The sequence below is a fragment of the Candidatus Woesebacteria bacterium genome (assembly GCA_016700095.1).
Lineage (GTDB): Bacteria > Patescibacteriota > Microgenomatia > UBA8517 > UBA8517.
In genome coordinates this window covers 691,455-749,125 of record CP065002.1, presented here as the reverse complement: position 1 = coordinate 749,125, position 57,671 = coordinate 691,455, and the positions used below count along the sequence as shown (strand labels likewise).

Annotated in this window: 64 protein-coding genes and 1 tRNA gene (2 of these 65 cut by a window edge); 37 read left to right on the top strand and 28 right to left on the bottom strand. The window is 37.1% G+C overall.

The window, feature by feature from the left end:
- The 3 genes in view from IPM62_03795 to IPM62_03785 are tightly spaced (at most 35 nt apart) and all read left to right on the top strand, a layout consistent with a single transcriptional unit that may run on beyond the window.
- Window positions 1–1,611, top strand: the 3' portion of a protein-coding gene (locus tag IPM62_03795) for a beta-propeller domain-containing protein (protein ID QQS38479.1). It extends 483 nt beyond the left edge of the window; 1,611 of the gene's 2,094 nt are visible here — the last part of the coding sequence; its start codon lies off the left edge, out of view; its stop codon occupies window positions 1,609–1,611.
- A gap of 35 nt (window positions 1,612–1,646) precedes the next feature.
- Entirely contained in the window at window positions 1,647–2,036 is a 390-nt protein-coding gene (locus IPM62_03790; protein ID QQS38478.1) for a metallopeptidase family protein, read from the top strand.
- Window positions 2,002–2,598, top strand: a complete 597-nt coding sequence (locus tag IPM62_03785) for a hypothetical protein (GenBank protein QQS38477.1) — start codon at window positions 2,002–2,004, stop codon at window positions 2,596–2,598. Before IPM62_03790 ends, IPM62_03785 begins: the two co-directional genes overlap by 35 nt.
- Here the strand turns inward: IPM62_03785 and IPM62_03780 are convergent.
- From IPM62_03780 to IPM62_03750, 7 genes are all read right to left on the bottom strand, one after another.
- Complete coding sequence (locus tag IPM62_03780) at window positions 2,595–3,386, bottom strand: phosphodiester glycosidase family protein (GenBank protein ID QQS38476.1); 792 nt, start codon at window positions 3,384–3,386, stop codon at window positions 2,595–2,597. The genes IPM62_03785 and IPM62_03780 overlap by 4 nt on opposite strands.
- Before the next feature lie 116 nt (window positions 3,387–3,502).
- Entirely contained in the window at window positions 3,503–4,555 is a 1,053-nt protein-coding gene (locus IPM62_03775) for a hypothetical protein (protein ID QQS38475.1), read from the bottom strand.
- Window positions 4,556–4,581: 26 nt separating this feature from the next.
- Window positions 4,582–5,580 carry a hypothetical protein gene (locus IPM62_03770; protein QQS38474.1) on the bottom strand — a complete coding sequence of 333 codons (999 nt, stop codon included), beginning with the start codon at window positions 5,578–5,580 and terminating at the stop codon, window positions 4,582–4,584.
- Between the two features lies 1 nt (window position 5,581).
- Window positions 5,582–6,418, bottom strand: a complete 837-nt coding sequence (locus tag IPM62_03765; protein ID QQS38473.1) for a signal peptidase I — start codon at window positions 6,416–6,418, stop codon at window positions 5,582–5,584.
- Between the two features lie 143 nt (window positions 6,419–6,561).
- A complete protein-coding gene (locus tag IPM62_03760; GenBank protein ID QQS38472.1) occupies window positions 6,562–8,193 on the bottom strand; it encodes a hypothetical protein in 1,632 nt (543 codons plus the stop codon).
- A 78-nt stretch (window positions 8,194–8,271) separates the two neighbouring features.
- Window positions 8,272–9,432 carry a hypothetical protein gene (locus IPM62_03755; protein QQS38471.1) on the bottom strand — a complete coding sequence of 387 codons (1,161 nt, stop codon included), beginning with the start codon at window positions 9,430–9,432 and terminating at the stop codon, window positions 8,272–8,274.
- Window positions 9,433–9,713: 281 nt separating this feature from the next.
- Window positions 9,714–10,022, bottom strand: coding sequence for a hypothetical protein (locus IPM62_03750; protein ID QQS38470.1), 309 nt, complete (start codon window positions 10,020–10,022; stop codon window positions 9,714–9,716).
- 178 nt (window positions 10,023–10,200) lie between these two features.
- On the opposite strand from IPM62_03750, the gene IPM62_03745 reads away from it, so the two are divergent.
- The 8 genes from IPM62_03745 to IPM62_03710 all read left to right on the top strand — a co-directional run bounded on the left by IPM62_03745 (window position 10,201) and on the right by IPM62_03710 (window position 15,847).
- A complete protein-coding gene (locus tag IPM62_03745; GenBank protein QQS38469.1) occupies window positions 10,201–10,464 on the top strand; it encodes a DUF2905 family protein in 264 nt (87 codons plus the stop codon).
- A 94-nt stretch (window positions 10,465–10,558) separates the two neighbouring features.
- Window positions 10,559–11,179, top strand: coding sequence for a superoxide dismutase (locus IPM62_03740; protein QQS38468.1), 621 nt, complete (start codon window positions 10,559–10,561; stop codon window positions 11,177–11,179).
- Between the two features lie 47 nt (window positions 11,180–11,226).
- On the top strand, window positions 11,227–11,961 hold the full coding sequence (locus IPM62_03735) for a SurA N-terminal domain-containing protein (protein ID QQS38467.1): 735 nt from the start codon (window positions 11,227–11,229) through the stop codon (window positions 11,959–11,961).
- Between the two features lie 11 nt (window positions 11,962–11,972).
- Complete coding sequence (locus IPM62_03730) at window positions 11,973–12,755, top strand: TatD family hydrolase (protein ID QQS38466.1); 783 nt, start codon at window positions 11,973–11,975, stop codon at window positions 12,753–12,755.
- A gap of 102 nt (window positions 12,756–12,857) precedes the next feature.
- Window positions 12,858–13,388 carry a crossover junction endodeoxyribonuclease RuvC gene (gene ruvC, locus IPM62_03725; protein ID QQS38465.1) on the top strand — a complete coding sequence of 177 codons (531 nt, stop codon included), beginning with the start codon at window positions 12,858–12,860 and terminating at the stop codon, window positions 13,386–13,388.
- A gap of 3 nt (window positions 13,389–13,391) precedes the next feature.
- Window positions 13,392–13,799 (top strand): metallopeptidase, encoded by a 408-nt coding sequence (locus tag IPM62_03720; GenBank protein QQS38464.1) that lies wholly within the window; start codon window positions 13,392–13,394, stop codon window positions 13,797–13,799.
- Complete coding sequence (locus IPM62_03715; protein QQS38463.1) at window positions 13,800–14,474, top strand: hypothetical protein; 675 nt, start codon at window positions 13,800–13,802, stop codon at window positions 14,472–14,474.
- A gap of 8 nt (window positions 14,475–14,482) precedes the next feature.
- Entirely contained in the window at window positions 14,483–15,847 is a 1,365-nt protein-coding gene (locus tag IPM62_03710) for a phosphomannomutase/phosphoglucomutase (protein ID QQS38462.1), read from the top strand.
- A 23-nt stretch (window positions 15,848–15,870) separates the two neighbouring features.
- On the opposite strand, the gene IPM62_03705 is transcribed toward IPM62_03710, so the two are convergent.
- Complete coding sequence (locus IPM62_03705; GenBank protein ID QQS38461.1) at window positions 15,871–16,554, bottom strand: transposase; 684 nt, start codon at window positions 16,552–16,554, stop codon at window positions 15,871–15,873.
- Window positions 16,555–16,626: 72 nt separating this feature from the next.
- Between IPM62_03705 and IPM62_03700 the strand changes: the two genes are divergently transcribed.
- The 5 genes from IPM62_03700 to IPM62_03680 all read left to right on the top strand — a co-directional run bounded on the left by IPM62_03700 (window position 16,627) and on the right by IPM62_03680 (window position 23,719).
- Window positions 16,627–17,712 (top strand): hypothetical protein, encoded by a 1,086-nt coding sequence (locus IPM62_03700; protein ID QQS38460.1) that lies wholly within the window; start codon window positions 16,627–16,629, stop codon window positions 17,710–17,712.
- A 59-nt stretch (window positions 17,713–17,771) separates the two neighbouring features.
- Complete coding sequence (gene ppsA, locus IPM62_03695) at window positions 17,772–20,063, top strand: phosphoenolpyruvate synthase (protein ID QQS38459.1); 2,292 nt, start codon at window positions 17,772–17,774, stop codon at window positions 20,061–20,063.
- 195 nt (window positions 20,064–20,258) lie between these two features.
- Window positions 20,259–21,524 (top strand): phosphopyruvate hydratase, encoded by a 1,266-nt coding sequence (gene eno / locus IPM62_03690; protein QQS38458.1) that lies wholly within the window; start codon window positions 20,259–20,261, stop codon window positions 21,522–21,524.
- A gap of 49 nt (window positions 21,525–21,573) precedes the next feature.
- Entirely contained in the window at window positions 21,574–23,232 is a 1,659-nt protein-coding gene (locus IPM62_03685) for a 2,3-bisphosphoglycerate-independent phosphoglycerate mutase (GenBank protein QQS38457.1), read from the top strand.
- A 298-nt stretch (window positions 23,233–23,530) separates the two neighbouring features.
- Window positions 23,531–23,719 (top strand): hypothetical protein, encoded by a 189-nt coding sequence (locus tag IPM62_03680; protein ID QQS38456.1) that lies wholly within the window; start codon window positions 23,531–23,533, stop codon window positions 23,717–23,719.
- A 103-nt stretch (window positions 23,720–23,822) separates the two neighbouring features.
- Here IPM62_03680 and lexA read toward each other — a convergent pair whose 3' ends face one another.
- A complete protein-coding gene (lexA, locus tag IPM62_03675) occupies window positions 23,823–24,443 on the bottom strand; it encodes a transcriptional repressor LexA (protein ID QQS38455.1) in 621 nt (206 codons plus the stop codon).
- A 118-nt stretch (window positions 24,444–24,561) separates the two neighbouring features.
- Here lexA and uvrB point away from each other — a divergent pair, with 118 nt between their 5' ends.
- The 8 genes from uvrB (at window position 24,562) to IPM62_03635 (ending at window position 35,318) form a co-directional block, all read left to right on the top strand.
- Window positions 24,562–26,610 (top strand): excinuclease ABC subunit UvrB, encoded by a 2,049-nt coding sequence (uvrB, locus tag IPM62_03670; GenBank protein ID QQS38454.1) that lies wholly within the window; start codon window positions 24,562–24,564, stop codon window positions 26,608–26,610.
- Window positions 26,611–26,633: 23 nt separating this feature from the next.
- Window positions 26,634–29,549, top strand: coding sequence for an excinuclease ABC subunit UvrA (gene uvrA, locus IPM62_03665; protein QQS38453.1), 2,916 nt, complete (start codon window positions 26,634–26,636; stop codon window positions 29,547–29,549).
- Window positions 29,550–29,717: 168 nt separating this feature from the next.
- Window positions 29,718–31,547 (top strand): transglutaminase domain-containing protein, encoded by a 1,830-nt coding sequence (locus IPM62_03660; GenBank protein QQS38452.1) that lies wholly within the window; start codon window positions 29,718–29,720, stop codon window positions 31,545–31,547.
- 18 nt (window positions 31,548–31,565) lie between these two features.
- Window positions 31,566–32,897 (top strand): GIY-YIG nuclease family protein, encoded by a 1,332-nt coding sequence (locus IPM62_03655; protein QQS38451.1) that lies wholly within the window; start codon window positions 31,566–31,568, stop codon window positions 32,895–32,897.
- Window positions 32,898–32,984: 87 nt separating this feature from the next.
- Window positions 32,985–33,386, top strand: a complete 402-nt coding sequence (locus tag IPM62_03650) for a phage holin family protein (GenBank protein ID QQS38450.1) — start codon at window positions 32,985–32,987, stop codon at window positions 33,384–33,386.
- A 44-nt stretch (window positions 33,387–33,430) separates the two neighbouring features.
- The gene (secG, locus tag IPM62_03645) at window positions 33,431–33,640 is read left to right on the top strand and encodes a preprotein translocase subunit SecG (GenBank protein ID QQS38449.1); all 210 of its coding nucleotides are present in this window, start codon (window positions 33,431–33,433) and stop codon (window positions 33,638–33,640) included.
- Window positions 33,641–33,651: 11 nt separating this feature from the next.
- On the top strand, window positions 33,652–34,971 hold the full coding sequence (locus tag IPM62_03640; GenBank protein QQS38448.1) for a hypothetical protein: 1,320 nt from the start codon (window positions 33,652–33,654) through the stop codon (window positions 34,969–34,971).
- 158 nt (window positions 34,972–35,129) lie between these two features.
- Window positions 35,130–35,318, top strand: coding sequence for a PspC domain-containing protein (locus IPM62_03635; GenBank protein ID QQS38447.1), 189 nt, complete (start codon window positions 35,130–35,132; stop codon window positions 35,316–35,318).
- Window positions 35,319–35,342: 24 nt separating this feature from the next.
- Here the strand turns inward: IPM62_03635 and raiA are convergent, their stop codons facing one another.
- The 3 genes from raiA to IPM62_03620 are packed head-to-tail and all read right to left on the bottom strand — an operon-like array spanning window position 35,343 to window position 37,469.
- The gene (raiA, locus tag IPM62_03630) at window positions 35,343–35,651 is read right to left on the bottom strand and encodes a ribosome-associated translation inhibitor RaiA (GenBank protein QQS38446.1); all 309 of its coding nucleotides are present in this window, start codon (window positions 35,649–35,651) and stop codon (window positions 35,343–35,345) included.
- Between the two features lie 21 nt (window positions 35,652–35,672).
- Complete coding sequence (locus tag IPM62_03625) at window positions 35,673–36,035, bottom strand: hypothetical protein (protein QQS38445.1); 363 nt, start codon at window positions 36,033–36,035, stop codon at window positions 35,673–35,675.
- Window positions 36,036–36,065: 30 nt separating this feature from the next.
- Window positions 36,066–37,469 (bottom strand): hypothetical protein, encoded by a 1,404-nt coding sequence (locus tag IPM62_03620; protein QQS38444.1) that lies wholly within the window; start codon window positions 37,467–37,469, stop codon window positions 36,066–36,068.
- Between the two features lie 33 nt (window positions 37,470–37,502).
- On the opposite strand from IPM62_03620, the gene IPM62_03615 reads away from it, so the two are divergent.
- Window positions 37,503–38,567, top strand: a complete 1,065-nt coding sequence (locus IPM62_03615) for a winged helix-turn-helix domain-containing protein (GenBank protein QQS38443.1) — start codon at window positions 37,503–37,505, stop codon at window positions 38,565–38,567.
- A gap of 64 nt (window positions 38,568–38,631) precedes the next feature.
- Window positions 38,632–38,871, top strand: a complete 240-nt coding sequence (locus tag IPM62_03610) for a hypothetical protein (protein QQS38442.1) — start codon at window positions 38,632–38,634, stop codon at window positions 38,869–38,871.
- Here the strand turns inward: IPM62_03610 and atpC are convergent, their stop codons facing one another.
- The 8 genes from atpC to atpB form a co-directional block, all read right to left on the bottom strand.
- Window positions 38,872–39,279: an ATP synthase F1 subunit epsilon gene (gene atpC / locus IPM62_03605; GenBank protein ID QQS38441.1), complete on the bottom strand. Its 408-nt coding sequence runs from the start codon at window positions 39,277–39,279 to the stop codon at window positions 38,872–38,874.
- Window positions 39,280–39,423: 144 nt separating this feature from the next.
- On the bottom strand, window positions 39,424–40,806 hold the full coding sequence (locus IPM62_03600; protein ID QQS38440.1) for a F0F1 ATP synthase subunit beta: 1,383 nt from the start codon (window positions 40,804–40,806) through the stop codon (window positions 39,424–39,426).
- Window positions 40,806–41,681 (bottom strand): ATP synthase F1 subunit gamma, encoded by an 876-nt coding sequence (gene atpG, locus IPM62_03595; protein ID QQS38439.1) that lies wholly within the window; start codon window positions 41,679–41,681, stop codon window positions 40,806–40,808. The genes IPM62_03600 and atpG overlap by 1 nt, the downstream gene beginning before the upstream one ends.
- Entirely contained in the window at window positions 41,678–43,090 is a 1,413-nt protein-coding gene (locus tag IPM62_03590) for a F0F1 ATP synthase subunit alpha (protein QQS38438.1), read from the bottom strand. The genes atpG and IPM62_03590 overlap by 4 nt, the downstream gene beginning before the upstream one ends.
- A 5-nt stretch (window positions 43,091–43,095) precedes the next feature.
- Window positions 43,096–43,326, bottom strand: coding sequence for a hypothetical protein (locus IPM62_03585; protein ID QQS38437.1), 231 nt, complete (start codon window positions 43,324–43,326; stop codon window positions 43,096–43,098).
- Window positions 43,323–43,814 carry an ATP synthase F0 subunit B gene (locus tag IPM62_03580; protein ID QQS38436.1) on the bottom strand — a complete coding sequence of 164 codons (492 nt, stop codon included), beginning with the start codon at window positions 43,812–43,814 and terminating at the stop codon, window positions 43,323–43,325. Before IPM62_03580 ends, IPM62_03585 begins: the two co-directional genes overlap by 4 nt.
- An 18-nt stretch (window positions 43,815–43,832) precedes the next feature.
- A complete protein-coding gene (gene atpE, locus IPM62_03575; protein QQS38435.1) occupies window positions 43,833–44,063 on the bottom strand; it encodes an ATP synthase F0 subunit C in 231 nt (76 codons plus the stop codon).
- 46 nt (window positions 44,064–44,109) lie between these two features.
- The gene (atpB, locus tag IPM62_03570; protein QQS38434.1) at window positions 44,110–44,841 is read right to left on the bottom strand and encodes a F0F1 ATP synthase subunit A; all 732 of its coding nucleotides are present in this window, start codon (window positions 44,839–44,841) and stop codon (window positions 44,110–44,112) included.
- 210 nt (window positions 44,842–45,051) lie between these two features.
- Between atpB and IPM62_03565 the strand changes: the two genes are divergently transcribed.
- Window positions 45,052–45,125 (top strand) — tRNA-His (locus IPM62_03565).
- A 263-nt stretch (window positions 45,126–45,388) separates the two neighbouring features.
- On the opposite strand, the gene IPM62_03560 is transcribed toward IPM62_03565, so the two are convergent.
- A complete protein-coding gene (locus IPM62_03560; GenBank protein QQS38433.1) occupies window positions 45,389–45,994 on the bottom strand; it encodes a class I SAM-dependent methyltransferase in 606 nt (201 codons plus the stop codon).
- A 125-nt stretch (window positions 45,995–46,119) separates the two neighbouring features.
- Here IPM62_03560 and IPM62_03555 point away from each other — a divergent pair, with 125 nt between their 5' ends.
- Window positions 46,120–46,698: a hypothetical protein gene (locus IPM62_03555; GenBank protein QQS38432.1), complete on the top strand. Its 579-nt coding sequence runs from the start codon at window positions 46,120–46,122 to the stop codon at window positions 46,696–46,698.
- A 578-nt stretch (window positions 46,699–47,276) separates the two neighbouring features.
- Here the strand turns inward: IPM62_03555 and IPM62_03550 are convergent.
- Both IPM62_03550 and IPM62_03545 read right to left on the bottom strand, forming a co-directional pair.
- A complete protein-coding gene (locus tag IPM62_03550) occupies window positions 47,277–47,483 on the bottom strand; it encodes a hypothetical protein (GenBank protein QQS38431.1) in 207 nt (68 codons plus the stop codon).
- 17 nt (window positions 47,484–47,500) lie between these two features.
- Window positions 47,501–48,055, bottom strand: a complete 555-nt coding sequence (locus IPM62_03545) for a hypothetical protein (protein QQS38430.1) — start codon at window positions 48,053–48,055, stop codon at window positions 47,501–47,503.
- Between the two features lie 263 nt (window positions 48,056–48,318).
- On the opposite strand from IPM62_03545, the gene IPM62_03540 reads away from it, so the two are divergent.
- From IPM62_03540 to IPM62_03530, 3 genes are all read left to right on the top strand, one after another.
- Window positions 48,319–48,744: a DUF1963 domain-containing protein gene (locus IPM62_03540; protein ID QQS39585.1), complete on the top strand. Its 426-nt coding sequence runs from the start codon at window positions 48,319–48,321 to the stop codon at window positions 48,742–48,744.
- Window positions 48,745–49,096: 352 nt separating this feature from the next.
- Window positions 49,097–49,843, top strand: coding sequence for a DUF1963 domain-containing protein (locus tag IPM62_03535; GenBank protein QQS38429.1), 747 nt, complete (start codon window positions 49,097–49,099; stop codon window positions 49,841–49,843).
- A complete protein-coding gene (locus IPM62_03530; GenBank protein ID QQS38428.1) occupies window positions 49,801–49,896 on the top strand; it encodes a DUF1963 domain-containing protein in 96 nt (31 codons plus the stop codon). The genes IPM62_03535 and IPM62_03530 overlap by 43 nt, the downstream gene beginning before the upstream one ends.
- A gap of 138 nt (window positions 49,897–50,034) precedes the next feature.
- Here IPM62_03530 and IPM62_03525 read toward each other — a convergent pair whose 3' ends face one another.
- Window positions 50,035–50,577 (bottom strand): hypothetical protein, encoded by a 543-nt coding sequence (locus IPM62_03525; protein ID QQS38427.1) that lies wholly within the window; start codon window positions 50,575–50,577, stop codon window positions 50,035–50,037.
- 244 nt (window positions 50,578–50,821) lie between these two features.
- Here IPM62_03525 and IPM62_03520 point away from each other — a divergent pair, with 244 nt between their 5' ends.
- Window positions 50,822–51,451 carry a Type 1 glutamine amidotransferase-like domain-containing protein gene (locus IPM62_03520; GenBank protein QQS38426.1) on the top strand — a complete coding sequence of 210 codons (630 nt, stop codon included), beginning with the start codon at window positions 50,822–50,824 and terminating at the stop codon, window positions 51,449–51,451.
- 53 nt (window positions 51,452–51,504) lie between these two features.
- On the opposite strand, the gene IPM62_03515 is transcribed toward IPM62_03520, so the two are convergent.
- Entirely contained in the window at window positions 51,505–52,257 is a 753-nt protein-coding gene (locus tag IPM62_03515) for a phosphoribosyltransferase (protein QQS38425.1), read from the bottom strand.
- Window positions 52,258–52,352: 95 nt separating this feature from the next.
- Between IPM62_03515 and IPM62_03510 the strand changes: the two genes are divergently transcribed.
- Window positions 52,353–52,757, top strand: a complete 405-nt coding sequence (locus tag IPM62_03510) for an NUDIX hydrolase (protein QQS38424.1) — start codon at window positions 52,353–52,355, stop codon at window positions 52,755–52,757.
- 76 nt (window positions 52,758–52,833) lie between these two features.
- On the opposite strand, the gene IPM62_03505 is transcribed toward IPM62_03510, so the two are convergent.
- On the bottom strand, window positions 52,834–53,370 hold the full coding sequence (locus tag IPM62_03505) for an alpha/beta hydrolase (protein ID QQS38423.1): 537 nt from the start codon (window positions 53,368–53,370) through the stop codon (window positions 52,834–52,836).
- A 593-nt stretch (window positions 53,371–53,963) separates the two neighbouring features.
- Here IPM62_03505 and IPM62_03500 point away from each other — a divergent pair.
- The gene (locus IPM62_03500; GenBank protein ID QQS38422.1) at window positions 53,964–54,197 is read left to right on the top strand and encodes a hypothetical protein; all 234 of its coding nucleotides are present in this window, start codon (window positions 53,964–53,966) and stop codon (window positions 54,195–54,197) included.
- A 167-nt stretch (window positions 54,198–54,364) separates the two neighbouring features.
- Here IPM62_03500 and IPM62_03495 read toward each other — a convergent pair whose 3' ends face one another.
- Entirely contained in the window at window positions 54,365–55,084 is a 720-nt protein-coding gene (locus IPM62_03495) for a hypothetical protein (GenBank protein ID QQS38421.1), read from the bottom strand.
- A 121-nt stretch (window positions 55,085–55,205) separates the two neighbouring features.
- Between IPM62_03495 and IPM62_03490 the strand changes: the two genes are divergently transcribed.
- From IPM62_03490 to IPM62_03480, 3 genes are all read left to right on the top strand, one after another.
- The gene (locus IPM62_03490; protein ID QQS38420.1) at window positions 55,206–55,475 is read left to right on the top strand and encodes a thioredoxin family protein; all 270 of its coding nucleotides are present in this window, start codon (window positions 55,206–55,208) and stop codon (window positions 55,473–55,475) included.
- Window positions 55,476–55,524: 49 nt separating this feature from the next.
- Complete coding sequence (locus tag IPM62_03485; GenBank protein ID QQS38419.1) at window positions 55,525–56,754, top strand: hypothetical protein; 1,230 nt, start codon at window positions 55,525–55,527, stop codon at window positions 56,752–56,754.
- A gap of 139 nt (window positions 56,755–56,893) precedes the next feature.
- Window positions 56,894–57,511, top strand: coding sequence for an SOS response-associated peptidase (locus IPM62_03480; GenBank protein ID QQS38418.1), 618 nt, complete (start codon window positions 56,894–56,896; stop codon window positions 57,509–57,511).
- 58 nt (window positions 57,512–57,569) lie between these two features.
- Here the strand turns inward: IPM62_03480 and IPM62_03475 are convergent, their stop codons facing one another.
- Window positions 57,570–57,671, bottom strand: the end of a protein-coding gene (locus IPM62_03475) for a hypothetical protein (GenBank protein ID QQS38417.1). 153 nt of this gene lie beyond the right edge of the window; only the last 102 of its 255 coding nucleotides appear in the window; its start codon lies off the right edge, out of view; its stop codon occupies window positions 57,570–57,572.

Here is a 57,671-nt window from a genome sequence, read left to right as displayed (position 1 = left end):
TACGAGCCATTTGAGCTAAGGTCAGGTATTGTCGACGATGTGAGCAATGTTGAACAATCGCAACCAAGTTCTATTGGTTCCTCTGGTATGATTCGGCCTCCCGTGAGGCGTATCGGAACTCGGATTATTGATTCATTTCCATCCGAAGAATTGGCGGAAGTCGGTTTTATAAATAATAACGGCAATTTACTTCTTGATGATAATAATTTAATCGTAATTGCCTCACAGGAAATAACGGGAATAGATGTAAGTAATCCACAATTGCCGAACCAAAAGTGGCAACTAGCACTTGATCAGGGAGCATATGTTCAATCAACCAGGCTATTTGATGGAAAACTGTATGTCGTCACACAGAAAGCTGTCGACCAGAATTTACCCTGCCCCTTTTATGTAACCAAAGAATCGCAAGGAGTTATGGTTACGTGCGATACGATATATCATCCGATTTATCCGGTTAGTGCAGATAACATTTACACAGTGATAAAGATTAATCCGGATGACGGAAGTGTTAGTACTCACGCGTCGTTTATAGCACCATCTTACCAAGCGATAACGTATATTTCTCCAAACGGAGTATTTTTGACATACACATACAATGAAAACGTCGTTCAATTTGTGATGGATTTTCTCATTAATGAAGCAAATATTTTACCTTACGATGTCATTAAAAAGCTAACACAATTAAATAGTTATGAAATAAGTGATTCTTCAAAAATGCAGGAAGTTTATGTCATTTTGGATGCCTACAGAATGTCTTTAAAAGAATCGGATCGCGACAAATTCCAGAAAGAAATTGAAAGTAAATCCGAAATCTACACCCGTGATCACATAAGAGAATTTGAAAGGACTGGAATTGTAAAATTTGCATTTCCAGATTTAGAAGTAACTCAAACAGGTAGCGTTCCCGGAACTATTTTGAATCAGTTTTCCATCGACGAATATCAGAATAATTTACGGGTTGCGACAACGATTGGTGGTAGGATGGGTATTCCCTGGGGGAATACGGAAAGTGTAAACGATGTGTATGTTTTGGATAGCAGTTTAAAAATTACGGGAAGTATTAAAGATCTTGGTTTATCAGAAAGAATATATTCGGCAAGGTTTGTTGGTGACAAAGGTTACCTGGTTACGTTTAAACAAATAGATCCGTTTTATGTAGTGGATTTATCGGATGCCAAAAAACCAACAATGGTCGGTGAATTAAAGATACCGGGTTATTCGTCTTACTTACATCCGATCGGAGATAATTTAGTATTGGGTATTGGTATGGATGGTTCAAAAGTCAAAGCAAGTATGTTTGATGTATCAAACCCCGCCCTTCCGGTTGAGAAAAGTGTGCTTTCACTAGATGAGTATTGGTCCGACATTCAAAATACACATCACGCCTTTTTACTTGACGATAAACACAAAGTATTTTTCTTGCCCGCCTCAGGTAGCGGTTATATTATTTCTTACCAAGACAACCTAAAGACAATATTCAAAACTTCACCCATTAATGCCAAACGTGCCGTATATATTAACGATCTTATGTACATTGTTGGTGATGACAAGTTGATAGTTGTTGATGAATTAACTTGGACCGAAATCAATAGTTTGGTGTTTTCGCAATAACTTATTTTGATAGATTCTTCATGGTATATTAATACATGTCCGACGATAAGTTTGAAGAAATATTAAACAAAGCGCTGGAAAGTATTCCTGGGGAATTTAGAAAAAATATAGAAAATGTCTCGATAACATATCAAGACTTTCCAACCAAAAAGCAATTAGACAGCGTAAATGCTCGAGGTTTACTTTTGGGTTTATACGAGGGTGTACCGACAACACGAGGGTCAAGATATATGGTTAAATTGCCCGACAAAATAACCATATTTAAAATACCGATATTGATGTTTTCAAAAACTAAAAGTGTTGAAGAAACAGTACGTGATACTTTAATTCATGAAATCGCACATCATTTTGGGATGAATGAAAAACAGGTTAGGGATGCTGAGAAAACAAATGGCAATAAATACAAAAAGAAAAAGATTTATTAATTATGGAACAATAATACTGTTTACCAGTCTTACGGTATTTCTTTATATTCGTGAAAAAAACTTCACAAGAGATTCACAACCTCTGCCTGAAATTTCTCGCAAGGAAATTGTCACGTCGAAAAAAACATGTTGTGACTCTAAACCTGTTACTTTGTTTCTGGGAACCGTAACTTCTGATCCGGACAATCGACCGGAATTCATAAATGAATCAATAAAACTTGCAAGTATGATGTCTGAAAATAAAATATACCTCAAAGGAGTGTGGGAGTATAGCGATTATTTTGTAGCGTCTTTGGATACGGGTGGAGCGTTGTCACTTAGATACACAGGAAAAAGAGTATTAATAGATGCAGAAAGCGATGTAGGAAATACACTAACGATTAAAAAAGACGGCGAAGATGTTGTAGTGGCTCAAAAACTTACCAACGGACGTGAAGTGCCTACTATGATTTTAAAAAGAAATTATTATGAACTTGTAAACGATGAGGAAGCGGGCATGCATACATTGGACATAAGTACCGACAAAAAGGGGCTCAGGATCTACTTACTAAAGGTTGATTAATTTATACAAAAATAGCTTCCGATAGGCGAGCTTTCGGGAAGTTTAAAATTGTCGATATAAAAAGCTGAAGCAGAACCGCCATCCAGGTTAAGCGCATCGGCGAAGTCATAAAGCGAAGTATTTTCAATTTCTGTTAACACTACGGGTAAATCGGCAAGTTTAGGTCCAAGTAGCTTGGAGAAAGCATCGTAGATAGCGATAAATACAATGTCGTTCTCTCCGGTTACGGCTACGACGATACGGCGAGCATTTTTGTCGTTTCTTATCGACAGCTTTTGGAATTCATCATTAACAATTAACAAAGGTCCGCTCTGGACAGACAGCCGTAAATTATCAGAAGGAACATTTTGCGTAATTCGTGGTGTACCGAAATCGTTGATGGAAAAATACCCGTTAAACAACTCGCTTTGCGTAGTGTTTTTGATAGTTTTATAATTTGACACAAATTGCCCGATAGGTTGATTATTGGTGGTATAAAAACCAGCATTAACCAGTGCGCTACAGTTATTCTCCTCAATAATGTTAATTGCCGATTCCGGTTCCTCTAAATTTGAAAAAAGACCGGTTTCGTCCGGGTTAACTCCATTAATCAATGCAACCTCGTAAGATTCACCATTAAATGAAATCTTGTGTTTTTCAAATGAGACTCTGGTAGATGGTTCACCTAACACTTCACTTGTAGAAAGATTAACCGGATCGACATTGTTGTCATGCAATCGGGTTACCGTAACACTGGCAACAGTTAGTGCCATCATGAATACCAATAGTGTAAATCCCAGTACTTTCATATCTTTATTGTACTTTAAATTATTTTGAATTGCATAACAAACGATTTAGCACGACCGTAATTTCAAGAAGGTTATCAATCTATCGGAAGTCTGATGTCAAACAGCACAAAGGGAAATTACTTTAAAGTCAGGTAAAAAGTTTCAGGAATGTCACCCATTTTCCATAGAGCTATGCCTGCGTAGTTCTCGTGTGCAAGTTTGAGTTTGGCTGCAAAACTTTTTGTATTTTCATACCATATAATCCGATGTATTCCGTCCTTGGTGTATGTTAGATATGGAGATTGAAAATTTTCATCATAGAATTTTTCCACGCCTTCTTTGTTTAATATTTTTGCTACCTCGTTTAAGGTTAGATCATCGCCTTGGGTGGTTCCGATTTGCCAATCGTAGGCGTAAAGTCCGATACCCAGGATGCGCTTTTCTTTAGGTATTGTCTTATTTGCATATTCGGTCACATCATGTAACCAGTCGATGGGGGCGATCGGACCTGCTACTGACCCGTTCCAGTGATAGTCGTATGTCATAATTCTCATATAATCGACACTTTGCGCCAGTTTTTCCCAATCTTGCGCCGCCGTTGCATGCCATACACCTTTATCGGTAGTTTTTGGGTGAAGCGTTATTGCCAATTTTTTGTTATCTGCATGTAGTTTTTTGGAAAGGGTGTCGATAAACTTGGTATACGCGTTTTTGTCCTCAGCCAGGAGTTGTTCGTAATTAAGTTCTATTCCATCGTATGGCAAAGCAAGGTCGACAAGCTGTGATATATGATTTTCCGATAACTCGGTGGAGTTGATTATTTTTGACACATTTTCTCCCTTAAAATTGTTACTTACCGAAGGTATGATTTCCAGCTCCGGATGGTTTTTGAGAATCGACGCTGTCTTCCCTGTTTGGTCTCGGGAAGTGATGGTTAAATCATCGTTTAACTCGTAAATAAACGGTGAAACCGAAGTGAAAGTATTTTTATTTTCGCTTATTTCGACTGCACCTTTATCAAAGTCCCACCAAGGTAACCAGCCCGAAACACTAAAATCAGTAGCAACATATGACGACGGCGTATCAAGAGGCTGTTTGGGTAAGGATTTTTGCGGTTTAGTGAATAAAATCGATAGTAAAAATAATAAGAAAATACAAAACACTATTGATGGTAGGATGTACTTTTTCATTTAGGCTGATTGTACAATAAATACGCCTAAATTTCACATGAGTTTTTGTTTTCTGCGCTACAAGTGTCAAAGCCGGAATCTCCAAAAGCCGTGTCGTTACCGTCATCTCCTGTTAGTTTGTCGTTTCCCGAACCGCCTTTCATTAAGTCATCTCCTTCTTGGCCGTAGACAATATCATTTCCGCTTTCTCCTTCAAGAATGTCGTTTCCTCCACCCGAATAAATCGTGTCATTTCCGCTTCCTGCTTTAACACTGTCATTTCCATTTCCGGTTACAAAAACATCGTTTCCCGAAACATCCATAATCACATTGTTGCCATTTCCGGTTACAACGCAATCGGAACCGCTGCCGGGATAAATTTTGTCATTTCCATCGTATGAATAAATTAGTTCGTTGGCGGATGTTCCGTTAATTGTGTCATTGTTGGGAGTACCGTGCATAACTTTTGTAATTATTCCCGCCAGATGTTGACACTCATGTGGTAAGTCGATTTCGGGATCGGGTGTATCTTTGTCTTGTGCAAAAAAGGTTAGATCAAACTGAGTTTGGGTTAATTGGTATGTATTTCCGGCATCTTCATCGAAACATATTTTTATATCGAAATCTGCTTTAGTGTTTTTAGTTAGATTAAGGAGATAAATACCATCAGGGGTAGACTGGTGATAAAAGTCCGTTAATGTTTTGGGGTTTGGATAACCAAAAAGAAAATTATTGTTACTTTGTATTACGATAGACAGCACTGAAGAAAGGGAAGCGTCATCAACGATATTTTTTGTTTTGATAAAAATCTTTTTCGTTTTGCCTGATACGTTGTTAACATTAATTCTTCGTTCGACGCAGTCGCCTGGTTTAAAGTCATCCATATTAAATACGGGTTCGCCGTGTGCCACTCCAAAATCGACAACAATACCCGATCCTGAGTTGTGGTGTGAAGCACTTACTGATTGTTGAATTTTGATAACAGGGTAACTACACGCAGCTAAAACGGCAGAGAGTAGTAATATTTTTATATTTGTTCCTATCATGTTAGTCTAAGTTTTCACCTAACGAATTTTCGGTTGCAAATGTAGAAGTAGGCAATGCTTCTAGGGAATCTTCAAGTTGTCCTTGGGTGTTAACACTAAAAGTGTTACCGACATTTACTTCGCGATCAGAAAGTACGGAATACGTCGCAACAGCTGAAGTAAGCAGTACTGTTAAAAAGACAAAAGGCAAAAGTATGGACGAGCTTTTCTTGATCGTGAAATTTGACATATATATAGGATTTAGCTTTTTGGATTTAAAAAATCTTTTCTTAAATTCGTTTACGAAAGCAACAAGGAGTGATTTGATTTCTTCGTAAATCACAATTGTCGCAGGAACGATAATAAGAAGAATAAATCCGCTTGGCGTTTTGGCAAAATTCGTGACGTATCCGGCCAAGGGTACTGTTAAAACGACTTTCCCCTTTATTTGGGAGTTATCGATAGTCCAGGGGTCAATTGTTTGGTTGGCATCGCCTGCCGTTTTGTAGACAGGACTATTAACATTTTCCTTGGCAACAATCCTGTGCGTTACGACGTTTCCCATACTACTTGTAGGTGTAAAGGTAACTATGTCGCCTTGTACGTAATTAGATTGTGGTTTAGAGACAATTACACTTGCTGTTTTTATAGCCGGCTCCATAGAGCCCGAATAAACAGTAAAAAGTAGGGGAGTAGTACTTTTTATCTTATTTAAATTGACGGGAACATTTTTCGTACTTAGTCCGTCAAGAATCTCAAAGGTGAAAACCCGATCGATATACAGCCCAGTCAAAAAGACCAAAACCCCTGATATAAAGAGGATTACCTGAAGGAGTTTTTTAATATAGTTTTTATACATTTAACCAGCGGAAGTTGTTAATATTAAAACCGTCTTTGGCGGAGTGGGTTTTCCCACTCCGCACTAAATATAACTTGCTAAATAAGATTCCCTTAATCCTGCAGGTAGATATTTCATCCACCTGCAGATTAATAAGAGAAAATTTAATTATGCGGATACTGAGATCCAGATACTGGATTTGGATCTACGTCGTTTGTTCCGCCAATATGTATTGCTGAACCATCTGCCCAATAGTTATTTGGTGCAGATATGTCAGGTGTTACTGAGCCGTATGTCATTACTTTTGTTCCAGTCATAAAGTTATTAAACTCGACTACTGAACCGTTATAACTACTGTCAGCCCCAATTGCTTCACCAGAACTTGTGAAGTGATTATAAGCAACATGTGCTCCAGTGTAACCGCCAATACCAGCACTGTTGTCGTAGATGTCGTTGTATTTGACCTCCAACGTCCCTACGTGTGTATTGGTATAGATACCTGTTGTCAACTCGTGTATTAAGTTGTTGGTAATTACAACGTTAGAATATGTTGAGGTACCAGGAAGTGTTGTTTCAACACCTCTTGAACTTGCTTCGTTGTTACCATCTATGTCATTAAACGATATTTCAACATTACTTAAACTTCCATTTAAGTAAAATGCAGCATTGCTACCTAAAATTGATCCAGGATTTACAATAAATCCAGTTACTTTTACATTGTCTGATTCAATTTTTACTCCACCTTGAATAGTCGCTGTATTTGTTGGACCGTTAACAGATGCTAGTGTGAGGGGTTTGTTTATGGTAACAGTTTCGTTATAAATTCCATTGTTAACACAAATAGTCGCTCCTGAACTTGCGTCATTAACCGCACCTTGGATGTTAGCACTTACGGTTGTTGTACAGTTTGGTACTGAGTAGGTGTCGAGATTAGCTCCGACTTTTGGTAATTGAACTGGAAAACTTGGTGTCCAGCTAGAACACAAGAATCCTGCGTTGTTTCTAGATTGAACTGCATAGAATTCAAGATCAGCAACGAGCATATCAGTTTGAGATGCGTTGTCGACACTTACTCCGCTACACGAAAAACCCGTAGCGTTTCTTTCTGCAGGACTTTGATTGTTCCCCTGTGCGATAGGAGTTTGTAACATATCACCAAAGCACCAATATTTTCCGATGTGGAAAGTTGTATCACCTGGAACTGGACCACCACCTAAAACGGATCCTGCTGAATCAGCAAGTGATATCTTTCCTGCACCGCTCAAACTGCTTACAGGACCATCAAGAAATACGTGTTCATCACTTTCTAAAACGTTATCACCATCATCTATCCAGAAAGCAAATTTTACTTCCTGATCAAGTTCTCCTTGTCCTAAGCCAGGTTCGGCACAATTAGCGTCATCGGCTTTTTCTGGGTCGGTACAAGTCACATCATCATCGGCTGTAATTCTTGCCGCTGCACACATATATGCGTCATTACTTCCTACGTGAACTGAAATCGTATCCTCTCCGAAGTCACCGGGTTTAAGATCGGAAAAGTCAAAAAACTTTTCGACTGTTAAATCTCTTAAATCCCAGCTTGTTGCAGTACTTGCTACAACTTTTCCGGAAGGCGCTGGATCATCGGTTAGATAATCAATCACAAAGCTTGAGTTATCAATCTTTAAATCAATATCACCTGCCACGAATTTATTTCCTGTTGAAGTTTCAGAATCACTAAAGAATGCTTGGGTTGCGACCACTGCAAGTGTAGCAATCACTCCAACCGTAAATAAACTAGTTAAAATTTTCTTCATAAATTATCACCTCCTTTCTCGGGCAGTTTGCCCTTAGGCAAAAAGTCAACGGTAGGTTAACTTTTTAGTAAAGGTAAACTAGTTAGTACAGGTTCCATATACGGCGTCGATCGCATCCAGGTCGTAACCATCGGCGGTCGATATGTGTAACAATGGATCAGTTGAGTCAACCACTTTAACGTATTGAATCGAGGAAAAACTTGTTGATGAAATATCCAAGTAATAAATACCGTCGCCGCCGGGTTCACTTGTTATTGTCCCTGCAAATTCGTAAGTAACATTGTCGTTACTTACGTAAACGTTGGCTTTTTCCAAAGGATAAGAATCTCTGCCACCAGTAATTTCATGGAATGAAAGGTCAACTCCATTTCCATCACTGACAGGGAAATTGAATTTAACAATTATTTGTCCACCAAATCCAAGTGAATACCATTTGGGATTATTTAAGTCGTTACTGTCTGGAATGCCCAATACGTTTTCTGTGACACTTCTATTTACCAAAACATCTGATCCATTATTGCGTTTGCCTTGAATCGAGGAAATGACACTCGATGCATAAGTAACTCCTGGTGTGCAATCAACGCACTTTCTAAGATTGGGATCCCATACTCTGCCTGTACCGTTATCAGGAGGTGATGCATTAGGGTTATTGCGGACTTGAACTGCGTAAAACTCCTCAGAGAAATTAAGGATGTCTCCCTGTGCCCAATTGGTGACTGTGGAATCAAAATGGAAGCTCTGGGTAAGATTTACATTAGTAAGTCCCGGGAGTTCTCCGAGTGGAATCCAACATGAAACCATATCGGGAAGAAGGTTGTTGTGAGTTGGGTCTACGATTACTTCGTCGACAATTTCGTCGCCGTTTCGATCGATAGATAAATCGTATGTAAGATAATTTTGAATATCGCTTTTAATACCGTTTTGCGACTCTTCCAAATCCTCGGGTTCGGTTTGCTCGCCTTGTTGTGAAGTTACATCAAAAATGTGCATCCAGACATACGCGGGATTTGAATTAATAAACAAGTCTTTGTTTACGTCAATATTGTCACCCGGTTTGAGATCGGCAATATTTACGATCCCCACCGTATCGTTCGTACCATTGATAAGCAGGTCGATTGCGCCCGAGACAAATTTATTGTTGGTGGAAGTTTCAGTGTCGGAGAAGAATGCGGAGGTTAAATTAACAGTCAAAATTAATGTTACTGCAATTACAAAAATACTTGTAACAATTTTCTTCATAAAACGTATAGTTACTCTGATTATTTATTGATAAAAACAAATCGAGAATGAAAAGTATTTTCATACTAACAATACTATAAGAAAAGCGTCAACTGCATCTATATAGTAGTTACATGTCAATAAGTACACAAAGCAAATCAAAGTAAATACAACTATAGTATGGTCTTGTTAAGGCTATTTCTAATAAACTACTTAAATTATGCCGATAACTATAGATATCTAAGGTATAAAAGAGGATGTTTATAGTAATTAAATTATGACATGTGGAAAATACTTGAAGCTTACTTGGCACTAGGGAAAAAATACAAATATCCGACACCTACCCAAATTAGTAAGACAACGATGATGAGAAACACGATAAATATAGTGAATTTTGAGGTTTGTTTTTTGGCTTGAGTGGTCATGGCAACACTTGGATGTTCGGAAGTTGCGACTTCACCTTGGGGTGCTTGTGGAATCGACGGTTGTGGGATGGGGGGATTTAAGACCGAAGGAGTAACCGTAGCTTGTGTGGCACCAGACGTTACAGGTTGGACAAATGGACTAGTTACCATAGGCGGATCACTTGGGGGCATGGTTTGATTATCCATAACTAATACTGGCACAACAAAAAATACATTTCAACTGCTATTTTAGCCGAGATTTCAAGAACTAAAATAAAAATATATATTTATAGCGCTACATCTCACGATCACAGACAGTGGTTTGTGGCTAACTCGTGGTAGAAGTAAATATTAAGCTAATTAATTAAAAAATATCATTTTACAAATGAATGTTTATCCTTTAAGCTTAGTTGATATGGCCGGATTTTTAAAAACACTTCAAATAATGGGACTTCTGTATGTGTTGTCGGTTGGTGCGATGTATTATCTTTCTCAACGCACAAAACAACCGATGATTGTCCCCGGCGATATTTACAGAAGGAGGGAAGGTCGCGTGATGTATATTCCAACAGGTGGAGCGTTGGTTCTAATGATAATTCTCTATATTGTTTTAATAAGAATTATTCCGGGAATATTTGGACAAAAGTAAATTTTCGAGGTCTTAAAATGCCTTTAAATAATTAGCTTAATAGAGATTATTTGTCGGATGTCGAGATAAAATAATTAGTTTGCTTTTTTTATACATGATATTTGAACTACCACAACTAAGATATTCATACGCCGCACTTGAGCCGTATATTGACGCGCTGACGATGGAAATACACTACACCAAGCATCATGCAAGTTACGTAAGTAATTTGAATAAAGCACTTGAGGGAGTAACTAATTTGGAAAAATTGACGGTTGAGGAACTTCTGATGCAGGTTGAAAAAGTACCTGATAATATTCGGCAAACAGTTATCAATAACGCCGGTGGTCATGCGAATCATTCAATGTTCTGGCAAACTCTTTGTCCTGGTGGGGTAGACCCCAAAGGTGAAGTAAAAAAGATACTTACGTCCACCTTTGGAAGTTTTGATAAATTTAAGGAAGAATTTACCGCTAAGGCTTTAAGTCTATTTGGTAGCGGATGGGTATTTCTTGTCATGGGGGAAGACAGGAAACTCTACATAAAAAGACATTCATTCCAAAATAGCCCTTATCTATATAGGCATGTACCATTACTGGGATTGGATGTATGGGAACATGCTTACTATTTGAAATATCAAAATCGTCGAAACGACTACGTAGCAGTATGGTGGAAGATAGTTAATTGGGATGAGGTGGAGTTTAGATTCGAAGCTCAAGGGCAAAATAAACTATAGACATTTTAGCGTTGATATCTTTAAATAATTACTGTACTATCTAACTCATGGCCGCACAAAAAACCAATACGAAAACAAAGGTAAAGCGAAAACAAGTATCTCCAAAGGCTACTAAAGTAAAGAAAGTTACAAAACGTGTGACTAAAAAAGTAGCACCTTCGGTGTCAAATTTTGAAACTATACCTCAAGTAAAAACAAAAAAAATATCGAAAAAACTTTCAGTTATCTTTTTGCTTGTATTTTTGGCAGTTCTTGTCTATACGGCACGGGGACTGATAATAGTTGCCACAGTAAACGGTAAACCGATTTATCGGTGGACCGTAATAGATAGACTGGAAAAACTTGGCGGACAACAGGTCGTTGACGAAATTATTCAGGAGGAATTAATTAATCAAGAAGCGGCAAGGTTGGGAGTTAAGGCTAACGAAGATGAAGTTAGTAAAGAATTGGAAAAAGCACGACAAGCATCCGAAGCTCAGGGTATGCCTTTAGAGACAGCTTTGGAACAAGCAAACCTCACAATCGAGGAATATACCAAATCAATAAGAATTCAATATACGGTTAGAGCAATGCTTCAGGATCAAATTGAAGTAACCGACGAAGAAGTAAATACAACTTATAACGAATACAAAGACAGCGAATCATTTGCCGACATTCCCGAAGAAGAAGCCAAAAAACAAATACTCGAAGGTCTGAAAGATCAGAAATTACAAGAGAAAGTCGTTCAATGGATGGATGACTTGAAAAATAAAGCTTCAATAAAAACCGTTGTAGAGTATTAGTAGTTGTTGATATGTTTGATACGCATTGCCATCTAAATTCGGATGAATTTGTTCATGATCTGAAAACGGTAATTAACAATGCACGAGATAGTGGTGTCAAGCGTTTCTTGGTACCAGGTTTAGATCTAGAGTCTTCAAGAAAGGCGGTAGAAATTGTCGAAAACTTCAAAGGCGTGTATGCCGCAATCGGTATTCACCCAACACAAGACTTGGAAAACATTAATATAACCGATGCGTTATACAAGTTGACTGACCTTGCTAATTCCAATGTTAAAGTTGTAGCCATAGGTGAAGTTGGTCTTGATTACTTCAGATATCAAGCAGGTGAGTTTATGCAGAAAGAATTCTTTGTCAGTCAAATTAAACTGGCAACAAAATTAAACAAAGCACTCATTATTCATAATCGTCATGCGACAGATGATATTATAAAAAGTATTGAAAGTGTGGGAAGTAATTCAATTAACGGTAGGGCAGTTTTTCATTGTTGTCCACCTGAGAAAGATGTACTTGAGTACGCTATTGCTAACAATATTTTTATCGGTGTTGACGGAGATGTTACTTATGATGATACCAAAAAAGAATTTGTGAAAGACATCCCTCTTGATCTTCTTGTTTTGGAAACAGATTCTCCTTACCTTACGCCGTACCCCACAAGATCGGTAAAAAAGTATCCCAATGAACCAGCCAATCTGAAATATATCGCCCAATGTGTTGGCGAAATTAAAAATATAAATAGCGATGATTTAGTACATATTTGCACAAGTAATGCCAACAAGCTTTTTGATCTAGACTGACTTTTTATTTTAATCCTCAAAAATGGCCCCTGCCGTTAACGGGCAAATAATCAATGGAACAATCGGTGATTTTATTACACCAACTACTGTTATAATTAAACAATGCTTATACTTGGGATAGATCCCGGAACCGCAACGACAGGATATGGATTTTTAAATATTCATAAATTGCCCAAAGAAGGTGAAAAGCTAAACGGACATTATACAGCGGGTGATTTTGGGTTAATCGAAACCACAATGTTAAATACCCCTGGTGAGAGGCTTTACTTCATTCACAATGAATTGCGTAAAATTATCGAAAAACACAAACCGCACGTAATGGCTATCGAGAAAGTATTCTTTGCAACTAATCGAAAAACAGCAATTCGCGTCGGTCAAGCGCAAGGTGTGATGCTTATGGCAGCGGCACATTTTAGTATTGCAGTTGTCGAGTATTCCCCGATGACAATCAAAAAAATTGTGGCCGGAAATGGCCGAGCTGACAAAAAGCAGGTACAAAAGTCGGTTAGAGATTATTTGGGAAACAGTATAAAAAGTAAACCAAAAAAGAAAACGCATTTTGACAATGAGGCTGACGCATTAGCCGTTGCACTGTGTCATGCCATGTCACTAACCGAACTTCAAGAAGATTAGCTTATGAAAAAAAGACCAAAAAGTTCAGTCAATTGGGAGAGGGCATATGATATTCAAGTGAGAATTGCGGATTTGGTATCATCGTTAAATATGACCTGGATTGATAATTCGTCAATATACTGTTTTCGCTCAAAAAATTCACAGGCTCGAGCATATGCACGTATTTGGGGTTTGGGGCAAATTTGGCAACAAGCATTAAGTCAAAAACCGTCCTACTGCATTGAAGTATTATCGGAAAAATTTGACTCACTAACAGAAGATAAACAGGATGAAGTACTTCTGCATGAACTTTGTCATATCCCAAAAAACTTTTCGGGAAGTTTACTACCGCATATCAGAAAACGCGGGTCAAGAAATTTCCACGACAGAGTACATGAATTAGTAACACTTTACAAAAATAAAAAACGCTAGATGAAATTAATTTTGATACATGGTGATGATATTGAGCAAAGTAGAGCTAGACTGCAGAAGTTTATCGACAGTGCACGGGATAGAAAAATCGAAATCATAAAAATTGACTGTGCCAAAGAAAACCTTCAGGAAAAAATGTCGGCAAACACGTTGTTTGAAACCAAGAAGCTTTATATATTAGAGAATTTGGGAAAAGTGGGTAAAAAGGAAATGGAATGGTTTAGTAAGTCCAATGATAAAAGTGAAGATACGAGTGTTATTTACCTGACTTCGCGAATAAGTGCCGCAGTAAAGAAAAATCTCCCTAAGGTCGCTAAAGAGGAATTATTCGAACTTCCGAACGAAATATGGATGTTTTTGGATTCTGTTTATCCTGGGAATTTAGAGAGATGTTTAAATTTGTTGCATAGAACGCTCGACAATAAACCGGCTGAGTTTGTTGTTGCCATGCTTGCCGGACATTTAAAAGATTTGTATCACGTTCAAACCGATCCGGATAGTTTCAAACAATCTCCTTGGCGCATCTCGAAATTGAAAACGCAAGCAGCAAAGTTTGAGGGTGATAAACTTGAAGCATTTATTCACGGTTTAGCCGAAATCGATATCGCCTCAAAAACATCAAGCGATAATTTAGCTGATTTACTTGACTTTATGATTATTGACAATTTAGAATGAATGTCATTATGAAGATTGATGCTTCCATCTTCAAGGCATATGACATTAGAGGTATATACCCCGATCAACTTAACGAGGATCTTTTTTATGGTTTAGGACACGCTTATGTTTCAGTTGTTAATCCTCAAGGTGAAGTTATGGTTGGTCATGATGTGCGTGTTTATTCGGAACCACTTAAAAAAAGTTTAATTGAAGGTCTTACCGATGCTGGAGTAAACGTTGTAGATGTCGGTTTGATTTCTACTGATATGTATTATTTTGGTGTCGGAAACTTTGATTTTGCGGGGGGTATTCAGGTTACCGCTTCACATAATCCACCTGAATGGCACGGTGCCAAGATGGTTAGGGAAAAAGTAATTCCTCTTACTCTAGAAACTGGAGTATCACAAATTAGAGATTTTATCGAGAAAGGAGTATTTGAGAAAAAGCAAAAAGGAAGTGTCAGAAAAATAGATATTGTCGATGACTACTGTAAATTCGTTTTAAATTGGGTTGATATAAAGAAAATTAAACCCATGAAGATTGTTTATAATCCTAATTTTGGTTTTGCGGGGAAGGTATTTGAAAGACTGATCGAATTGGGTAATTTACCGTTAACAATAATTCCCTTAAACGCGGAACCTGACGGAACTTTTCCTAAGGGTAGGCCTGATCCTTTCATGCCCGAAAATCGAGTAGAATTTATAGAATTGGTTAAGTCCGAAGATGCAGATTTGGGTATAACTTGGGATGCGGATGCTGATCGAGTGTTTTTTTGTGCGGATGGTGGGGTGTTTCTTGAACCTTACTATATGAATGCTATCTTGATTGAGGCAATTTTAAAGAAACATCCATCAGAAAAAATTATTTACGACCCAAGGTATACCTGGGCGTTGATTGATAGTATTAAAACAAATGGGGGAACGCCTGTACTCGAGAGAGTCGGACACTCATATATTAAGCAAAGGATGAGGAAAGAAGATGCTTATTTTGGTGGCGAATCGAGTGGACATGAATATTATCGAGATTTTTGGTACGCAGATAGTGGTATGTTACCTGTTGTACAAGTACTAGAATATGTGTCTGAACATTCAAAAAAACTATCTGAGATCGCAAGAGTGTGGATTAATAAATATGTAATTTCGGGAGAAATAAATACAAAAGTAACCGACGTTGACATGGTGATGGAACTCATTAAAGCAAAATATGGAGACGGAAAACAAGAATTTGTAGATGGCATTTCAGTTGAATATGGTGATTACAGATTTAACGTACGTTCATCAAACACCGAACCCTTACTCAGACTAAATTTGGAAGCAAGAACAAAAGACGTTATGGAGAAAAAAAGAGATGAAGTGTTGAGTTTGATTACGCAATATGCCATTAAAGAGTAAGCTTCGCAATCCGAATCGTTAGATCACCAATCAATTGCTTTCTTCCCCAAAGCTTTTTTACTATTGATTTTTATATCTTCGACAAAGCTTTTATAAGTCAGGTTGTTTTTAAATTGGACATCCTTATTTTTGTTGAAAAACTCAAGAACGATATTCGGATTAATCCATGAAGTGTTTCGTGTTCCAAGATAATTAGAATATGATGAATATGCGGATTCCAAACTCTTTACCATTCCGAGGGGGTTAAGGTGGATGTAACGGGAAAGGTGAAGTAGATAGTGATCATCCGTAATAAGTGCAGCCTTATATCTTCCCTGGAACAAAGGCCCAATTCTATCGTAACGTTTATTAAAATACTGAGAGTATCTGGTTGAAACAGACTTCATGAAGTTTTGCATTGATGATATTTCAGTTTGTTGAACTACGAGATGAAAGTGATTTGGCATCAGGCAATAACAAACAAGCGATATTTTGTCAAAGTAATTATTTACCGGTCTAGGAATACCTTTAAAGGTCTGTCCTTTAAAGCTTACCTCAATTTTTTTAAATGATTTGGGAATGGGTTTGATCAAAGCATCTTTAAGATAACTCAAAAAGACGTGGTAATCTTTACTGTCAAGAAATATATGTTGTTTTGCCACACCTCTGTTATATATATGATAGTAACCACCCTTTACATAAGTTTTTAAAATATTTGGACTAGGCATAAATAATGTTACCTTTAAAGGACAGACCTTTCAAGGATTGGAAAGATTAATATTCGACGATATAGTCATATTATGGTTGACATCAACTCTCGAGAAAGTATTTCACAACTAGATCTGGAAAATGTTCTTGGTTCGGTTGAGGCACTACCCGATCAATGTCTCGACGCTTACGAAAAGGCTAATCTGGTTAATGTTCCGGAAGAATTTGGTAATATCGAAAACCTTGTTATGGCCGGTATGGGTGGATCGGGTCTTGGTGCCAGAGTGATTGAAAGTGTATATTTTGACACCAACAAATTTCCGCTTGTCCGGGTAAATGACTACAATATCCCCAATTTTGTTAACGAAAATTCGCTTGTAATATGCTCATCGTATTCAGGAACAACAGAAGAAACACTCGAAAACGTTCGACAAGCACTCGAAAGAAAAGCAAAATGGATGGCGATTGGAACCGGAGGTACGTTAATCGATGAAGCCAAAAAACACGGCGTTCCTTACTATCAGATTGATCCTAAATTTAATCCCTCCAATCAACCAAGAATGGCAATTGGATATTCAATTGTTGGTCAACTGGTATTGGCTTCAAAATTGGGATTATTTGATTTTACCAAAGATGATTTGGATCAACTTGTAATCGCAATGAAAAGTATATTGGAAAAAAACAGCATTGAAATTAATGAAGCCGACAACGCTGCCAAAAAACTGGCAAGGCTTATGTACTCAAAAAATATATTTTATATTTCAGCTAGTCATTTAACCGGTGCTACCCATACTATCAATAATCAACTCAACGAGAATGCCAAAACGTTTTCAGCCGACTTTACTATTCCTGAATTGAACCACCATTTAATGGAAGGCCTGATGCATCCATCCACTAATTCACAAAATCTTTTTATGTTATTTGTAAATTCCAACCTTTACTCCGATAAAATTAATAAACGATTCGGAATAACCAAAGACGTTGTGGAAAAAAATAACTTGAGTTTTTATCATTACACATGCACCGCGCAAACCAAGTTATCTCAGGCTTTTGAACTTATTCAGTTTGGTGCACTGGCAAATTTCTATTTATCGATGCTGTACGAACAAAATCCGGCTCCAATTCCGTGGGTTGACTATTTCAAAACCCGTATGGGGCAACCTTTGGGGAAAAATTAATAATCATCTTGCCAAAACTGAAATTATCTGCGAAGATGAGTATTAGCTGAAACTGCCTTATGTCGACTAAACCACTTATTGCCTTTTTTAGAGATATTGATAAAAACGATCTACCCATGGTTGGGGGAAAGGGCGCTAATCTTGGTGAGATGACTCAAGCGAAGTTTCCCGTTCCCGGTGGATTTGCGATAACCGTAGCTTCATACGAAATGTTTTTGGCGCATAACAATTTAGCAGATCAGATTGATCTTTTTCTCAAAGACCTTGATGTCGATGATTCCGACAGTCTCCAAAGGCAATCTAAAAAAATTCAGGATCTGATTATTCGTGCACCAATTCCGGATGAAATCGGCTTTGAGGTAAAAAGAGCTTATAAGAAATTATCACCGAGATTCAAAAAACAATTAGTTGCAGTTAGGTCATCGGCAACCGCCGAAGATTTACCGGGTGCATCATTTGCAGGACAACAAGCGACATTTTTAAATATCAAAGGAGATACCAATTTACTAATTGCTGTCAGGGAATGTTGGGCATCGCTTTTTACGGCTCGGGCAATCTTTTATCGTAAACAAAATAAAATAAGAAATGATCAGGTAAAAATTTCTGTCATTGTCCAGAAAATGGTCCAGTCAGATGTGAGCGGTGTAATGTTTTCAATTGATCCTGTCACAAATGACAAAGATCGAATTATTATCGAGGCAGTGTGGGGATTGGGTGAATTAATCGTTCAAGGATCGGTTTTACCCGATAGATACGTAGTACAAAAAGATACCTATGCAATTTTGTCCAAAGAAGTCTCCGAACAAAATGTCAGATTGATTAAAATAGGATCCAAAACGATCGAGCAAGAAGTACCCGCAAAAATTAAAGATAAGCAAAAAATATCAGACGACGAGGTTGTAGCTTTGGCTAAACTGGCAAATAAATTGCAAGAGCATTATTACTTCCCTCAAGATATCGAATGGGCAAAAGAAAAAAATGACTTATTTATAACGCAAACAAGGCCGGTAACGACGATACCCGATAAAAATAAAAAATCACATGATGATAAATCGACAAAACTCGCAGGAGGTGAAACTGTTAAGCATGGTGATTTGCCCATTCTCTCGGGTTCTTCGGCTAGCCCTGGAGTAGGAACGGGGCCGGCTAAAATTCTGAAAAGCCCTAAAGAAATTAATAAAGTTAAAGAAGGAGACGTGTTGGTTGCCGAGATGACTTCACCTGATTATGTGCCTGCCATGAAAAAGGCGAGTGCAATTGTGACCGACAAAGGAGGGATGACATCACATGCTGCAATAGTCTCAAGGGAATTGGGTATTCCGTGTGTGGTCGGTACCAACGACGCAACCAAAAAGCTCAAAGAAAATGACATTGTTACGGTTGATGGAACGACCGGGAATATCTATGTTGGTACGAAAGTTATACACAGCAAAGCACAAGAAGAAAGTAAAAATTACTACAAGGGACGCACGGCTACTAAGGTGTATGTAAATTTAGCCGAGGTTGAGATGGCAAAAAAAGGTGCTAAACTCAACGTCGATGGAGTTGGCCTTCTTCGTGCGGAGTTTATGATTGCCAACATCGGTATTCATCCCAAAGAAGCAATTAAACTAAAAAAGCAGGATGTATTTATTGAAAATCTTATCAAGGGCATGTCTACGTTTTGTTCTGCTTTCGGAACACGCCCAATTATTTATCGCGCAACCGATTTCAAGACTAATGAATATAGGTCGCTTCAGGGAGGAGAGTCTTGGGAGCCACAAGAACCAAATCCGATGTTGGGATTTAGGGGTGCATATCGCTATATTGCACAACCTGAAGTTTTCAATTTGGAGTTACAAGCTATCAAAGAGGTTCGCAAAATGCACAAAAATCTTTGGCTTGAAATCCCCTTTGTTAGATCTCCTGAAGAATTGGCAAAAGTACGACGGCTTGTCGCATCCAACGGCTTGTTTGAAGATACGAGTTTTAAGTTTTGGCTAATGGTTGAAATTCCGATAAATGTAATTCTTATTGATAAGTTTTTGGATGTTGGTGTTGATGGCATATCGTTTGGTTCCAATGATCTGACGATGCTTGTTACCGGTACGGACCGTGATAATGAAACGGTTGCCGCCGATTTCGACGAGAGATCTCCTGCAATTTCATGGGCGTTTAAAAGAGTAATAAAAGCTTGCAATAAACGCGGAGTAAGTTCGTCTATTTGTGGACAAGCGCCAAGTACGTATGATGATTTAGTTGAAGAACTAATTAGATACGGAATAACGAGCATTTCTGTTAATCCTGATGCTGTCGATAGGGTGAGAAATGTTATTCACGAAGCAGAAAGAAAGTTGGCTGTCGGGAAGTAACTCGAATTCTATGATTTATTGCGTTGTAATTGCCCACTTTTGTGGGTTTTTTGTTTCGACCAAAGTAACACATTGTACGCGGAATCAGCAATGGTACGACAAGCGTGAGGTTGTGGGTTAAATTTATTACGTTATAGGAAGCGATAAGTGCATTAATACGCATATAATAACAAATTCGATTATTGGATAAATAATATGTCTACAATAACAAAAATATGGGCACGAGAAATTCTTGATTCGCGTGGTGTTCCTACCGTCGAGGCGGCGTGCCAGTTGGGGACAGGTCATATTGCGGTTACCAGTGTACCCGCGGGTGTATCAACAGGGACACATGAGGCAGTTGAAATGCGCGATCTGGACGAAAAACGTTTTTTGGGCAAGGGTGTTTTGAAAGCTGTCAAAAATATTAACGACATTTTAGGACCAAGTTTAAGCGGTATGCCTGTCGAGAATCAAAACGCCATTGATGACAAACTCATTGCTCTTGATGGCTCGTCAAATAAATCGAAAATGGGATCTAATGCTATTCTCGCCGTGTCGCAAGTTGTTGCTAAAGTGGCGGCTTACGCCAACAACACGACTGTCTATCGGTGGATTGCTTCGCTTGCACAAGGAGTTGGATTATCTCCCGTAGTCCACGTACCTTCACCTATATTTAACATGGTTAATGGTGGACTGCACGGCTCCGGAAATTTGGATTTTCAGGAGTTTCAGGTAATTCCCGCGTCGAGCAAATCATACACAGAAGCTCTGCGAACAGGATCGGAAATATATATGACTCTTGGTAAAAATTTAGATCGACGAGGTGCAGTGCATTCGGTTGGTGATGAAGGTGGCTATGCTCCAAATCTATTTACGAATGCCGATGCTCTCGAAGTGGTTGTCGAATCAATTAAGGAAACCAACTATTCGCTTGGTCGAGATGTATTTCTCGGACTTGATGTGGCAGCTAGCGTATTTTATAAAAACGGAGAATACACCATACGGGACAAATCGACACCCCTTAAAGACGAAGGACTGATGGAATATTACAAAAGTATAAATAATCAGTATCACCTGGCGATTTTAGAGGACGCATTTCATGAAGATGCGTGGGACAGCTGGAAGAAATTGTATGCTGAAATGAAAGATCAGGTTACGATTGTCGGTGATGATTTACTTGCAACCAATCCCCAACGTGTTGCAAAAGCCATATCGGAAAAAGCGTGTGATGCAATACTTGTTAAACCAAATCAGATTGGGACAGTTACGGAAACACTAAAAGTAATTAAGCAAACCAGAGACGCAGGTTGGAAGGTTATCGTGTCTCACAGATCGGGGGAAACAAATGACTGGTTCATCGCAGATTTTGCGGTCGGGGTGGGTGCTGACTTTGTTAAATTTGGAGCACCGGCAAGAGGGGAGAGAGTTGAAAAATACAATCGCCTTCTTACTATCGAACAAGAATTGTTGAAACATTAACCCTTTCACGGTATTTCTTCTTTAATAAAAGGTGTCTATACTAAACCAAATGATAAATAAACATAAAAAATGTGTCGTATTGGCAATTCTTGACGGTTGGGGAATTGCATCGGAAGGACCGGGTAACGCCATAACTTTAGCCAATACTCCCAATATCGACCGATTGACACATTCCTTTCCACATACTGAGCTTTCTGCCTCGGGTGAAGCAGTCGGATTACCTCGAGGTGAAGATGGAAATACTGAAACCGGACACTTAAACATTGGAGCAGGGAGAATTGTTTATCAAGATCTTGAAAGAATAAATATGGCAATAGCTGAAGGATCCTTTTTTGACAACCAAGTCTTAAATGGCGCAATCGATCACGCCACAAAAAACAACTCCAATGTTCATTATATGGGTTTAATCGGCGCTGGCGGCGTCCATTCCGATATTCATCATTTATATGCACTCATTCAATTGGCAAAACGCAGAAATTTTGAAAGGGTGTATCTACATCTTTTTACAGACGGAAGAGATTCTCCCACAACTGCCGCAAAAACATATATTAATGAATTATACGAAGTATTGAACAAAGAACATATCGGAAAAGTAGCAACTTTGATGGGGAGATATTGGGCGATGGATCGAGATGAAAGATGGGATAGAACCAAAAAAGCTTACGAAGCGTTAACGGAAGGCAAAGGAGAGAAATATGTACATGTCATTGATGCCGTTGAAGCCTCATATAACAAAGGTAAAACCGATGAATTTATCGAGCCAAGTATCATTACCGATGACAAAGGTGATCCTGTGGCGATTATTAAAAACAATGACGCATTGGTATTTTTTAACTTCCGAATAGATCGGCCACGACAACTTACCAAAGCTTTCGTGCTTAAAGATTTCTCGAACGCTTCCGAACTTCACGAATTTGATCCGTATCGAATCGACTATGAAAATACTCACAATGAACGCCTGCGTGAAAAAATTAACACTTTTGACAGACGGATATTTTTATCAAATATTTATTTTTCAACCATGACACAATACAGTAAACCTATTGTGGAAGCAGGAGCGAAAGTTGCTTTCCCCCCTGTTCCCGTTGTGGATCCGCTTGGAAAAATAATATCCGAAAATAACTTGATGCAGCTGAGAATAACAGAATCGGAAAAAGAACGTTTTGTGACTTTTTATTTTAATGGCTTACAAGAAGAACCATACAAGGGCGAAAAACGGATAATTATCCAATCACCACAAGTTCCAACGTATGATCAAAAGCCGGAAATGTCGTCGCAGAAATTACTTGATACCCTGCTTAAGGAAATGACTACATGTAAGTATTCGTTGATAGTTGTTAATTTCCCGAATGTCGACATGGTTGGCCATACAGGCAATATCGGTCCTGCAGTTAAGGCTGTGGAGACGGTTGATTATTGTATTGGAAAAATTGCAAATTATGTTCTCGCGTATGATGGCGTACTCATTATTATTGCTGACCATGGCAATGCTGAAGAGATGATAAATCTAACAACAGGCGAGATCGATACCGAACATAGCACCAACAAGGTGCCGTTTATTGCCGTGGATGCAAAACTTATGGGGAAAAATATTACCTTGACTCCGGGGATTCTTGCTGATGTGGCACCTACAATTTTGTCGTTATTGAATATCACCATCCCCCAAGTAATGACAGGAAGGGATTTACTCAAAGGTCTTAAGGACTAATAAAAGTACCGGGTGGTATTAAAAAGAACTTTTCGTAAGTAGTCTATTCTTATTAAACGAAAACTTCTTGTAGAAGGCGTAGTTGAAGTAAGGACGTAGTCAAACTTATCCTTAGAAAAAATAGGTTTTTGAGCTGCATTTCATTTACTAGCTAAAGTTTGTTAAAAAAACAATTACCGATACTTCATTTTTGGGGGTTGCAATGACACAAATATTGTGTTATTTTTGCTTAATCTTCGAATTAGGGAAATCCGTTTTCAACAATAGACTTTTCTATTGGGAAAGGGGGTGATAAATAATGATGTACAGATTGAAAAAAGACCTAGGAGGATTGAAAAAGGGAACACAATTACAGTTTGTTTCAGGTGTGTTTGTGTCAGGCGACACTAGTTTTGACCCAATGGATGTATTGTCTGATGTAGATCACTTTGAGGAAGTTGACGCTCAAAACGTCGAGGAAGAGTTTTCGCTTTACGATACTCTTTAGTAATTGTTAAAGATATTAATTGCTTATCGATTATATTCATTATAAGCGGTAGGTGAAATAATATCGATGTTCTGTAGCGTTTGTCTAATTTAAAAAAAGAAGTTTAATTTTTATACTTTCTTATAAGCCCCACAACTTTTCCTTGAACTCTCACATTTTTAACAAATATTGGACTCATGCTTTGATTGGCGGGTTCCAATCGAATACGAGTTGCTTCTTTGAAAAATCTTTTGAGTGTTGCCATACCGTTATCAAGCAGTGCAACAACAATATCCCCGTTTTGTGCAATATCAGTTTGCTCGATGACAACATAATCTCCATCTCTGATTTGTGCTTCGATCATTGATTCACCCCTGACCTTGAGAACAAAGATACGCTTTTTGCTATCGGCAAAAGAGTTGGGAATTGAAATACTTGCATTGGGATCGGTATAAGGTTCAATTGGGGCTCCCGCTGCAATAAAACCAAGTATGGGAACTTCAAACTCTTTTTCAAGCAACTCCTCACCAACACCGACTAATTCTATCGATCGCGTTTTCCCACTTTTGCGTTTTATCAAACCTTTGTGTTCCAATGCGGTCAAATGCTCATGAACAGTAGCCAAAGATGAAACGTTGATGGCATCGGCGATATCACGAAGTGTGGGTGCAGATTTGTTTGTCTGTATAAACTGACGGATGAAATCGAGAATTTGTCCCTGACGTTTGTAAACTATTGGTGCCATATTTTTTTAAATCTTTAACACTCTTATTTATACAAATAAAACCCGAATTGGTCAAGAGGTAATTTAGCCTTGGATATTCGGGTTGTATTTGGTATTTGTTTCCGCTATTATGTAGAGTGTGCAAAAATTTAAATTAACATCAACTTATAAACCCACAAAAGAGCAATTGTCGGCTATAAAAAAACTTGAAATAGGAGTTAACAAAGGAGTTGACTATCAAGTTCTTTTGGGCGTTACGGGTTCAGGAAAAACATTTACGGTTGCAAATTTAATCGAAAAACTGCAAAAACCGACTTTGATAATTTCGCATAATAAAACATTAGCGGGTCAACTTTACCAGGAATTTAGGGATTTCTTTCCAGATAATTCGGTTAATTACTTCGTGAGTTATTATGACTATTATCAACCTGAAGCTTATATTCCCAGTACCGACACGTACATCGAGAAAGATGCCGGTATAAATGAACTAATCGATAAACTCCGTTTGGCTACAACCGCAAACTTATTAACCAGAAAGGATACGATTGTTGTAGCATCCGTATCGTGTATTTATAATATAGGATCACCAAAAGAGTATAAAAACTTCGTTTTTACCTTCAAAGTTGGAACCACAATATCGCGAGAAAACATTATTGATCGGTTAGTGGATTTGCAATATGACAGGGGAGACTTTGGATTTCATAGGGGCACATTTAGGGTCAAGGGGGATAGTATTGATATCTATCCTGCTTATCAGGATACAGGGTTTACAATAGAAATCGATCAAGGAAAAATTTGTAAAGTTAATTCCATCGATCCGGTTAGTGGTGAAATAATAGAAAAAGACAGTAAAGATACCTTCTTTTTGTATCCTGCGAAACACTTTATGACTGATACATCAGAGCACGAGGAAACATTTAAAAAGATATTTGCCGATTTGGACAAGCAGGTCAAATTGCTTAAAGACAATGGCAAAGAACTGGAGGCGCACAGATTAAAGCAAAAAGTAACATATGAAATGGAAATGCTAAAGGAAGTAGGATATGTAAAAGGAATTGAAAATTATTCGATGTATTTTGACAAAAGAAAACCGGGAGATCCGCCTTTTACCTTACTTGATTACTTCAAAGAACCTTTTGGGAAAGATTGGTTGGTAATAGTAGATGAAAGTCATATCACATTTCCTCAAGTACGAGGTATGTATCAAGGAGATAGGGCGAGAAAAACAACCTTGGTTGACTATGGATTTCGTCTGCCTTCGTCTTTTGATAACCGTCCTTTGACATTTGACGAATTTATGCGGCGAATTCCTAACTTTATCGCTACAACAGCTACGCCATCGGAGTGGGAATTGTCGATTGCCAAACATTCTGCCGGAGAAAAAAACGAGGGAAATGGCGTCGTTGAACAACTTATGCGGCCAACCGGTATCCCCGATCCCTTAGTGGAAATAAGACCGGTGGGAACGCAAGTTAAAGACGTTATTAAAGAAGTTAAAAAAAGGGCGTCAATGAAAGTGAAAGAACGGTCGCTAATTACCACACTTACAAAACGAACGGCTGAAGACTTGGCGGGCTATTTAAATGACCAAGGCTTGAAAGTGCACTATTTACATTCCGATGTAAAAACTCTTGAACGAGGCGATATTTTGGATGACTTAAGAAAAGGTACATACGATTGTTTAATCGGAGTTAATTTGTTGCGCGAAGGGTTGGATTTACCTGAAGTATCTTTAGTTGCGATACTCGATGCCGACAAAGAAGGCTTTTTAAGAAGCGAAGTTTCGCTTATACAAACAATGGGGCGAGCGGCAAGACATGTGGACGGAAAGGTTATCTTATACGCCGATAAAATTACAGGGTCGATGGAAAGAGCGTTAGGTGAAGTGCGAAGGCGCAGAGAATATCAACTATATATGAACAAAAAGTTAGGTATCAAACCGACACCGATAAAAAAACCTATTCGCGAAAGGTTAATTGACATGGACAAAAATAGCGAGCTCGAGGTGTTGTTTGACAAAGATTTTGGCAAGACTACTTTACCGGAAATAGACAAAGAGAGTCTCACTCCGGTTGACAGGCGTAAATTAACGCGTAAACTACGCACTGAGATGAGGTTGGCGGCAAAAGATTTGAATTTTGAATTTGCGGCAGAAATTAGAGATCGAATACGGCTACTTGAAAGTTAGCTAGATAAATTAGCCTTACTATAATGAATGACAAAATAATAATTAAAGGTGCACGAGTACATAATCTAAAAAATGTAGATCTCGATGTACCCAAAAATAAATTGGTAGTATTTACCGGTGTGTCGGGGAGCGGAAAAAGTTCATTAGCATATGACACGATTTATGCCGAAGGCCAAAGAAGATATGTGGAGAGTCTCTCTACGTATGCCAGGCAGTTTCTTGGTGTTATGGAAAAACCCGATGTAGATTTAATTGAAGGACTTTCCCCCGCTATATCAATAGATCAGAAAGCCGCATCGAGAAATCCAAGGTCAACAGTCGGAACGGTTACCGAAGTTTATGATTATTTAAGACTACTCTTCGCGCGTATTGGTCACCCGCATTGTCCGGTTTGTCAAAGAGAAATAAGCACACAAAGTATTGATCAGATTGTCGATGCCATCATGAAGATGATACTTGATACCACCAAAAAGGAAAAAATTATTAAGCTTATGATTTTTGCTCCCGTTGTAAGAGACAAAAAGGGTGAATTTGGATCCCTATTCTCGAATTTAAAAGCCAAAGGATTTAAAAAAGTGAGAGTGGATAAGACGATTAAAGACTTGGGTGAAGATTTTGTGCTTATAAAAACCAACAAACATACCATCGAAGCCATGGTTGATAAAATTTCCATATCACACAAGGATTTGAAAGAAGAAATATTTCAAAGCAGTTTTAAAGGGAGACTGACCGATTCGGTGGAGCAAGCATTAAAATTGACCGATGGACTAGTTATCGTTTCCAAAATACTCGATAAAACGTTTGACATACCCGAGTATCCTACAAGTTTCGAAGACCATTTGTATTCACAGAGTTTTGCATGTCCTTATGACAATATACAAATTCCGGAAGTGGAACCAAGAACTTTTTCATTTAACTCACCACACGGAGCTTGTTCCAAGTGTTTCGGGATAGGTCGATTACAAAAAATCGCCCCTGATAGACTATTTGCACATGATATTTCAATTATGGAAGGAGCGATACTTCCTTTCTCGAATATATTTGAAAATCAAACATGGTATTCAAGGCTAATGCTTACAGTTTGTGAAAAAAACGGCATTAATCCAAGAATTCCGTTTAAAAATCTTTCACCGGAAAATGTTGATGTGTTGTTACATGGCACAGGAGACCGGGAATATAAGGTTGAGGGTAAAAACAGATTTGGGAAAAATACTTACATTTATGAAACGTTTACGGGAATTATTACCGAATTAACCAACCGATATAAAGCAACGGAAAGCACCTGGGTTAAACAAGAGATTGAGAAATATATGCGCGAAAAAACTTGTGAAGAATGTAATGGTAAACGTCTGTCGAAAGAAGCTTTGTCGGTTACGATTTGGGGTTTGTCTATAGCCGAAGTTACGAACATGTCGATTACTCAGTGCGTCGAATGGATCCACGGTCTATCTCAAAAAGAAACTTTATTAAATACAAGAGAACTCGAGATTGGGGATTTAATATTAAAAGAAATTTCCAATCGTCTTTCGTTTCTAATTTCGGTCGGTTTAGAGTATTTGACGCTCGATCGATCCGCCGCCACTTTGTCCTCAGGTGAAGCGCAAAGAATACGACTAGCAAGTCAAATTGGGTCGGGACTTACGGGAGTACTTTATGTTCTCGATGAGCCGACAATCGGTTTACATATGCGTGATAATCAAAAATTAATTGACACGTTAAAAAAATTAAGAGACTTGGGGAATACGGTTATTGTGGTTGAACACGATGATGAAATGATGAAACAGTCGGACTATATCGTTGACTTTGGACCAGGTGCAGGAAAACTTGGCGGGCGAGTTATAGCTCAGGGCACGTGCGAAGAAATAGTGAAAGACAAAAATTCCATTACAGGTGATTATTTGTCAGGGAAGAAAAAAATTACACACACAAAAAAGTTATTCCTCGAATTGGGCAGCAAATCACTTAAATTGACAGGAGCATCTCAGTTTAATTTAAAGAACATTGATGTTGAATTTCCGCTTGCAAAATTAGTCGTTCTAACGGGAGTGTCGGGAAGTGGAAAATCAACACTATTGGTCGAAACACTTTATCCGGCTCTTCAGAACGAATTATCACATTATTACAAGGAAGATTTGCCTAAATATACGGGTATCGAGGGAGTGGAAAATGTCGATAAGGTAGTGTTAATCAATCAATCTCCGATTGGTAGAACACCGCGAAGTAACCCGGCAACGTATACGAAAGTTTTCGATAATATTCGCGATGTCTTTGCCAACACCAGATCGGCAAAGACGTTTGGTTACAAAAAGGGGCGGTTTTCATTTAATATAAAAAGCGGTAGGTGTGAAGCCTGTGAAGGTCAGGGGCAAAACAGAATAGAAATGCAGTTTATGAGCGATATTTGGGTAACTTGCGATGTTTGTAAAGGTACTCGTTATAATTCGCAGACGCTTGAGGTAGAGTATCGAGGTAAAAATATAGCTCAAATATTAAGTATGACGATAGACGAGTCGGCTGAATTTTTCCATGCACATCCTGCAATTTTATCAAAACTTGAAACTTTGCAGGCCGTAGGGCTTGGTTACATGGAACTTGGTCAATCAGCGACAACACTTTCGGGTGGAGAAGCACAAAGAGTGAAGTTGTCGGCGGAACTGGCCAAAAGACAAACGGGTAAAACAATTTATATTCTCGATGAACCCACGACCGGACTGCATTTTGCAGATATTGAAAAGTTGCTTAACGTATTACGACTACTGGTCGAGAAAGGAAATACGGTTGTTGTTATCGAACACAATATTGATGTAATTAAAAATGCCGATTGGATAATTGATCTTGGTCCGGAAGGTGGCGATAGAGGCGGACAAATAGTTTATTCTGGACCTTACGAGAATTTGAAATCAGCAAAAAACTCATATACAGCCCAGTATATTAAATGACGACATCTTAATTTCACACGTAAATATTCAATAACATTCAGGAAGCTTATATTAACTTACACTTCAACCACAGCATATTGCCAACTTTTTAAGCTGTCCGGTTTTAATACACTTCGAAAATTAATAAAGAAAAATTTAGCTTTACAATAAGGTATACTTTATGAGTCTATGTTGAAAAATATATTACTAACGCTAATTGCACTTGCCGTGTTTGCATTTCCAAAACAGGTATATGGCGATGAATCGTTTAAGGTTAACTCGTTTGTTGTTTATGACATCAAAGAAGACGGCTTGGTAAAAGTTTCACACATGGTTAGTATCGAGAATTTACGCTCGGATGTCCATGCAGAGAAATTTAAATTAACGCTTGAGAGCTTGTCACCGGAAAATATTAAAGCAAGCCAAAATGGTAAGGAAATTGATATTAAGGTTGAAAGTGATGTCGGCGGTACAACTATCGACGTTGTTTTTGATGAATACATTGTCGGTTTAGGAAAAACACGTGAGTTTACTATTCTTTACGACGATCGTAATTTAGCCATACAAAAAGGTGAGATATGGGAAGTAACTATTCCTAAACTTAAAGATTACGATACTTTTGATAACTATGATGTAGAGCTGGTTATTCCCGATACTTGGGGATCGAAAGCATATATTTCACCGGAACCGCGTCTAACCAATACTATTGCCGGCAAAAATGTATTCGAATTTGGGAAAGAAGATGTAGTAAAAAGTGGTATTACAGCGGGTTTTGGAAAATTTCAGGTATTCACATTTTCACTCGCTTATCATTTGGAAAATCCGATAAACAAGGCAACTTCAATTGATATAGCACTTCCTCCCGATAATTCAATACAAAGAATGTACTATACGAAAATTGATCCACAACCAACAACGATTCGTATTGATGATGATGGCAATTGGTTGGCGCAATTCGAATTACAACCACGCCAGCGGTTGGATGTTAATGTCCTGGGATCTGTCGAAATATTTGCTGTTCCCAAACCGCACATGACATTTTCATCCGATACACTTGCCCAAAACTTAAAGGCAACTCAATATTGGCAGAGTGATAATCCAGAAATTGTAAAATTGGCCAAATCTTTAAAGACTCCGGAGGCAATTTATAACTATGTTGTAAATACTCTTTATTACGATTATGAAAGGGTATTACCTAATGTATCCCGACTAGGAGCTGTTGAAGCGCTCAGTAATCCCGACTCTGCTATATGTATGGAATTCACGGATTTATTTATAGCATTAGCGCGGGCAGCTGGAATACCTGCCCGTGAAGTAAACGGCTATGCGTATACGGAAAATCCTGAAATTGAACCACTGTCATTAGTTGCCGACGTGTTGCATTCTTGGCCTGAATATTGGGATGAAGTATCAAAAGTTTGGGTGCCAATCGATCCTACGTGGGGTTCAACCACAGGTGGGGTTGATTATTTTACGAAGTTAGATTTGCGCCATTTTGCCTTTGTTATACACGGAGTTAACGACCGTGAACCATTCCCCCCAGGATCGTATAAATTGGGTCCTAATCCTCAAAAGGATGTCTGGGTGAACTTCGGACAACTACCGCAAGATCGGGAGAATAATTTGCAAATAAAAGCTTCGAGAACAAAGGTTGTCCCGTTTTTGGGTAGCAGTGCGCTGGTAACAGTTTACAACCCAGGTCCGAAGGCCGAATACAATTTGTCATATAAGGTTAGTCTCGATGATAATTCATTGGACAATAGAATAGTCGAAGTAATACCGCCGTTTAGTGAAGTGGTGTTTAAAACAAAAATTCCCTATGGAGTTCTTGGTTTTAATACACCCGACATGTTGTCGGTTACGGTACAAGACATTGATTTAAGTATCCCTACTTATAAATATATCGTAGTCATTATTAATTTAACAATTATATCGTCTATCCTTCTTATTTTTATCTTAATATTACTTGTAAAAATGGGTAAATTAAAACTACATATTATTCATAAATTTAGAAAATAAATTATTAAGTTCCCACATATGCTCGTAAACGCAAAGTATATTATTAAGAAAAAATCGTTCCTAAAAAGTCTACCTACTACGCCGGGTGTGTATTTCTTTCAAGATAAAGATGGGAAAATAAGATATATCGGAAAAGCAAAAAATCTATATAACCGGGTGTCTACTTATTTTCTCGGAAGCATTGAAGGAAAGACTAAAATTATGGTAGGGGGATCTTATAAAATTTCATATATTGAAGTGGCAAGTGAACTAGAGGCGTTACTTCTGGAGGCCAAATTAGTTAGGAAATATAAACCTCAATATAATTTTGAATTACGCGATGACAAGAATCCGCTATATATAAAAATTACAAAAGAAAAATATCCAAGAGTATTGACTGCACGAAAAATTGACGAGAGCGAACACTTAATTTCGTTTTACGGACCGTTTCCATCGGGAGAAAATGTCCGGGTGATACTTAGACTACTAAAGCGGGTATTTCCTTTTTCAAATCACGTACTGGAAAAAAGAGCTTGCTTGGATAGTCAAATAGGGTTATGTAATCCGTGTCCGAACGACATAAATATTCAAAACGATATAAAGTTAATAAAAGAATTAACTCGTAAATACACAACAAACATCCGCTTAATTAAAAAAGTACTTGATGGCAATATTGACAAGGTAAGAAATGAATTAGAGAAAACTATGAAAGTATTTGCCGACAAAGAAATGTATGAGGAAGCGTTTAAAGTCAAAGAAGTATTAGATAAGTTAGAATACATTACTCAACCGATAATTAATATCGATAAATACCTTATTAACCCAAACTTCATAGAAGACATAAGACGACAAGAGGGTGAAAGCCTAAATAATATTTTACAAGAAAATGGAGTAAGCATCGACAAATTGCATCGTATCGAATGTTTTGATGTTGCCCACATTTCAGGTGTGAATGCGACTGCCTCAATGGTGACGTTTATCGATGGCGTGTCGGAAAAAAAGTTATACCGGCATTTTAAAATTCGGCAAGACAAAAAAACGAGTGATACCGATTCAATGAAAGAAATTGCACGAAGGAGAAAGGCTAGACTTCGTGATTGGGGTACACCTGATCTGATCGTAGTTGATGGTGGAAAAGGGCAAGTTAGTGTTTTTTGTGACGTGTTTTCCGACACGAAAATTCAAATAGTAGGTCTTGCAAAAAGATACGAAACACTTGTGATCAAAAATACTCAAAAACCAGCACAATATAATCTTGTTAAACTACCCAAGGGGCCTGCATTAAATTTACTACAACGACTTCGAGACGAAGCACATCGTTTTGCAAGAAGGTATCATCATCTGCTGGTTGCACATGACATTCACAAGTAATGAGTTAGTAATTAATAGGTGTCTGATACAATAAACTAGGACGGTAATATTTGACACCTGAATATAATAATTTCATACTTTGTAAAAATGAAAAGAATATTTAGACATTTTCTAATTGAAGCGCTCGCATTATATTTTATTAATAAAAATGTAAACGGTTTAATCTTTGATGGAGGGCTTAAAACCTTTGCACTGGCCTCGGCGGCAATTACACTCGCTACATTATTTGGCAAGCCTGTGATCAACGTTCTTTTGCTTCCTTTGAATCTTGTAACCTTCGGATTATTTAGATGGGTATCTTCGGCAATTGCTCTTTATTTGGTAACCTTGTTGGTGGATGGCTTCCGTGTTGCCGCTTTCAACTATGGGGGATATGTAAGCAAGTGGCTTGAAATTCCAAGTGTTTCCTTAAGGGGAATTCCCGCCTTTATTGCATTTTCTTTTCTGATATCACTTTTGACATCATTTTTGCATTGGTTGAGAAGGTAATATTATATTTGAACTGACATCTCTTTGCAGTTATAATACGAAAGATGGACACATTTATTCTGGTTGTACAAACAATTTTTGCCCTTATGGTTACGGGGCTAATACTTATTCAATCAAAGGGTACCGGTTTTGGTCGGGCTTGGGGCGGAGGATCGTCCTTTACTAGACGAGGACTTGAAAGACTGGTTTTCAAAGCAACATTTGTGTTTAGCGCTATCTTCATAATCATATCAATTACGGCATACGTAATATAGCGATTTTACACATGAAGACTATCCGATATACTCTTCGCTTAACATACGCATTTATAAATAAATTCAAAGCTGTTTTGTTTTTAAGTATGCTTGTGGGTCTTATCTTGTTTATTGTGGTATCAACTATTGCTCCCCAATATTTTGGTAGGTCAAGTGTGCGGATCGGTATTACAGGCCGTTATCAGTCAAATGAATTACCTCCAGAAATTCTTAATGAAATTGGTGATGGTTTGACTTCCCTTGATTCAACCGGGTCGGCGGTGCCAAATCTCGCACAATCGTGGGAGAGTCAAGACAATGGTAAAACATGGATATTCAAAATTGATACCACTAAGAAATGGCAGGATGGATCACCCGTAACAAGTGAAAATATTTCTTACGAGTACTCCGACGTTGAAATTCAAAGACCTGATTTGGAAACTATCGTGTTCAAACTAGACGATGCTTTTTCGCCGTTCCCGACTGTCGTTTCCAGACCAACCTTTAGAACCGGTTTGTTGGGTACTGATTTATGGAAAGTTGAAAAAGTGACGGTCACAGGTAGTTTTGTTTCCGAATTGATAATGAAAGACAAAAAAGGTAACCAAAAAATATATCGTTTTTTCCCAACAGAAAGCGGTACGAAGTTAGCTTTTAAAAGAGGAAAAATTGACAAGATTGTAGAATTGTTTGACCCAGCACCTTTGAAAGATTGGAAAACTGTTGAGGTAAAAGTAAATACTAACAAAGACAAAGTTGTAACTTTATTTTTTAACACCAAAGATAAATTATTCGCCGACAAATCAATAAGACAAGCGTTTGTGTATGCTATTAACAAAGACGATTTCGAGGGTGAACGAGCCATAAGTCCGCTATCGCCGGATTCGTGGGCATTTAATTCACAAGTAAAAAAATATCAATATGACAAAGAAAGAGCCAAGGAATTACTTAAGGAAGTCCCCAGTGAGCTTTTAAGTGAGGAAGTAAAAATTGTAAGTACACCATTTTTGCTACCTCTAGCCGAGAAGATTTCCGCTCAATGGAATGAGCTGGGAATTAAATCGATAGTTCAAGTTACATCGGTTGTCCCAAGCGAATTTCAGGTATATTTGACTATTTTTGACATCCCCGATGACCCCGATCAATATCCGGTTTGGCATTCTACTCAACAGCTGACAAATATCTCAAAATATGAAAATCCGCGAATCGACAAGTTGTTGGAAGACGGAAGACTGGAAGTGAAAAGAGAAGAAAGAAAAAACATATACTATGATTTCCAGAGGTTTTTGGTCGAAGACATGCCTGCCGCATTCTTGTATCATCCGCTTACTTACGAGCTGACAAGAAAATGATTTCCCCAAAAAGTTTGTGGTTTGTTGGTTTAGACCACCAAGCTTTGGTTTATGCACTACCGGGTAAAAAAGCGTGTATTCACGTATATGAAGTTTAAAGCTGTTAGTCAGCAAACTTCTCCCTTTAAAATTACTGTTTAAATATTTATAATATTGATATGACTAAAAAAAGACTTGTCAGACCGCTTAAGGGTAGAATGGTTGCAGGAGTTTGCCTTGCACTTAGTGATTATTTTAATGTCGATCCAACTATTGTAAGAATATTCTGGGCTTTTCTACTCATCCCGGGTGGATTTCCGGGATTAATTAGTTATGTTATTTGCTGGATATTAATTCCTTCGGAATAATTACACTTAAAACCTCGTATCAAATTATTGTTTGCTTGTTATTTTGTCTTTATGCCTTAGAATTTGTCTTTTTACTTCCTCACGAAGTTTAGTGAGTGCCACAAAGAAGTCGGCATCAGATTCTTCGGAAAAGATTTTTGTACCGGGTAATTTCATTTCGAAAGTAATCTTATAACCAAATCTTGATTCTTTTGATACATGTACGACGGCATTTTTAACATCTTCAGGAAAATGCTTTAATGGTCTTTCAAGATCTTCGCCCAACTTTTTTTCTATTTCACTCTGAACCGTACCTGCCAGGGGAACTCCACTTGCTGATATTTGAAGTTTCATTGATCTAGTATAGCAAATTATTTAATTAATAGTTTCAAATTTTCCGTCAAGATGTAAGAATAGCAAAACAACTTCAAGGTGAGGATGATCCGTCAAGATTCTATTTTTAGCAAGCTTTAGATCTTTAATGTGTCTTTCATAAGTACTTTCGATTCCATAAGCACCACATTCCTCGTGATGAATTATAACGGCCTTTTTCGTCTTGTGAAGATTTACCGAGATATCAATTTGTTTCATAACCACATCCAAATCTTTAGTACTGCCTGCAAATCCAACCATGTCAAAAGTTTGACCATTCAGGTTTTCGTCAGTCCAACTTCTTATAAACTTTTGAAATCGAAAATCAATGCAACAAACAACTATCGCGTCGCAGATGTGTGACATGTTATTATTATATAAGGATTTTGTTTAAATTCAAGACTGGCTAAACGCCTTAAACGGTCTTCTTGTTAACCAGCTTCTCGTATAAAATTCACGTGGAATAATTTGAACTTCTGTGTTTCTATCTTGCCACAAGAAACATGCAAATGGATAGGTGTCGTCGTGTGATGCGTAATATTTATATATTTCTTGTAATCCGGTTTGCATAGTTTCACAATCGCGTATCTCGGTTATACGAGTGTAGTATGGCTGACCTTCTATTGGTGTATGGAGGTCTTTGACAAGCTGCATGCCGGTAGGAGAGGTTTGACCAAGATCTTCTTTGTCCAATATCAATCTGGCTCGATAAATATCGGGGGTTTTACTAACTGCGTTTACTAGCGCTGTGACGACGTCATTGTTACTTAGATCTTCTGATGTGTTGAGCAAATCACTGAGGTACTTATCTAACAACAATAAACGTTCTCTAATTTGCACATAGTGAATAGCATGTTCGGGAAGTTCTCCCAAAGCTTTTTTGAGAGCAGAGATCACTTCGGTTGTCATAATTGCTTTTTCGAGCGTACTTCTAACCCCCTTGGGGGTGGTTTCTATTTTTGTTTGATCATGTATTCCAAATTTATCTTCTGCTTGCACTTTTACATTTTCTTGAGAGGTAAACCATCTAGTGGGATAGTCATCACCTGTTATTTCTTTTAGCAAGTGATTTCCGAAAGAAAACGCTACAGGTGCTGTACCTCTTAAGAAATAATCATCCAATAAAACTACCATTTTTGACCATCGATTTCTTTCTTGAGGGGAGGAACCATGTCGTTGAGGAATCTCTGAGTATCGAGTTTGCACTACACATATTTCGAGTTCTTCGGTAAGAAGTCCAGGTTGATCTGGCGCTTCATGTGGTTGCTCTGACGCGGGTAATTGGCCATAAGCGTGAGTTTTTGATAAGACATAAAGTGGATACAACAATGCATCAGTAGAAGTATCATTGCCAGATGAAGTTAGTGGTTTTCGTTTTAACAAAACTAGTCTTACAGATCGGATATCTTGAATAATGTTGAGGTTTGGAAAATCAGTTTGCAGACTATCAGGAAAGTTAAAACTTGTACCAAGAAAATCAATTTCTTTATCATTCTCGAGATTTAAAATGTCGACCCCCTTTTGTTTTTTGTTTGCAGCTTCAATAATAGCGTAGTCAGCAACGGTTTCAGGTAAATCACTTGCAGTGTTTGATATATAATTATCAATTCTAACTGCAGCTCTTGATATACCCAGTAGTAACAACTTTTCAGCTTCAGAAAAAACGATATTATACGATTTTTCTACACAAGTTATCGTTTGTGCCACTCTACTTTCTTGTCCTTTTATCCTTTCCAGTAAGTTGTCATTGGGTGAGCCAAAAATACGGAATTGATCATTTGCTCGTTCCTGTAGTAACATTATGGGATATATTATATAATATTTACAAAATATATGACAGATAATGTAAAGGTTCCTGTTGTATGCATGTTAAGGGATTTTCAGGCGCTTTCGTTTATAGAAAAACGCATCAAAATGAACGAATCTTGCGCACTTGTTGGCATGCATGGATATGGAAAAGATATAATTTATGAGGAGTTGGTTAAAACCAATTCAACAAAAATTCTCAGTTGTGAATGGAAAACTATTAATGCTACTGATTCAGATAAGCTTAAAGCGTTTATACATAGTATTAAAACTGATTTTAGAGGAAAACTGATCATTAATTTATCCACCAGATCTGATGAGTCCTGGTTGTTTGATAAATTAGACGATCTTCGACTGCAAAATAACGCTACTTTTGTAAGTGTTGTTTTTTCAAATAAAAAGGAAGTACAAAAAGCACTAGAACGCAAAAATAAAAGTTTGTATCGATCTCTATATATTTTACCTAACGCAACAGACAAAGATATAAGAATACTAATTAAAGATTTTATTAGAAGGTTTGACTACAGTCCCTCCGAGGAGCAAATTGACAACATTGTCGAATTATCAGGTGGGCATATCGGGCTCGTGAAGTCACTATATTTACTTCTTGTGGACAACGCCAGTTACAACTTAAGTATTGATAATTTACTAAAAGAACCTAGTATTATTTATCGTATCGACAGTTTTTTCGATGATTTCACTAATGCGGAAAAGAAGTTGTTATCGGATAATAAATACTCTGAAATATTAAAATTACTACATGCAATTAATGAAAACAACAAGACTATATCTCCGCTGATAGATGAATATATTAGGAATACTTCGAACACAAACTCAAAAGAGAAAAAGCTATTTTCCTCTTTCACCAAAAAGGAAGCTAAAGTATTTGCGATATTTGAAAATAATTTAAATACTATTATGACTCGCCATGAAATAGCAGACGTAATATGGGGACTGAAAGTAGATGAAAAATATACTGATTGGGCACTTGATCAGATAATTTATAGATTACGGAATAAACTTAAAGAAAATGCTTCTTCCTATAAACTGCTAACAAAAAAGGGTAGGGGGTTTGTACTTCAACGAGCCTAATTTGTTATTTAAGTGTTAGATAAATATCAAGAAATTCAATTTAATATAGGATAGTATTCATTGTATGAAATCTGATCTTGATACGTTATTACATACCTCTTGTCAAACGGTATTGGAAAAATATGGTAAAGATAGGGATTGGCTAAGGTACGCTACACCTTGGAAAGCTGGCTGGATGATAGAAAAAACCCCGGACAATCAACAAATTAGCGTCTTGAATGAAATAGTAGCGCTTGCTGTGGCGATGGGTAAATTTGATGAAAGAAGGGTTGTTCAAAGATTAAGTGAACTTGTAAACAGCTAATTACCTCGGTCGATACTTCGTAAGGATCTTTTGTTTGGTCAATTCTTTTCTTAGTGATGCCTCAACTTGCACCAAGTCAACGTCGATTGGTTTTTCGGTAAGAAGTTTCTCCGCCCTCCTTTTAGCTTCTTCAATTTTAGCCTGGTCTAAATCCTCTGCTCGTTCTGCTGTGTTTGTAAGTATCTCAACTGAGTTTTTGTTTACCTGCAAAAGACCGCCGTCAACATATAAGTTAGTTGTCCCTTTTTCGTCTTTGATTAAGGCTTCACCGATTCCAACAATGGTCATCAAATCAATATGGTTAGGTAATATGGTAATCTCTCCGTTTACAGTGGGGATAGTAATAGACAACGCGTGCGTTGATTCATACACAACCCTTTCGGCTGTGGTAATTGTTACAGTTAACATATTAAATAATAAGCAAGCTATATGGTGAAGTAATTATTTTCTATAAACGTGTGCAAAAGAATATTTCGTAAAAAAACTAAATATGTATTCTTGAAACCTTAAATTTCCGTACTCACGTATAAAATATTAGGTTCACAAAATAGACTATTTTTTATTGGTCGAATTAATTACTTCATCGATTGTTCCAACCATGTAGAAATTATTTTCATTAATGTTATCAAGTGAACCGTCGAGAATCATACCAAAACCTCGTACGGTTTCTTCAAGAGTAACATATTTGCCTTCACGCCCCGTAAATTGCTCTGCAACGTTCATCGGCTGGCTCATAAAACGTTGAATTTTTCTAGCTCGTGAGACAAGCAATTTATCCTCGTCCGATAATTCTTCAACGCCAAGGATGGCGATAACATCTTGCAATTCTTTGTAGCGTTGCAGTACTTTTTGTACGGCTCGCGCTACTCGATAATGCTCTTCGCCTACAATCAATGGGTCCAAAGCTCTGGAGCTTGACGACAAGGGATCAACAGCAGGGTACAAAGCCTGTTCGGCAATCGCGCGTGACAAGGTGATACTACTATCTAGATGTGCAAAAGTTGTTGCCGGTGCCGGATCGGTGTAGTCGTCAGCGGGTACGTAAATAGCTTGTAAGGATGTTATGGAACCACTATGTGTGGAAGTGATGCGTTCCTGCAGTTCTCCCATTTCTTTTGCCAGTGTCGGTTGATAACCTACAGCCGACGGCACTCTTCCAAGTAAAGCAGACACTTCGGCTCCGGCTTGTGTAAAGCGGAATATATTATCTATAAATAAAAGCACATCTTGACCTGTATCGCGGAAATGTTCGGCAATTGTTAAGCCGGTTAGAGCTACACGTAGTCTCACTCCGGGTGGCTCATTCATTTGACCAAACACCAATGCGGTTGACTTGAGCACTCCGCTTTCGGTGGTTTCTCTGATCAAATCATTACCTTCGCGGGTACGCTCACCAACGCCGGCAAAAACAGAGACGCCTTCATGTTCGGTTGCGATGTTTCTAATCAGTTCTTGGATAATAACAGTCTTTCCGACACCTGCTCCTCCATAAACTCCTACTTTTCCTCCCTTTAGAAATGGTGCCATAAGGTCGACGACTTTCATTCCGGTTTCAAAAATCTCAGGTGTAATGTTTTGATCAATCAGTTCCGGTGCGGGCTGATGAATTGCACGCAGTGTATCTGATTTAATTGCGGGTTTACCGTCAACGGGTTTGCCCAATACGTTGACAATTCTTCCTAAGGTTTCTTTTCCAACCGGAACCATGATTGGACTTTTGGTATCAGTCACAAGCATACCTCTAATTAATCCTTCGGTCGCACCAAGAGCGACACACCGTACCGTTTTTTGACTAATATGTTGTTCAACTTCAAGCGATAAGTCGGTACCGTCAACACGTAACTCATTGTAGATAGAGGGAAGATTACCCCCCTCGTAGTCAACGTCGACGACGTTTCCCATGACCTGTACTATCAATCCTTTATTGTTTTTCATTATATTCTTCCTCCGTTTATTTCAGCCAATTCCTGAGTGATGGCAGCTTGGCGTTTTTTGTTAAACTCGATTTGCAAATCACCCATTATTTCTTTGGCATTATCTGTTGCCGCTCTCATTGCCATCATCCTCGATGAGTATTCCGACGCAACTGTTTCAAGTCGTTTTTGGAAAAGTTGAGTTTCGATATATGTAGGTACAAGTGTTTGTAAAATTGTTTCTTCATCAGGTTCAAACAAAACACCTGAGGGGATAGTTTTGTTTGTCAATTCCTGTGATTCAAAATCTGATATTTCCAGTGGTAACAATTTTAAGGTTTTTGCTTCCTGAATCATCGAATTAATAAAATCTGCATAAAGAATTATAATTTCGCCAACTTCTTTAGCTAAATAACTTTGGGTAATAAGGCGGGTAATTGGTTGGATATCGGAAGTTGTCGGCGTTTCCGGCATATCGGAAAAGTCAGCAACTACATTTAAACCTCGTGATAAAAGTTGATCGCGAAGTTTTTTGCCAATCGTTACAAACTGTACTTTTTTGCCTTTATTTTCATAATCTTGCGTTTTTTTAACGGCGAGCTTCAATAGATTAGACGGCAATCCTCCGGCAAGTCCACGCTGTGTCGAAAATACGATAAACATTACGTTTGTAGAGTCACTGTATTTAATATCAATAAATGGATTGGTAACGCTTGTCGCATCTTTGGATAAATTCAGCATGACGTCATACAATTTGTTGGCATAGAGTTTACCCCTTGCCGCGTTGTCCTGCGTTTTTTTCATTCTAGAAGCTGCAACCAACTGCATGGCATTGGTAACCTGTGATATATTTTTCACTGATCCGATTCTTTGTTTTATTTCTCTTAGTGTGCTCATAGTGAGTTTAATTTAAAAAACTTCTCGACGCCTTGTGTGATATCTTTGTTTTTTTCTTTCATCAAATAATCGGCTAGTTTGTACTTAACGTCCAGGACATTTTCTAAATCAATTTTATCAAAATATCCTTCATTGGCTGCATAAATAACGGCAATCTGTAAATATGTCGGCAGAGGAGAGTATTGCGGTTGTTTTAGAATTTCACGAACACGTCGCCCTCTTTCAATTTTGTTTCTGGTAGCTTCATCCAGATCGGCACTTCCGAACTGCGCAAATGCCTCTAATTCTTTAAATTGCGCCAGATCAAGGCGCATACGGCCTGCTATTTTTTTCATTTCCTTTGTTTGTGCGGCACTTCCAACTCGCGAAACCGAATTACCCGGATCGATTGCCGGTCGAAAACCTGAATTAAAAAGATCGGTCTCAAAGTAAATTTGACCATCGGTAATTGAAATGATATTTGTGGGAATATAGGCACTAACGTCTCCCAGTTGTGTTTCGACTATTGGAAAAGAGGTAATTGATCCACCACCCAATTTATCATTTAATCTGCATGATCTTTCGAGTAACCTTGAGTGTAAATAAAATATATCTCCAGGATACGCCTCACGTCCCGGGGGGCGTTCAAGAATAAGTGACATCTGACGATAAGCCCATGCATGTTTTGTTAAATCGTCATACACAATTAAAACATCTTTTTTGTCTGCCAAAAAATATTCTGCAATTGCGGTTGCCGAATAAGGGGCAAGATATTGAAGTGCGACAGAATCAGAAGCAGTTGCCGAAATTATAATTGTATATTCCATCGCATGGAATTTCTCTAGTTTATCAATAATGTTAGCCACCTGAGAACGTTTCTGGCCGATTGCGACATAGATGCAAATTGGACGATTCTTCGCGTCTTTTTGATTGATAATCGCATCTAACGTAAACGCTGTTTTTCCTGTGCCACGATCGCCGATTACTAATTCACGTTGTCCTCGTCCGACCGGAATCATTGAATCGACAGATATTATTCCGGTTTCCAGAGGGGTATCTACACCTTGTCTTTCCATGACGCCCGCTGCAATTTTCTCGACAGGCATCATCTTTACTTTCTTGAAGTTCGTATTTTTCCCGTCGATAGGGTAAGCGAGACCGTCAAGGACACGCCCCACCATATCGTATGATGCAGGTACGCTCATTATTTCACCTGTTGATGTAAATGTGTCTCCGGCGGATACCGATTGGACTTCGCCAAACAAAACTGCACCTACTTTGTCGCGTCCTAAATTAATAACCATTGCGCTCACACCGCGTTTAGTGCAGGTAATCTTTTCTCCATACGAGACGCTACCAAAACCTGAGAGTAACATAACTCCGTCTTTTGATTCTTCTACTGTACCGAGACTTTTAAAACCTTTAATCATAAAAATTATTTTTCTTGTGAAATGCTATGGATCGGGGTATCGACGTATATATTATCTTGATAGGTTATTTTTATACCTGCGACCAAATCTTTACTTACCAAAAACTCCACATCATCACAATCCGGAAAACTGGCGAGAATCTTTTTCCTGATATCTTTTTTGTCTTTATCTGTTAGTACTACGCCTGTCACAACTCGTGCATTACGAGCTGCAACCGGACTATTTAGATTATTCATGATTGCAGAAAACGTTTGATTGCAGCTTTGGTAAACTCTTCCTTTTGCTTATTTGTCAAAAGATTTCCAAGCATCATTTCGGCAGTCTCAAGTGCTACTTTCTCCATTTCTCGTTTAGCATCCATGCTTGATCGATTTTTCAAAACGATCGATGTGGCTTGCGCTTTGGACAATATTCTATCTGCTTCTGCCTTAGCTTCTTTCTCGGCATTCTTTTTCATTTTCGCAATGTCTAATTTTGCATCCTTTAACAAACCGTTTAGTTTTTGTTTATTCGATGAATTCAACGAATTTAATTTCTCATCCATCGATTGCTTATTTTTTTCTAAACCACGATGTAAATCTTCGTTTTCTTTCAAAGTTTTAATTCTTTGATCGAGAAAATTGGATACCGGTTTATATAAGTACTTCTTTAATACAATAAAGAGTAATCCAAAATTAATTAGCTGAAATACAATGACTTTTAAATCTATTCCTAATTGTTCCATATACCTTATATGTGAACGTTAGACCACAAAAAGGATTATTAGAGAAACAACTAATGCATAAATCGCAATTGCTTCCGCGAAAGCGATGGCCAAAATCATGTTTGTCTGAATTTTGTCAGATGCTTCGGGATTTCTACCGATTGCTTCTAGTGCACCTTTTGCAATAAGACCAATACCCAAACCAGGTCCTAATGCACCCAATCCGATTGCAAGAGCTGCTGCAAGTTCTTTAAGTGTCAAACCTTCCATATCATTTCACCCCCTCTCAAAATTTGTAATATTTTAATTTTCATAGTTAGTGCTTACTTACTGCCATACTGCAAAAAACAAGTGTTAGCATCGAAAAGACTAAAGCCTGAATCAAGCCGACAAATATTTCCAACCCCCAAAATGGTATGGGGAATATAACTGGAACCAATGATCCGATAACAATCAATAATACTTCACCCGCGAATATATTTCCAAAAAGCCTGAAAGAAAACGAAATAATTTTCGACACCTCTCCGATTAACTCTAAAAATCCGACAAAAAATTTAATCGGATTTGTTACGTTTATATATTTACTGACGTGCAATTTTACACCCAAGTGTTTTAGTCCGTAGTAATGAGTTCCAAAAACTGCAATGAGGGCTAATGAAATTGTGGTATTGATATCTGCAGTTGTAGCACGAAGTAGGGGAGTAAACGATTCATGGTGATCGACGGTGTGCTTTAAACCAATTCCGCCAAATCCAGGTAATAAAGCGATCCAATTAGAAAAAAGAACGAAGATAAAAATTGTCGTAATGAGAGGAAAGAATTCCGTTACATTGTGCGGAGCTATTTGTCTGGTTAATTTATACATTGCTTCAACAGGAATTTCTATCATCGAGATTGCCTTTGTAGGAATAAGTGAGAATTTTGGTTTTGCCCAAATTGCAACAGCAATAAGAAGAAATGACACAACGAGCGTTGTTAACATGGAATTGGTTACAGCAAATCCTGCTATGTGAGCGATTTCTTCAGCCGCTATCGATATTTCATGCATAAATATGTTTCAGATTATATTGAATACCAAAAGAGTAAGTTCAGTCAAGCACTTTCTCACACCTCGCAAAAAACGATTAGATCATAACACAAAAAATGTCTACCTTCCACATGTACTTATTTATATAACGTAGAACTTTATACATTTTGCTATAATACCTTAGATCAAGGGTAAGTACATTAATTTATAACCTAGTCTAAGTAATACTTGGTGGCTGTAGCTCAGTTGGTTAGAGCGCCGCTCTGTGGAAGCGGAGGTCGCGGGTTCGAGACTCGTCAGCCACCCTAAGTTACTGTATTAATTCTTAAAAGTGAGCTGTGTTAATTCATTTCACCTGTAGGGTGATAATCTTTTTTCAATAAATCCATTTTGTGACTGTTCTCATAAAGCTTTCTGTAGGATTAAGGTATATCCATGTTCGAATGTCCGATGGTAGCTGATCCTAAGTTACCGTACTAATTCTAAAAAGTGAGCTGTGTTAATTCATTTCACCTGTAGGGTGATATACTAACATCCGATGGCAACCGACCCCAAATAGAAACTATTCCTACTTAGCTTTGGCTAATATAATCAAATGTTTTTCTCCGCCTGCATCATCGACCTCAGAGAAAATGATGTCAAACCCTGCTTTTTCAATCAGCTCCTTATTTTTATCTGCACCGTAATGACTCCAATACATTTCTGATCCACAGAAATTATCTTCTTTGCCTACCCAATCATTAGCTCCCATCGTAATAAGCAAGTATCCATCTGATTTCAGAAAAGACTTGAACTTCTTCAGTAAGTCAGCATGGTTCTCTCTTGGGGTGTGAAAAATGGCGTAAAAAGAAACAACGGCATCTACTTCATATTCACCATCTTGTAGCTCAGACATGTCACGGACTTCGTAATTAGCTTCTGGTACATATGATTTTGCCAACTCTATTTGGGCTTCAGAAATATCGATACCTGTTACTTTCATACCTTTTGAAACAAGATAGCTATCAATTGGTTTACCGGCTCCACAGCCAACATCAAGAATGCTTGATCTTGGAGACAAAACATCTACCAACTTAGCTAGATGTTTTTCATTTTTGAATTGGTCTCGAAATTCTGAAGTATAGTTTTTAGCGGCAATGTTGTAGCCTGCCTTTACTTTTTGATTGATATTCATAATGAATAATTATATGCCATTTTCCTGCCAAATACTTCATAAAGCTTTGTCATATCCGTTATAATTAGTTCGAGTTGCTCATCTTAGTATTTGCATATTGAATAAGTAAATATTAACATTAATACATGAAAGATGAAAAAGGATTTGCATTACCATTATTTTTGTTTTTAATAACTATGATAGTTGCGATTGGGGTTGGAGTAACATTTTTTTCAAACAACAATAAACAGAATCCTTCTAAGAAGGATATTAGTAAAGACTCCATTATTGATGAAGATGAAAATTCCAATGTTATTGAAGGTGAAGTAACAATAATATATAAACAGATAAATAGTGACCAAGTGCATGACAACATAAGTATAACCACTTCCAAACATGACGACAGTGAAGATGCCATTGGAATTCAAAGCAGTGAATTATGCAAGAAAGGACAAGATAATTGCGTGTGGTTGGAAACTGAGACAAATAGCAAAAGAGTTTATAAGTATAGATTTGTGGAGCCTTGGCCAAACAGTTTGAAACTTGGTAGTGATTACGATTTATCATTATCTGTCCGTTTTTACAATAATGAGGAACTCGAAAAATCTCTAGAAAAAGAAACATCTGCACCAGTAATTGAATTTGTAGATGAATTGAAAGTTATAAAACTTGACCAGCGAATAAAGACTGTGAATTTTGAAATTACCCCTGTTTTTGCAGATTAAATGTTTTCTAGCCTGAAGGAAATTCGCACTCTACTGTTCAGTCAAACATTGGTAAACTGAGCTTTTTCTTGAAGTAATAACATGCTTTTAATCACCTGATAATCTACTGAAATAGGCACGAAATAGGTTCGAACGTCGTCCAGCCATCCACTCTAAGTTACCGTATTAATTCTTAAAAGTGAGCTGTGTTAATTCATTTCACCTGTAGGGTGATAATGTATTTCACTTAAAAGTGAGCTGTGTTAATTCATTTCACCTGTAGGGTGATAATCTCCTGTAGGGTGATAAACCTTTTGTAAGTAGGGAAATAAGAGAGGGCATTTTAAAGTGGAAACCACTTGAGTGGACGGTGGACAGGAATAATAGTGCAGTGGTCGAGAACATTCTCCATTTCCTACTTCATATGGTTGATAACAAAAGTTCTCATCAGTATCATTGCACCTACGTTAATGGAGAACTAGTGAAATTTGAGATATTTCCCCTGGAATAGTGAAATAATAGCGTTTTGCTAACTTTGTTTCAGTTTATATTAATTGCAGATTAATTGTGATGAAGTTTAATAAGATATAGAAAACTATTTATTTTTTTGGACACTTTCCCTCAATTTTAATTTGATTAATGGAAGGTGTGAATGTCGAAGTTAAATTACAATCTGCACATCTTTTGGGTTCATAATAATCCGCCAATGATCTGTTTTGGGCTGAAATAAATCCAGGACAAGTCTGTATTGCTAGTTTTTCCTCATTTGTTAAACGTTGGGAATATCTTAGTTTTGCTTCACACATGTGGAGATTATAGCAAATTACTGATCGGGGGTATCAATATATTCGTATACGACGATATTATTAACTTTAAAATCTTTTATTTCATCGTCGCTTCCAATGGTTACTGATACTATGTTTCGCGCACCATTTACCAATCTTTTCGGAGGTGTTTTAGTACCCCGACCAAATAAACCAGAAAGTCTACTCTTTTTGGGAGCCTCTGGGGCAACTGTATCTACCTGAGTTCCATCGTGATAAAACGTTTGTTCTGTTCGCATACCACCCATTCCAGGACTAGCTCCGCCTCCATGAGATCTCGCATCTTTCTCGGGATCGCGCACGAGAGGTGTGTTTGGTAAGACGATACTTTTCTCACTAAATGTCCCGCCCAGAGAAACTGTTGTGATTTGCCCACCCATTTTAACTAAAACATCTTCTGGAACAATTTTTCTGACAACATCTAACAAGCCGTCAGTTTCACCTTGAATGCCATTATCATAAGTTTGCCCTTTTTCTTCTTTTGGCTTTTGAACTATTCTTAATTCAAAGTCGTTAACGGGATCGCCATAATAATTTGCCTCTTTTTCTACCATAAACATATTATATAGCAAACTAAAAAAAATGACAGGTTTTTTACTTTATAGGAATTCCAAGCTTACCAAGCAAAATATCAATAAGACATTTTGTATTGATATGACTATTAACGCTTTTATTGGGGGATAATATTATAAACTCGAGAGAGGTAAAGATTGTCTTTTGTGGTAAGTGGTGAATATAAGCTAATCTTCACACAAAGGATATGGATAAATAGATTAATTCTTCAATTAAAGAATTTGATTAATTTTGTTGAGGATTTATTTTAGATTATGATTGGCCTACCCCAAAAGAAACCTTCGTATTAGAAAATGAGTTTTCTTTAACATTCAAGAGAAGTATCGCATCTATTCCCTATGTTGATTTTCGATATGAAAGTGAAATTAATTACGACAAAGCTTTTGATGATTTTTACAGTGAGTTAGTTAAAACATATCTTAAATTTTCTGATCCAACCGGTCATAAAATAGGAGGTTATCCCAATTTCACTCAAGATGATCCCAGAGGCAATGATAAATTCACAGATTATTCTACCTTATTGTTTCAAATGGACAGTGAGTATTATCCAAAGCAAAATATTGCTGAAATAATGTGGGGGGATGTGGGAGTAGCAAACTTTTTTATTAAACCAGTAAATCTTCAAAAACTAGATTTTAGTGATGTGCTATATACTTGGGACTGTTCTTAATAAGCATTCTGTAAGTTTAAGGTATATCTATATATGAACGTCCGATGGCAACTAACTCTAAGTTACCGTACTAATTCTAAAAAGTGAGCTGTGTTAATTCATTTCACCTGTAGGGTGATAAACCATTTTGTGACTGTTCTTATAAAGCTTTCTGTAGGATTAAGGTATATCCATGTTCGAATGTCCGATGGTAGCTGATCCTAAGTTACTGTATTAATTCTTAAAAGTGAGCTGTATTAATTCATTTCACCTGTAGGGTGATATAATCCATATTAGATATATACCTTGTTACTCCAAGTATTCTTTTTAATAAATGTTCGTAGTAATATTAATATATTGTTAATATTTAAACATGGATTTACCTGAATTACCCAATATATTAAAACAATACGAAGATAGAATTAATAAAACTTTTAAGGAATATATTGCTATTAAAAGTCAAGCTGTCTCCGAGGAGTTATCTCCAACTCAAAGCAAATTTGGGGGTAAGCCATTGCTAATAGATGAAGTTGAGTACCCCAAAAATGCCGCAGGTCAAAAGTTGATATTTTTGGCTCAGATAAATTTTGAAGAAGTACCAAAACTTGCTGATTTTCCGGAAACAGGGATTCTACAAATGTTTATATCTGATAACAATTTAAGGGGTTTGGATTTTGCCAACAGAACAAAACAAGATAATTTCAGGGTCTTGTATATTTCAAAAGAACAATTCATTAATACAAATCCGATTTTAGATTATGATTGGCCTACCCCAAAAGAAACCTTTGTATTAGAAAATGAGTTTTCTTTAACATTCAAGAGAAGTATCGCATCTATTCCCTATGTTGATTTTCGATATGAAAGTGAAATTAATTACGACAAAGCTTTTGATGATTTTTACAGTGAGTTAGTTAAAACATATCTTAAATTTTCTGATCCAACCGGTCATAAAATAGGAGGTTATCCCAATTTCACTCAAGATGATCCCAGAGGCAATGATAAATTCACAGATTATTCTACCTTATTGTTTCAAATGGACAGTGAGTATTATCCAAAGCAAAATATTGCTGAAATAATGTGGGGGGATGTGGGAGTAGCAAACTTTTTATTAAACCAGTAAATCTTCAAAAACTAGATTTTAGTGATGTGCTATATACTTGGGACTGTTCTTAATAAGCATTCTGTAAGTTTAAGGTATATCTATATATGAACGTCCGATGGCAACTAACTCTAAGTTACCGTACTAATTCTAAAAAGTGAGCTGTGTTAATTCATTTCACCTGTAGGGTGATAAAGTAGGGTGATAAACTTTCATAAATGGATATCTTCAATACTTTTTGCACCATTGTTTATTACAGCATCATAAATTTTGACGCTCGAGAGCTCATGCTTCGAAATTTGCTTTTCCTCACGCTGATGTTTGATTAGAAGTATGCTCTCACAAGCGTCTGGGGTTAATTTCTTTTTTATTTCGTTAATGTATTCTCGATCTACTTTTTCAACAGAATCAAGAAACCATATTTCCACTTCCCACATCTTATCTTCAAATACATTTCTAAGATTTACAATATAACCTGCTGGTCTGTTTACTCTCGGATGCTTTACAAAATCCCCATATTCATACTTTTGGAATTTACTGTTTTTCACAAAGGAGTTTAAACATTCGACTGAAGCTTCTCGAGGGTTCTTGCACTCAACTGTAATATCAATATCCGGTCCATACATCAAGTCCAATGCATAACTGCCTCCAATACTCACTTTGCCGTGTGAAGACAATTTCTCCACTATACCTGTTTCCTCAAGAATTCTCTCTGCAGTCTTTTTGGTTTCCCTGGAGAAACTTAGTACGTCCATATAAGCATTATATTAAATAGTTTTTATTACTCCTAGATCCAACCTGATTATTGTTACGAGTTATTATTGGCAACGATTAAAAATTACACTTTTGTTAGTGCATATACTAGTTTTACGTCACGGTTAAATACTAAATGTATAGGTTGTATTAAAATAAACTCGTGTATAATTAATCCCAAGTACCATCAAACCATGTACTACGGCGAAGTGGTATTTAGATATTGTAATTTTAGCGGTTTAATCAATGAAACTATATTTATCATCATTTAAAATTGGCGACGAAGGGCAAAGGCTGGCGCACATGGTAGGCGGGAATAAACGCATTGCTATTATTTCCAATGCATTAGACTGTTATTCGGATTTAGAGAGACGTAAAAAAGGTGAAGATCTTGAAATTGCCGAGTTAAAACTTCTCGGATTAAAACCCGAAATATTAGACCTACGTAAGTATTTCGGAAAACGTGATGAGTTGGAATTATTCCTACGCAATTTTGATGCGGTTTGGGTTCGCGGTGGAAACTGTTTTGTACTCCGTGTGGCGATGAAAAAAAGTGGGTTTGACGATATCATAAATAAATATGAAGGTTCTGATTTTGTTTATGCAGGGTACAGTGCAGGTGCGTGTGTTTTATCTCCTTCACTCAAGGGAATTGATTTTGTGGACAATCCACTAGCTCTGCAAGATGCCTATCCCAAAGAAAAAGTTTGCTGGGAAGGTTTGGGCATAATTGATTTTGCTTTCGAGCCTCATTACAAATCAGATCATCCGGAGTCTGCTGACATTGACAAAGAAATTGAGCATTTGATTGATAACAAAATCCTTTTTAAGGCGTTTAGAGACGGTGAAGTGTATATCAAAGATTACGATAAATAAGTTTAGAAGCGTAAGTTGTCTACTTCAACAACCTATTCAACATAAACATCATTCTATTGCACAGCTTTCCTTATTAAAGAAATAATATACTTCTCAAAATCAATTCTCAGGTGACTAAAGTTAGGAATTTCCTTTTGCAGTTTATTGTAAATACTGTATGACCAAACAGGAACGCTTTTTACCATCTCTTTGCTGGGTAATCCAAACAAAGAATTCATACGAACTTTTGATCCGATAGTCTCATCAGAATATTTTTCGGTAATATATTTTTCGATCTCGTATGGAATGATGTAAGAAATTGCGTTATAAATATCCTTTTGGGAGTTTGAGAAAGGTTTGAAAAATATTTTTATTTCTGTCTTAAGCACTTTCGGATCAAAACCGTGATCTTCCGCTAAAATATATAAGTCAACATATTTCGTATCAGGTAGTACTTTTTCAAGGATTTTAATTGTACCAAAGACGGTATTTCCTTGACCTATTTCATCGTCAACAAATAATACGTGTTTTATACTGGAAATACCCTGAATTGTATTTATTACTTTACTGAGGTAGGTGTTTGGATTTAGATATTCATTTCCGCTTGATACATTCTTTTTTGTAAATCTGTAATAGGGAATAGTCAGTAATTTGGGAATGACTAAACCAAGTTCTATATAGACTAATTCCGCAATCTTTGACATTGACATTCCGGAATCACCGGCGCCGACAATAAGATCAAAGTGTATATTTTGATTGACAATAAGCCTTTTTAGTAATTTGACATAATTATGGAAATTATCTCTGCCTTTATCTTCTAGTTGCATAGCTTCATGTTATCATTATTAAGTGGACTTTATTGTAATAATGGTACTATGTATATTTTTCAAAATATCTTGTTTAAGTAAGTCATATTTAATAAATGATTCACAAAAAAGTTGCCGTAATCGTTTGGACCATCGACCCTGTTGGAAAAAGAAGATTTCTCATTCGCCATAACAAACCTTTTAATGGCTACGATGACGAGTGGACTATTATATTTGGAGATATAAAAAAGGGGGAAAGCTTGAAAATTGCCGCAAAAAAAGAGACAAGTGAGGAATATGGCATTAATACTTTTGATGAAACTAAAAACTTAGATTATAAAATCGAGTTTGACGGAAAGCATGGACCAACTGAGGCTCATTTTATTGCCTTAAAAGTAAAAGATATAGATATCCAAATTATTCTTTATGAAGAAAGTATTGGTTATGATTGGATGTTGATTGAAAGAGTTTATGAAGTAATGAAACACGAGGATGAAAAACAGGCCTTTACTCTATTGTAAACTTATCTCTATCGCGTATTCATGTTTTTAAAAAGTTATGTTTTTTGGGATATCTTATTCTTACTAATTTTCATATTTATTTTTTAATCAGTTCTAATACCTGTGGAAGTTTTTTATACCCATCTTCTGACCCAAAGTGTCCACCACCCTCAAGTAATATATATTTGGCATTTAACCTATTACTCGTATCTTTGGCTGCCAGTGCGGTATAGTAAGGATCATTATCGGAGTGAATTACATAAATATCCTTAACGTTTCTTTTTATAGCCTTATGGTTTATCTTTGTTTTCCAAAATGATTTATGACCTTCACATAAATCATCGTAATCCCACACCGAAACAAGAATCATCTTTTTAAACTTGTATCTTTCCGCCAGTCTCATAGCTAGTAAGTTACCAAGGCTATGTCCGACAATAATTGTGTCTGTATTTAAAACACTATTTGATTCAATGAACTTAAGAATTTTAGCCATATTGGGTGCATCTTTTCGCATCTCTGGAATATCTGTGAAGTTAGTTACATACCCGATCCTTGCTAACTCTTTTTGTAGCCATGGATACCAATTGTCGGAAATATTTGAATACCAGCTTTGTAAAAATAAAACGTTTTTCATGATAAACGGTATTTTAAATATATAATAATAAAGAAACAATTGTAAAAAGTAGTTGTTTTTAAAACATTCGTAATTACTTGATTAATAAAAGGAAACTTTTGTTATTTTTTATCTATTAAATATATTCATATAACTACACATGCATTGTCTATAAATAATCAAGTGTACTTATCTTGACAAATAAGTAATATATTTTTATTAGAAGACCTATAGTGTATAATAGGTTTCATGAAATATGAATTATTTATAGAGACAAGCTTTGTTAGAGTCCTAACCACGCAAGATGGATCACCCTTTCCGGCGCACACGGGTGAGATTTGCAAGGTTTGCCCTGCACGTATATCACAAGCTTGTACACCCTTTGGTGGTATAGTCCCACCCATGTGCGGTGGGGGTTTAAATAACCAAACTCTTGTACCCATAACACATATAGAAGATATGAATTGTTATAATAATCTATCGGAATCATGCATTATTTAAGAAAGTAAAACACGGGGTAAGTTGCACACACGTAATTTTGAAATGTTGTATAAACATACCCGGAACAGTTTAAATTAGTTAAGGAAAAACTTAAAATATATTAAGTATTAAATATGGCCTGCGAATATACAAAAGATGATACATGTTGGTTGGTAGAAATGCGGCAAAAAATAAACGGTCTTGGAATTCACGAAAGAACCGCAAGAACAAGAGCATCGAAAGCCAGAAATATTGATGAATTTATTAGGTTTAGCAGTGAGGCAAATAAATTTCAAAATGATATCACAAGACTAGATATTGAAATAAACTCTAGGGGACCGTGTAAGAATTGCGGGCAAACCTTTTGAAGTATTTTCTCAACCAAAGTATTTGTATTTGAACAGCTTTGTCTTGTAACACGGAAAGTATTTTTGTTTAATCTTTACTTGATCAATATTTCAGTGTTTTTCTTTGCAGGGTCCAACCTTTTCAATGCCTGGTTTGAAAGATGGCGTAAGGTCAGATTAACACTTATTTAGTTATCAATTTCACGCATATCATGGGTATTATTAATATTTACTGTTAAATATCTGATTTGGTCATAAAGTCCGCTTGCATTCAAAGTGATTTCTTGCACCAGGATTTTCTCGGATGATAAAAACCCAAGTACTTTGTAAAATTTGTTGAAGTTATCGCCAAGGTCAATTATCTTTGTTTCACCGACTTTATATGACGACTGACCATTTATTGAAACCTCGTTACTTAGATTCATAAGAATACGCTTTGTTCTATCTCCACAAAGTGACGTAGATAAAATATGTAGAGTATCGACATTGAACAAAAGATTTGATTTAACGACCGAATCAATGCGGCAATTATCAAAAGGTTCTTCAAAAAGCACAATTTCTTCCTGTGTCGTGTTGTTGACTAATACATACTTACCGGATTGCGGAAGATTACTGCTGTCAATATTTACATAGTCATAGTAGAGCATATATACCTCGTTTGCAAAATGAAACTCTTCAGTCAAGCCATTTTTGTTTTGAGATAATTCATTTCTCGATAACGGTTGAGAGAATTTGTAAGATTCATTTGTTTCAACATCTTCTAATTTTGATCCCCGTAATCCATGGTTAACCGAGTTAAAAGAAATACTTGCGATGGCAAGTCCAGTAGAAATTCCAATTACCAATATTAAAAAAGGGTGTTTGTGAAGAAACGTTAATATATGAGAAATATATTTTTGTAACTGCATTAACTAATACTACATCAAAGTTAATAATTAGCGTAATCTATTATCATCTACTTTTTAAGAGTAGGTATTTGAGTAGTTATATTTTGGTTGTATGATATTAATTGTTGGGAGGTGATTAATTATGAAGGTACTTAAATTTGGAGCTGTGTGGTGTGCAGGTTGTCTTGTCATGAAACCAAGGTGGGCAGAGATTGAAAAAGAAAATCCGTGGCTAGAAACGATATATTTTGATTTCGATGAAGACAAACATATGGTTGAAAAGTACAAAATCAATAATAATCTACCAACCTTCGTTTTTCTTGACAGAAATGAAAATGAAGTGCTGCGCTTAAACGGTGAGGTGTCAAAAGAAGAATTACTGAATGTAATTAACGAGCACAAGGGAGAATAAAACGACAACGCAAATAGGAACTTGGGTGTAGTGTAAGTAATCGCAATCTATGATCAAAATAATTTCGAAACTGATTTTTATTGTTGTGTTATTGGTAATATCCGTTAAACCTGCAATGTCCAAAGACGCACAAGTTAACGTCTATTTCTTTTGGGGAGAAGGATGCCCTCACTGCGCCAAGGAAAAGCCGTTTTTGGAATCTCTAGAGAGAAAATATCCCGAAGTTAATGTTGTTGATTTCGAAATATGGAATAACAAAGACAACAGAGAATTGTTGATGGATGTCAGTGAAATACTAAATTTTGAAGTGTCCGGGGTACCATTAACCATTGTCGGCAACAAAGAATTTGTCGGTTTCAATGAATCGGTAATTTCAAAACAAATTGAGAACCACATTAACACATGTATCAATAATTCTTGTGATGATTCTTTGGCAAATTTGGTTGGACTTACAAAGAATAATTTAGAATATGGACAAGTTGATGTAAGTGAAATAAACGAAACACAGGCAAAAGACAACCAAGTATTTCCCGATAAAATAGATATTCCTATTTTTGGTGAGATAACAACAAAGTCATTATCACTTCCTATTTTTACTATAATATTGGGGGCATTAGATGGCTTTAATCCGTGTGCGATGTGGACTCTTTTATTTCTAATAAGTTTACTTCTTGGCATGAAAGATAAGAAAAGACGATGGATTTTGGGAACGACCTTCATAATTACATCGGGGTTTGTTTACTTTCTATTTATGGCTGCGTGGCTAAATATAATTTTGTTTATCGGATTTATTGTATGGGTGAGATCCTTGATCGCTCTGATTGCACTTTTAGGAGGCAGTTACAACTTAAGAGAGTATTTTGTTAACAAAAATAGCGGTTGTAAAGTGACAGGTGATGAGAAACGAAGAATAGTATTTGAAAAAATTAAAGCGATTACACAACAAAAAAAGTTTGCCATAGCTTTAATGGGGATTATAATTCTTGCTTTTGCTGTAAACCTGGTTGAGCTAATCTGCTCGGCAGGATTACCAGTTATTTTTACGCAAGTTCTTAGTCTAAGTAATCTCCCCACGTGGCAATATTATTTATACATGATGTTGTACATTTTTATTTTCATGCTTGATGACCTATTTGTATTTTTTACAGCAATGCTTACTCTCGAGATGACGGGTATCAGCACCAAGTACAGTAGGGTATCACATCTAATTGGCGGACTATTAATGATTACAATTGGCTTACTTTTGTTTTTCAAGCCTGAATGGTTAATGTTTGGGTAAAATATACGATACATAACTTCAAGGTTGTGGTCTTTTGTCGCCAAGTTATGACCATACTTCATTCCCGACTTAACAAGTCGTGATTTACATATAGATGCAATTATTATTCAGCTAACATAAATCGTGGTAAAATACAAAAATGTGCGGAAGATTTGGCTCAAGCTTTGGTGCTCAAGATTTAGCAAAAACGTATGATTTGATAAGCCAGCCTGATTTTGAGATTAAATCCAACTCGGACATTAGGCCATCACAGTTGATAGTCACACTTACCAAAAACTCTCCACTAGTTGCACGGCAAATGCGTTGGGGATTTATTCCTACATGGGCTGATCCATCCAAGACTAAAATTAAACCGATTAATGCAAGAAGTGATAAACTTGGTGGTAATTTTTATAGATCCGATTTTGAAAGTAATCGCTGTCTAATTCCTGCATCATTTTTTTATGAATGGAAGAAAGAGAAAATAGAGGGAAAACTAGTAAAAACGCCTTTCAGGTTCAAAATTAAGGATACTAATATATTTTCATTTGCCGGCATTTACTCATCACACCAAGATGCCGAAGGAAAAATCCACTATATGACAGCAATCATTACAACAAGTGCAAACTCGTTAATGAAAAAAGTGCACGACAGAATGCCTGTTATTATTGATATAAACGATACTGCAAAATACTTTGAAAGTTTACAAAAAGCCAAGATGTTATTGAAACCGTATGATGAGGAAAGGATGGAGTGTGAGGAAGTAAATACAGTTTAGATTGATGCTTATAAAGCTTAGCGACAATTTAGCTATTCGTTGTCAAATTATCTGCAAATTACTTTGTTTTCGCTTTATAAATAATTAGGTTGTCCGCGGAATCGTACACCATTTCTCCACATAACGTGCTATTTCCAAACGGCAACTCGTATTCTACTTT

Coding starts and splice junctions, on each gene's coding strand:
- IPM62_03625 (QQS38445.1), bottom strand. CDS start 36,035: ATGTCACACATCTGCGACGCGATAGTTGTTTGTTGCATTGATTTTCGA.
- IPM62_03640 (QQS38448.1), top strand. CDS start 33,652: ATGAAGACTATCCGATATACTCTTCGCTTAACATACGCATTTATAAAT.
- IPM62_03655 (QQS38451.1), top strand. CDS start 31,566: ATGCTCGTAAACGCAAAGTATATTATTAAGAAAAAATCGTTCCTAAAA.
- IPM62_03585 (QQS38437.1), bottom strand. CDS start 43,326: ATGAATAATCTAAATAGTCCGGTTGCAGCTCGTAATGCACGAGTTGTG.
- IPM62_03785 (QQS38477.1), top strand. CDS start 2,002: ATGGCAATAAATACAAAAAGAAAAAGATTTATTAATTATGGAACAATA.
- IPM62_03710 (QQS38462.1), top strand. CDS start 14,483: ATGAAGATTGATGCTTCCATCTTCAAGGCATATGACATTAGAGGTATA.
- IPM62_03525 (QQS38427.1), bottom strand. CDS start 50,577: ATGGACGTACTAAGTTTCTCCAGGGAAACCAAAAAGACTGCAGAGAGA.
- IPM62_03555 (QQS38432.1), top strand. CDS start 46,120: ATGAAAGATGAAAAAGGATTTGCATTACCATTATTTTTGTTTTTAATA.
- IPM62_03680 (QQS38456.1), top strand. CDS start 23,531: ATGATGTACAGATTGAAAAAAGACCTAGGAGGATTGAAAAAGGGAACA.
- IPM62_03755 (QQS38471.1), bottom strand. CDS start 9,432: ATGAAGAAAATTGTTACAAGTATTTTTGTAATTGCAGTAACATTAATT.
- IPM62_03735 (QQS38467.1), top strand. CDS start 11,227: ATGGCCGCACAAAAAACCAATACGAAAACAAAGGTAAAGCGAAAACAA.
- IPM62_03705 (QQS38461.1), bottom strand. CDS start 16,554: ATGCCTAGTCCAAATATTTTAAAAACTTATGTAAAGGGTGGTTACTAT.
- IPM62_03590 (QQS38438.1), bottom strand. CDS start 43,090: ATGATTAAAGGTTTTAAAAGTCTCGGTACAGTAGAAGAATCAAAAGAC.
- IPM62_03610 (QQS38442.1), top strand. CDS start 38,632: ATGAAATCTGATCTTGATACGTTATTACATACCTCTTGTCAAACGGTA.
- IPM62_03750 (QQS38470.1), bottom strand. CDS start 10,022: ATGGATAATCAAACCATGCCCCCAAGTGATCCGCCTATGGTAACTAGT.
- IPM62_03515 (QQS38425.1), bottom strand. CDS start 52,257: ATGCAACTAGAAGATAAAGGCAGAGATAATTTCCATAATTATGTCAAA.
- IPM62_03495 (QQS38421.1), bottom strand. CDS start 55,084: ATGCAGTTACAAAAATATATTTCTCATATATTAACGTTTCTTCACAAA.
- eno (QQS38458.1), top strand. CDS start 20,259: ATGTCTACAATAACAAAAATATGGGCACGAGAAATTCTTGATTCGCGT.
- IPM62_03700 (QQS38460.1), top strand. CDS start 16,627: ATGGTTGACATCAACTCTCGAGAAAGTATTTCACAACTAGATCTGGAA.
- IPM62_03550 (QQS38431.1), bottom strand. CDS start 47,483: ATGTGTGAAGCAAAACTAAGATATTCCCAACGTTTAACAAATGAGGAA.
- IPM62_03480 (QQS38418.1), top strand. CDS start 56,894: ATGTGCGGAAGATTTGGCTCAAGCTTTGGTGCTCAAGATTTAGCAAAA.
- IPM62_03600 (QQS38440.1), bottom strand. CDS start 40,806: ATGAAAAACAATAAAGGATTGATAGTACAGGTCATGGGAAACGTCGTC.
- atpC (QQS38441.1), bottom strand. CDS start 39,279: ATGTTAACTGTAACAATTACCACAGCCGAAAGGGTTGTGTATGAATCA.
- atpG (QQS38439.1), bottom strand. CDS start 41,681: ATGAGCACACTAAGAGAAATAAAACAAAGAATCGGATCAGTGAAAAAT.
- raiA (QQS38446.1), bottom strand. CDS start 35,651: ATGAAACTTCAAATATCAGCAAGTGGAGTTCCCCTGGCAGGTACGGTT.
- IPM62_03770 (QQS38474.1), bottom strand. CDS start 5,580: ATGATAGGAACAAATATAAAAATATTACTACTCTCTGCCGTTTTAGCT.
- ppsA (QQS38459.1), top strand. CDS start 17,772: ATGTCGACTAAACCACTTATTGCCTTTTTTAGAGATATTGATAAAAAC.
- IPM62_03715 (QQS38463.1), top strand. CDS start 13,800: ATGAAATTAATTTTGATACATGGTGATGATATTGAGCAAAGTAGAGCT.
- IPM62_03730 (QQS38466.1), top strand. CDS start 11,973: ATGTTTGATACGCATTGCCATCTAAATTCGGATGAATTTGTTCATGAT.
- IPM62_03685 (QQS38457.1), top strand. CDS start 21,574: ATGATAAATAAACATAAAAAATGTGTCGTATTGGCAATTCTTGACGGT.
- IPM62_03615 (QQS38443.1), top strand. CDS start 37,503: ATGACAGATAATGTAAAGGTTCCTGTTGTATGCATGTTAAGGGATTTT.
- IPM62_03740 (QQS38468.1), top strand. CDS start 10,559: ATGATATTTGAACTACCACAACTAAGATATTCATACGCCGCACTTGAG.
- IPM62_03780 (QQS38476.1), bottom strand. CDS start 3,386: ATGAAAGTACTGGGATTTACACTATTGGTATTCATGATGGCACTAACT.
- IPM62_03580 (QQS38436.1), bottom strand. CDS start 43,814: ATGGAACAATTAGGAATAGATTTAAAAGTCATTGTATTTCAGCTAATT.
- IPM62_03745 (QQS38469.1), top strand. CDS start 10,201: ATGAATGTTTATCCTTTAAGCTTAGTTGATATGGCCGGATTTTTAAAA.
- IPM62_03760 (QQS38472.1), bottom strand. CDS start 8,193: ATGAAGAAAATTTTAACTAGTTTATTTACGGTTGGAGTGATTGCTACA.
- IPM62_03620 (QQS38444.1), bottom strand. CDS start 37,469: ATGTTACTACAGGAACGAGCAAATGATCAATTCCGTATTTTTGGCTCA.
- IPM62_03560 (QQS38433.1), bottom strand. CDS start 45,994: ATGAATATCAATCAAAAAGTAAAGGCAGGCTACAACATTGCCGCTAAA.
- IPM62_03500 (QQS38422.1), top strand. CDS start 53,964: ATGGCCTGCGAATATACAAAAGATGATACATGTTGGTTGGTAGAAATG.
- IPM62_03520 (QQS38426.1), top strand. CDS start 50,822: ATGAAACTATATTTATCATCATTTAAAATTGGCGACGAAGGGCAAAGG.
- atpE (QQS38435.1), bottom strand. CDS start 44,063: ATGGAAGGTTTGACACTTAAAGAACTTGCAGCAGCTCTTGCAATCGGA.
- atpB (QQS38434.1), bottom strand. CDS start 44,841: ATGCATGAAATATCGATAGCGGCTGAAGAAATCGCTCACATAGCAGGA.
- IPM62_03510 (QQS38424.1), top strand. CDS start 52,353: ATGATTCACAAAAAAGTTGCCGTAATCGTTTGGACCATCGACCCTGTT.
- IPM62_03660 (QQS38452.1), top strand. CDS start 29,718: ATGTTGAAAAATATATTACTAACGCTAATTGCACTTGCCGTGTTTGCA.
- IPM62_03790 (QQS38478.1), top strand. CDS start 1,647: ATGTCCGACGATAAGTTTGAAGAAATATTAAACAAAGCGCTGGAAAGT.
- IPM62_03505 (QQS38423.1), bottom strand. CDS start 53,370: ATGAAAAACGTTTTATTTTTACAAAGCTGGTATTCAAATATTTCCGAC.
- IPM62_03720 (QQS38464.1), top strand. CDS start 13,392: ATGAAAAAAAGACCAAAAAGTTCAGTCAATTGGGAGAGGGCATATGAT.
- uvrA (QQS38453.1), top strand. CDS start 26,634: ATGAATGACAAAATAATAATTAAAGGTGCACGAGTACATAATCTAAAA.
- ruvC (QQS38465.1), top strand. CDS start 12,858: ATGCTTATACTTGGGATAGATCCCGGAACCGCAACGACAGGATATGGA.
- IPM62_03490 (QQS38420.1), top strand. CDS start 55,206: ATGAAGGTACTTAAATTTGGAGCTGTGTGGTGTGCAGGTTGTCTTGTC.
- IPM62_03545 (QQS38430.1), bottom strand. CDS start 48,055: ATGGTAGAAAAAGAGGCAAATTATTATGGCGATCCCGTTAACGACTTT.
- secG (QQS38449.1), top strand. CDS start 33,431: ATGGACACATTTATTCTGGTTGTACAAACAATTTTTGCCCTTATGGTT.
- IPM62_03650 (QQS38450.1), top strand. CDS start 32,985: ATGAAAAGAATATTTAGACATTTTCTAATTGAAGCGCTCGCATTATAT.
- IPM62_03535 (QQS38429.1), top strand. CDS start 49,097: ATGGATTTACCTGAATTACCCAATATATTAAAACAATACGAAGATAGA.
- IPM62_03485 (QQS38419.1), top strand. CDS start 55,525: ATGATCAAAATAATTTCGAAACTGATTTTTATTGTTGTGTTATTGGTA.
- IPM62_03765 (QQS38473.1), bottom strand. CDS start 6,418: ATGTATAAAAACTATATTAAAAAACTCCTTCAGGTAATCCTCTTTATA.
- IPM62_03635 (QQS38447.1), top strand. CDS start 35,130: ATGACTAAAAAAAGACTTGTCAGACCGCTTAAGGGTAGAATGGTTGCA.
- lexA (QQS38455.1), bottom strand. CDS start 24,443: ATGGCACCAATAGTTTACAAACGTCAGGGACAAATTCTCGATTTCATC.
- IPM62_03775 (QQS38475.1), bottom strand. CDS start 4,555: ATGAAAAAGTACATCCTACCATCAATAGTGTTTTGTATTTTCTTATTA.